At 56.9% G+C, this 57,671-nt stretch carries 48 protein-coding genes, 1 tRNA gene and 2 pseudogenes (2 of these 51 cut by a window edge); 21 read left to right on the forward strand and 30 right to left on the reverse strand.

Annotated elements, in window-relative coordinates:
- Positions 1-698, forward strand: partial view of an alpha amylase C-terminal domain-containing protein gene (locus MUN82_RS02395; protein WP_245094689.1) — the 3' portion only. The gene continues 1,366 nt to the left of window position 1, outside the view; 698 of the gene's 2,064 nt are visible here — the last part of the coding sequence; its start codon lies off the left edge, out of view; it ends in the stop codon at positions 696-698.
- Positions 699-871: 173 nt separating this feature from the next.
- On the opposite strand, the gene MUN82_RS02400 is transcribed toward MUN82_RS02395, so the two are convergent.
- Complete coding sequence (locus MUN82_RS02400; RefSeq protein ID WP_245094691.1) at positions 872-1,324, reverse strand: YdeI/OmpD-associated family protein; 453 nt, start codon at positions 1,322-1,324, stop codon at positions 872-874.
- Between the two features lie 49 nt (positions 1,325-1,373).
- Positions 1,374-2,975 carry a family 43 glycosylhydrolase gene (locus MUN82_RS02405; RefSeq protein WP_245094693.1) on the reverse strand — a complete coding sequence of 534 codons (1,602 nt, stop codon included), beginning with the start codon at positions 2,973-2,975 and terminating at the stop codon, positions 1,374-1,376.
- A gap of 296 nt (positions 2,976-3,271) precedes the next feature.
- On the opposite strand from MUN82_RS02405, the gene MUN82_RS02410 reads away from it, so the two are divergent.
- Positions 3,272-3,673: a hypothetical protein gene (locus MUN82_RS02410; RefSeq protein WP_245094695.1), complete on the forward strand. Its 402-nt coding sequence runs from the start codon at positions 3,272-3,274 to the stop codon at positions 3,671-3,673.
- Positions 3,674-3,756: 83 nt separating this feature from the next.
- On the opposite strand, the gene MUN82_RS02415 is transcribed toward MUN82_RS02410, so the two are convergent.
- Complete coding sequence (locus MUN82_RS02415) at positions 3,757-4,734, reverse strand: glycosyltransferase family 4 protein (protein WP_245094697.1); 978 nt, start codon at positions 4,732-4,734, stop codon at positions 3,757-3,759.
- Between the two features lie 139 nt (positions 4,735-4,873).
- On the opposite strand from MUN82_RS02415, the gene MUN82_RS02420 reads away from it, so the two are divergent.
- Positions 4,874-7,309 (forward strand): glycoside hydrolase family 31 protein, encoded by a 2,436-nt coding sequence (locus MUN82_RS02420; RefSeq protein WP_245094698.1) that lies wholly within the window; start codon positions 4,874-4,876, stop codon positions 7,307-7,309.
- A gap of 106 nt (positions 7,310-7,415) precedes the next feature.
- Here MUN82_RS02420 and MUN82_RS02425 read toward each other — a convergent pair whose 3' ends face one another.
- Positions 7,416-8,234: an oxygenase MpaB family protein gene (locus tag MUN82_RS02425; protein WP_245094699.1), complete on the reverse strand. Its 819-nt coding sequence runs from the start codon at positions 8,232-8,234 to the stop codon at positions 7,416-7,418.
- Positions 8,235-8,312: 78 nt separating this feature from the next.
- On the opposite strand from MUN82_RS02425, the gene MUN82_RS02430 reads away from it, so the two are divergent.
- Both MUN82_RS02430 and MUN82_RS02435 read left to right on the forward strand, forming a co-directional pair.
- Positions 8,313-8,699 (forward strand): ribosomal maturation YjgA family protein, encoded by a 387-nt coding sequence (locus MUN82_RS02430; protein WP_245094701.1) that lies wholly within the window; start codon positions 8,313-8,315, stop codon positions 8,697-8,699.
- Between the two features lie 114 nt (positions 8,700-8,813).
- Positions 8,814-9,677 (forward strand): aldo/keto reductase, encoded by an 864-nt coding sequence (locus MUN82_RS02435; protein WP_245094703.1) that lies wholly within the window; start codon positions 8,814-8,816, stop codon positions 9,675-9,677.
- A gap of 192 nt (positions 9,678-9,869) precedes the next feature.
- Here the strand turns inward: MUN82_RS02435 and MUN82_RS02440 are convergent, their stop codons facing one another.
- From MUN82_RS02440 to MUN82_RS02450, 3 genes are all read right to left on the reverse strand, one after another.
- On the reverse strand, positions 9,870-10,841 hold the full coding sequence (locus MUN82_RS02440) for a T9SS type A sorting domain-containing protein (RefSeq protein WP_245094705.1): 972 nt from the start codon (positions 10,839-10,841) through the stop codon (positions 9,870-9,872).
- Positions 10,842-10,953: 112 nt separating this feature from the next.
- On the reverse strand, positions 10,954-11,805 hold the full coding sequence (locus MUN82_RS02445; RefSeq protein WP_245094708.1) for a rhomboid family intramembrane serine protease: 852 nt from the start codon (positions 11,803-11,805) through the stop codon (positions 10,954-10,956).
- Positions 11,806-11,814: 9 nt separating this feature from the next.
- The gene (locus MUN82_RS02450; protein ID WP_245094710.1) at positions 11,815-12,909 is read right to left on the reverse strand and encodes a hypothetical protein; all 1,095 of its coding nucleotides are present in this window, start codon (positions 12,907-12,909) and stop codon (positions 11,815-11,817) included.
- A gap of 160 nt (positions 12,910-13,069) precedes the next feature.
- Here MUN82_RS02450 and MUN82_RS02455 point away from each other — a divergent pair, with 160 nt between their 5' ends.
- The 3 genes from MUN82_RS02455 to MUN82_RS02465 are packed head-to-tail and all read left to right on the forward strand — an operon-like array spanning position 13,070 to position 14,062.
- Entirely contained in the window at positions 13,070-13,378 is a 309-nt protein-coding gene (locus tag MUN82_RS02455) for a hypothetical protein (RefSeq protein WP_245094713.1), read from the forward strand.
- A 36-nt stretch (positions 13,379-13,414) separates the two neighbouring features.
- A complete protein-coding gene (locus MUN82_RS02460) occupies positions 13,415-13,795 on the forward strand; it encodes a hypothetical protein (RefSeq protein WP_245094715.1) in 381 nt (126 codons plus the stop codon).
- A gap of 15 nt (positions 13,796-13,810) precedes the next feature.
- The gene (locus MUN82_RS02465) at positions 13,811-14,062 is read left to right on the forward strand and encodes a hypothetical protein (RefSeq protein ID WP_245094717.1); all 252 of its coding nucleotides are present in this window, start codon (positions 13,811-13,813) and stop codon (positions 14,060-14,062) included.
- Between the two features lie 99 nt (positions 14,063-14,161).
- On the opposite strand, the gene MUN82_RS02470 is transcribed toward MUN82_RS02465, so the two are convergent.
- The 6 genes from MUN82_RS02470 to MUN82_RS02490 all read right to left on the reverse strand — a co-directional run bounded on the left by MUN82_RS02470 (position 14,162) and on the right by MUN82_RS02490 (position 20,691).
- The gene (locus MUN82_RS02470; RefSeq protein ID WP_245094719.1) at positions 14,162-16,354 is read right to left on the reverse strand and encodes a TonB-dependent receptor; all 2,193 of its coding nucleotides are present in this window, start codon (positions 16,352-16,354) and stop codon (positions 14,162-14,164) included.
- Positions 16,355-16,426: 72 nt separating this feature from the next.
- Positions 16,427-16,735, reverse strand: a complete 309-nt coding sequence (locus MUN82_RS02475; RefSeq protein ID WP_245094720.1) for a DUF6660 family protein — start codon at positions 16,733-16,735, stop codon at positions 16,427-16,429.
- A 393-nt stretch (positions 16,736-17,128) separates the two neighbouring features.
- A complete protein-coding gene (gene bla / locus MUN82_RS02480) occupies positions 17,129-17,878 on the reverse strand; it encodes a subclass B1 metallo-beta-lactamase (protein WP_245094722.1) in 750 nt (249 codons plus the stop codon).
- Positions 17,879-18,099: 221 nt separating this feature from the next.
- Positions 18,100-18,228: a hypothetical protein gene (locus tag MUN82_RS22235; RefSeq protein ID WP_262922834.1), complete on the reverse strand. Its 129-nt coding sequence runs from the start codon at positions 18,226-18,228 to the stop codon at positions 18,100-18,102.
- Between the two features lie 51 nt (positions 18,229-18,279).
- Positions 18,280-19,155 (reverse strand): SDR family oxidoreductase, encoded by an 876-nt coding sequence (locus MUN82_RS02485; RefSeq protein ID WP_245094723.1) that lies wholly within the window; start codon positions 19,153-19,155, stop codon positions 18,280-18,282.
- Positions 19,156-19,257: 102 nt separating this feature from the next.
- Positions 19,258-20,691 carry an RtcB family protein gene (locus MUN82_RS02490; RefSeq protein WP_245094725.1) on the reverse strand — a complete coding sequence of 478 codons (1,434 nt, stop codon included), beginning with the start codon at positions 20,689-20,691 and terminating at the stop codon, positions 19,258-19,260.
- Between the two features lie 1,078 nt (positions 20,692-21,769).
- Here MUN82_RS02490 and MUN82_RS02495 point away from each other — a divergent pair.
- Both MUN82_RS02495 and MUN82_RS02500 read left to right on the forward strand, forming a co-directional pair.
- Complete coding sequence (locus MUN82_RS02495) at positions 21,770-23,986, forward strand: bifunctional alpha,alpha-trehalose-phosphate synthase (UDP-forming)/trehalose-phosphatase (protein WP_245094727.1); 2,217 nt, start codon at positions 21,770-21,772, stop codon at positions 23,984-23,986.
- Positions 23,987-24,007: 21 nt separating this feature from the next.
- Positions 24,008-26,671 carry an MGH1-like glycoside hydrolase domain-containing protein gene (locus tag MUN82_RS02500; RefSeq protein ID WP_245094728.1) on the forward strand — a complete coding sequence of 888 codons (2,664 nt, stop codon included), beginning with the start codon at positions 24,008-24,010 and terminating at the stop codon, positions 26,669-26,671.
- Between the two features lie 19 nt (positions 26,672-26,690).
- Here the strand turns inward: MUN82_RS02500 and MUN82_RS02505 are convergent, their stop codons facing one another.
- The 3 genes and pseudogenes from MUN82_RS02505 to MUN82_RS02510 all read right to left on the reverse strand — a co-directional run.
- Positions 26,691-26,894 (reverse strand): hypothetical protein, encoded by a 204-nt coding sequence (locus MUN82_RS02505; protein ID WP_245094729.1) that lies wholly within the window; start codon positions 26,892-26,894, stop codon positions 26,691-26,693.
- A 151-nt stretch (positions 26,895-27,045) separates the two neighbouring features.
- Positions 27,046-27,156, reverse strand: a pseudogene (locus MUN82_RS22400) (integrase core domain-containing protein); the annotation flags it as partial.
- 41 nt (positions 27,157-27,197) lie between these two features.
- Positions 27,198-27,374: pseudogene (locus MUN82_RS02510) on the reverse strand (IS3 family transposase); the annotation flags it as partial.
- Positions 27,375-27,998: 624 nt separating this feature from the next.
- On the opposite strand from MUN82_RS02510, the gene MUN82_RS02515 reads away from it, so the two are divergent.
- The 6 genes from MUN82_RS02515 (at position 27,999) to MUN82_RS02540 (ending at position 35,196) form a co-directional block, all read left to right on the forward strand.
- On the forward strand, positions 27,999-28,535 hold the full coding sequence (locus MUN82_RS02515) for a hypothetical protein (protein ID WP_245094731.1): 537 nt from the start codon (positions 27,999-28,001) through the stop codon (positions 28,533-28,535).
- A 171-nt stretch (positions 28,536-28,706) separates the two neighbouring features.
- Positions 28,707-29,222: a GNAT family N-acetyltransferase gene (locus tag MUN82_RS02520; protein ID WP_245094733.1), complete on the forward strand. Its 516-nt coding sequence runs from the start codon at positions 28,707-28,709 to the stop codon at positions 29,220-29,222.
- Positions 29,223-29,259: 37 nt separating this feature from the next.
- Positions 29,260-29,505: a hypothetical protein gene (locus tag MUN82_RS02525; RefSeq protein WP_245094735.1), complete on the forward strand. Its 246-nt coding sequence runs from the start codon at positions 29,260-29,262 to the stop codon at positions 29,503-29,505.
- Positions 29,506-29,912: 407 nt separating this feature from the next.
- Positions 29,913-32,504, forward strand: a complete 2,592-nt coding sequence (locus MUN82_RS02530) for a PIG-L family deacetylase (RefSeq protein ID WP_245094737.1) — start codon at positions 29,913-29,915, stop codon at positions 32,502-32,504.
- Positions 32,505-33,313: 809 nt separating this feature from the next.
- Positions 33,314-33,469 (forward strand): hypothetical protein, encoded by a 156-nt coding sequence (locus MUN82_RS02535; protein ID WP_245094738.1) that lies wholly within the window; start codon positions 33,314-33,316, stop codon positions 33,467-33,469.
- Complete coding sequence (locus MUN82_RS02540) at positions 33,466-35,196, forward strand: sodium:solute symporter family transporter (RefSeq protein WP_245094739.1); 1,731 nt, start codon at positions 33,466-33,468, stop codon at positions 35,194-35,196. The genes MUN82_RS02535 and MUN82_RS02540 overlap by 4 nt, the downstream gene beginning before the upstream one ends.
- Positions 35,197-35,400: 204 nt before the next feature.
- Here MUN82_RS02540 and MUN82_RS02545 read toward each other — a convergent pair whose 3' ends face one another.
- The 11 genes from MUN82_RS02545 to MUN82_RS02595 all read right to left on the reverse strand — a co-directional run bounded on the left by MUN82_RS02545 (position 35,401) and on the right by MUN82_RS02595 (position 48,703).
- Positions 35,401-36,279, reverse strand: coding sequence for a DUF2911 domain-containing protein (locus MUN82_RS02545; RefSeq protein WP_245094740.1), 879 nt, complete (start codon positions 36,277-36,279; stop codon positions 35,401-35,403).
- Positions 36,280-36,386: 107 nt separating this feature from the next.
- Positions 36,387-36,920: a hypothetical protein gene (locus MUN82_RS02550; RefSeq protein WP_245094741.1), complete on the reverse strand. Its 534-nt coding sequence runs from the start codon at positions 36,918-36,920 to the stop codon at positions 36,387-36,389.
- Positions 36,921-37,054: 134 nt separating this feature from the next.
- Complete coding sequence (locus MUN82_RS02555; protein WP_245094743.1) at positions 37,055-38,881, reverse strand: ABC transporter ATP-binding protein; 1,827 nt, start codon at positions 38,879-38,881, stop codon at positions 37,055-37,057.
- A gap of 63 nt (positions 38,882-38,944) precedes the next feature.
- Positions 38,945-39,424, reverse strand: coding sequence for an energy transducer TonB (locus MUN82_RS02560; protein ID WP_245094744.1), 480 nt, complete (start codon positions 39,422-39,424; stop codon positions 38,945-38,947).
- A gap of 68 nt (positions 39,425-39,492) precedes the next feature.
- Entirely contained in the window at positions 39,493-40,977 is a 1,485-nt protein-coding gene (locus MUN82_RS02565; RefSeq protein ID WP_245094746.1) for a sodium:solute symporter, read from the reverse strand.
- A gap of 176 nt (positions 40,978-41,153) precedes the next feature.
- The gene (locus MUN82_RS02570) at positions 41,154-42,680 is read right to left on the reverse strand and encodes a TolC family protein (protein WP_245094748.1); all 1,527 of its coding nucleotides are present in this window, start codon (positions 42,678-42,680) and stop codon (positions 41,154-41,156) included.
- A gap of 4 nt (positions 42,681-42,684) precedes the next feature.
- Entirely contained in the window at positions 42,685-44,067 is a 1,383-nt protein-coding gene (locus tag MUN82_RS02575; protein WP_245094750.1) for an HlyD family secretion protein, read from the reverse strand.
- Positions 44,060-45,079, reverse strand: a complete 1,020-nt coding sequence (locus MUN82_RS02580; RefSeq protein ID WP_245094751.1) for an ABC transporter transmembrane domain-containing protein — start codon at positions 45,077-45,079, stop codon at positions 44,060-44,062. The genes MUN82_RS02575 and MUN82_RS02580 overlap by 8 nt, the downstream gene beginning before the upstream one ends.
- A 328-nt stretch (positions 45,080-45,407) precedes the next feature.
- Positions 45,408-46,427, reverse strand: coding sequence for an MBL fold metallo-hydrolase (locus tag MUN82_RS02585; protein ID WP_245094753.1), 1,020 nt, complete (start codon positions 46,425-46,427; stop codon positions 45,408-45,410).
- A gap of 129 nt (positions 46,428-46,556) precedes the next feature.
- Positions 46,557-47,129 (reverse strand): hypothetical protein, encoded by a 573-nt coding sequence (locus MUN82_RS02590; protein ID WP_245094754.1) that lies wholly within the window; start codon positions 47,127-47,129, stop codon positions 46,557-46,559.
- Positions 47,130-47,275: 146 nt separating this feature from the next.
- Positions 47,276-48,703, reverse strand: coding sequence for a Glu/Leu/Phe/Val family dehydrogenase (locus MUN82_RS02595; RefSeq protein ID WP_245094756.1), 1,428 nt, complete (start codon positions 48,701-48,703; stop codon positions 47,276-47,278).
- 402 nt (positions 48,704-49,105) lie between these two features.
- Between MUN82_RS02595 and MUN82_RS02600 the strand changes: the two genes are divergently transcribed.
- On the forward strand, positions 49,106-50,479 hold the full coding sequence (locus tag MUN82_RS02600; protein ID WP_245094757.1) for a PA14 domain-containing protein: 1,374 nt from the start codon (positions 49,106-49,108) through the stop codon (positions 50,477-50,479).
- A gap of 261 nt (positions 50,480-50,740) precedes the next feature.
- Positions 50,741-52,219, forward strand: coding sequence for a PA14 domain-containing protein (locus MUN82_RS02605; protein WP_245094759.1), 1,479 nt, complete (start codon positions 50,741-50,743; stop codon positions 52,217-52,219).
- A gap of 134 nt (positions 52,220-52,353) precedes the next feature.
- Here MUN82_RS02605 and MUN82_RS02610 read toward each other — a convergent pair whose 3' ends face one another.
- The 3 genes from MUN82_RS02610 to MUN82_RS02620 form a co-directional block, all read right to left on the reverse strand.
- The gene (locus MUN82_RS02610; RefSeq protein WP_245094760.1) at positions 52,354-53,487 is read right to left on the reverse strand and encodes a glycosyltransferase family 4 protein; all 1,134 of its coding nucleotides are present in this window, start codon (positions 53,485-53,487) and stop codon (positions 52,354-52,356) included.
- 75 nt (positions 53,488-53,562) lie between these two features.
- A complete protein-coding gene (locus tag MUN82_RS02615) occupies positions 53,563-55,422 on the reverse strand; it encodes a M61 family metallopeptidase (RefSeq protein WP_245094762.1) in 1,860 nt (619 codons plus the stop codon).
- A gap of 60 nt (positions 55,423-55,482) precedes the next feature.
- The gene (locus MUN82_RS02620) at positions 55,483-56,172 is read right to left on the reverse strand and encodes a methyltransferase domain-containing protein (protein WP_245094764.1); all 690 of its coding nucleotides are present in this window, start codon (positions 56,170-56,172) and stop codon (positions 55,483-55,485) included.
- A gap of 111 nt (positions 56,173-56,283) precedes the next feature.
- Here MUN82_RS02620 and MUN82_RS02625 point away from each other — a divergent pair, with 111 nt between their 5' ends.
- From MUN82_RS02625 to MUN82_RS02635, 3 genes are all read left to right on the forward strand, one after another.
- Entirely contained in the window at positions 56,284-57,000 is a 717-nt protein-coding gene (locus tag MUN82_RS02625; protein WP_245094765.1) for a phosphatase PAP2 family protein, read from the forward strand.
- 120 nt (positions 57,001-57,120) lie between these two features.
- A tRNA-Leu gene (locus tag MUN82_RS02630) sits at positions 57,121-57,202 on the forward strand.
- A gap of 102 nt (positions 57,203-57,304) precedes the next feature.
- Positions 57,305-57,671: the 5' portion of a phosphatase PAP2 family protein gene (locus MUN82_RS02635; RefSeq protein ID WP_245094767.1), read on the forward strand. The gene runs 293 nt beyond the window's last position; only the first 367 of its 660 coding nucleotides appear in the window; it begins with the start codon at positions 57,305-57,307; its stop codon lies off the right edge, out of view.

Below are 57,671 nucleotides of genomic sequence, written 5' to 3' on the forward strand. Positions count from 1 at the left end.
GCCGCTTGGGTGAGAAAACCGTGGCTTACGCCGAAAGCCACGACCAAGCCTTGGTAGGCGACAAAACGCTGGCCCACTGGCTGATGGACGCCGCCATTTACACCCACATGCACAAAGACGACCCCGACCCCATTGTGGCGCGGGGTATGGCCCTGCATAAGCTTATTCGGCTGGCTACGCTGGCGCTGGGTGGCGAGGCCTACCTCAATTTCATTGGCAACGAGTTTGGGCACCCAGAGTGGGTCGATTTTCCGCGGGCCGGCAACAACTGGAGCCACCATTACGCCCGCCGGCAATGGTCGTTAGCCGATAATCCCGACCTGAAGTTTCAGTATCTACAAGCCTTCGACGAGGCGATGGTAGGGCTGGCCCGCACCGAGCGGCTGCTGGCCGCCGGCCACGCCCGCGAGCTAAACATCGACGCCACTAATCAGGTGCTGGCCTTCGAGCGGGGTGGGCTGGTGTTCGTGTTTAACTTCCACATCAACCACAGCGTGCCCGACTATCGTTTCTACGTGCCTGAGCCTGGCCGCTACCGCCTTCTGCTCAACTCCGACGACGCCCGCTTCGACGGCTTCAGCCGCATCAACGACGAGGGCGTCTACTTCACCCAACCCGACGAAGAAGGCACTGGTCATCAACTCAGCATCTATGCCATCAACCGCGCCGTGCTGGTGTTTAAGCGGGAAGAGGGGTAGGAGGATGTGAGGGTATAGGAGGGTAGGCATAATAAAAAACGGCTGTCATCCTGAGCGGAGCGAAGGACCTTCTCACAGCGGAACGAGTCGTTAATACGAGTGTCGTTCCGCTGTGAGAAGGTCCTTCGCTCCGCTCAGGATGACACGCTATTTATTACCCTTCCTACTCTCCTTTAATCAAATCGATCTAGGATTTCCTGGATGCGCTGGTGACGGGCGTCATTCGTTTTGGCACGGGCTACCCATTGGCTAAGCTCTTTGCGCTCGGGGTAGGGAAGAGTATTGAACTGCGCTTGCAACCCCGTGCTGCGCAGTGCCTGCGCTAAAGGCTTCGAGAGTTCCAAGGTTTCCTCCGTGTCGGGGCGAAGCACCACCTGCACGGTTTCAGGCCAGTTCTTGTCGATAGCTTTGCGCACTTCTTTGGATACGCGCAGCTCATATTCGCCTGGCCCCGCGGGTGTCAGCGACAGACGAATCGGAAAACCATCAATGGTGCCAATGATAGGGAGAGAGCCTTTAGCGCCGTACACCTCGGCTACGTTGAAAGGAATCAGCAGATATACGCCGCCGTCGGTGTCGTGCAGCTCCAGGGCGGCCTCAAAAGATTGTTCCAGGGAAGAAGTCATAGCCAAAGATACGGGCGGCCGACTGAATCCAGTCGGCCGCCCGTTTTGCTTAGCGCTGATTGCGAATGGTGAAGTGGTCGAACGCCACCGTAACATCGGTGGGCCCTTGTGCCAGTAGCCCTACCCGGATGCCCCGGTCCCAGGGCGGCAAGTAGGTGCCATTCACGGCGAAGCTATCCAGGGGCATGGCTTCCCAGGTCACGCCGTTGAGGCTGTAGGAGAAGCGGTAGCGCTGCCCGCCCCACGCCTCCACACGCAGGCCCAGGCTGCGGGTAGGCGCCACGACTACCTCTGTCAGGCACTGTGAAACGCCGTTTTTGACGTGCCATAGTTGTAGCTTACCGTAGCTGGCCATTAAGGCCAGGGCGTTATGTGGGTCGCCTACGGCCGTGATGCCGGCAAACGTACCAGGGGGTAGCACGGCTGCATTGAAGGAAGTAGTGGCCTTATAGGTGGCAGCGTAGGTGCGCTGGGCCACCAGGGCGCCTAGCTCGTCGGGGCAGGCTTGCAGCAGCAACTGTCCATCGCCAATGCCCACTACGGGCTTTTTGCTGATGGGCCACTGCCAGGTTTCGGCCAGATGGTTGCCAGCAAACGTGTCGGTCAGATTGAGGCGGCTCACGTTGTTCAGCGGGGCGGCTTGGGGGCTGTTACCCTCAAATTCAGGCCAGCCCTCGGCGTTCCAGCTGAACTCGCTGAGGATGCCCTGCCGGCCCACAAACTCGTGGCTGCTGGCGTGGTAGGCGTGGTGCAGCAAAAACCAACGGCCATCGTACTCGGCCACCGTGCCGTGACCAGGGCAGCTCCATACCTTGTTTTTCTTCAGGATAGGGTTCTGCGGGCATTTCTCCCATGGTCCTAGCAGCTGGCGGGCGCGGGCTACGCCGGTGGCGTAGGTGCAGCCGCTGCCGCAGCAGCCGTTGCCAGCGTAGAACATGTAGAAGTATCCATCGTGCTGGGCAAAGGCCGAGCCTTCCACTAGGTTGCCTTCCCAGGGTACATCGTTGCGAAACAGCTCCACTGGCGCGTCGCCCAGCAGGGCCGTGCGTTCTTCATTGAGGCGCTGTGCCCACAGGGGGGTAGGGTTGCCGTAGGCGTTGCCGTCTTCCTTCCACACTAAATACAGCTCGCCGTTTTCGTCGCGAATGGGGAAGCCGTCGATAGAGCCCTGCTCCTGGCCTACCAGCGGACCATGGTCGAGGTAGGGACCGGCAGGGTCATGGGCCGAGGCCATGGCCACGCACAGCGGGCCACCCTTCTGGCGCGCCGTGTAGCAAATGTAGGTTTTGCCGTTTTCGTGGCTGATTTCCGGTGCCCAGAAACTGGCTTCGGCCCACTCAGGCTTATCGGCAAATACATGGCTGACCAACTCCCAATCTACTAGGTTAGTGGATTTGAACAATGGGAAAACAGGTCCCCATTCTGCCGAGGTAGCGCTGGCCCAGTATGTATCCCCAATTTTAGTAACCGTGGGGTCAGGGAAGTCGCCGGGCAGTACTACGTTGGCGTAGGTAGCGCGGGGCTCAGTGGCTACGGGTGGGGCCACGCTAAGGGTAGGGGTAGCGTCGGTGGGCACCTGCCCGCGGCACTCGGCCGAATAGTCGGATGACAGAGCCACCGGATGGGCTCCCTTTTCAAAAGCAACAGACACGATGAGAACAGGCTAGGGTGGAAGCCATCAACCTGCGTGCAACTGGCAACTTCACAACTACCAACCGCAACAGGACTGCCCTGTAAGGGGGCAGGTAGCACGCCCAGGCAATAGCGTCTACCCTAGATAGGGTAGCAAAGCCTATACCAGCAGCAATGGTAGCACAAGGCTGCCTGGCAGGGGTGTTGTTTAATTATCAGAAAATAAATAGGTTATGAAAATAAATTAGTAAGGTTATTAGTAACGTTCGCCTTACTGAATCGTATGCAGAAACATATATATTATCGCGGTGCATCATGGAGCTACAACCATTACTTGAAACGCCTGATTTTGCTATTTCGCACGATGCTGCCCATCATTGGCTATATGTGGCCTGGCGTGGCGAATACAACGCTGTAGCAGCCATTACGGGTTGCTTGCTTATTCTGCGGCATATAGAAGCAACCAGGGCGCAGAAGATCTTGAATGACAGCAGCCAGATGCTGGATGGCTGGAACGAGGTAACACGCTGGGTAGGGGAGGAGTTTTTTCAGCAGCTCGCTAGCCAAGGCGTAGCGGCCGTAGCCTGGGTGAAAGCCCACGACTGGCCCGCTCAAGCGGCCATCGATAAGGCCATGCAGTACGTGACTCAACCACTGGTAGATACGTTCGACGATACTGTAACCGCCTACCGCTGGCTCGACAATATTCGCGTGTGATTGCCTACCCCCACATACCCCACGACCCGGCCGGAACGAGATTCCAACCGGGTCGTGGGGTATTTCTGTATAGCGGAGAGGTATTAGCCAGCCACTTCCTCTAGCACCTGGAGCAGGCCATCGGCCAGGCTGTCGGGTTGCAGGTGCACGCGTTGGGTAGAGAGGCCGTAGTCAGCAGTTAGACGCTGCTGCAAGTCGGTGGTAGCGGCCAGCACTAGGTCGGCACGGCGCAGGGCCAGGCGCTCCAGCTCCATAATCCAGCCCCGGTCGTGGGGCGTATCGCGGTCAGCGGCTAGCGTATGCACGTGCAATACCAGCGGCCGGCCCGTCAGCTGACGAATTTCCAGCCCAGCCAACCAAGCCGGCCAGTCGGCGGCGTAGGTCACAGCAAATTGTTCCTGCAAGGCCAAACGGGTAGCAAAGCGGGCATACTGAATCACCCGGAAGTTCAGGTTGCCGCTGTCGCCGGCGTGGGCACTCAGCACAGCTAGCGCCTCAGACGGCGCCGAGCGCTGGGCTGTAGTGGGCGCCGAAACCGGAGCAGTTTCCACTCCTTCGTTACTCTGATCAAGGTCGTTGGCTTCGGCGGCGTCGGGCTCACCACCGGTAGCAGCAAAGGCATCGGCGTCCAGCAAGGTAGCCGCCGCGTCGGTGGCGGGATTCGAGTCGGTGGCGGGGGCGAAAGGCTGCGCTACTTCATCAATCGAATGCTCGGCCCCCACATACGGAAAGGAAGGGTAGGCCACCGGGGTGAGCTGCTCAGAAGGTAGGTAGGCGTCGGCGGCATCCAGCTCGGCCAGCGTGAGGTTGCCAATGCCGGTAACTTGGGCCTCGGCGGGCAATTCTTCGTCGTTGGCCGGCAAATGTGGTAGCAGCACCGCCAATTGCGTGTGGGGCGCCAAGGCCCGCGCCAGTTCCAGAGTGTCGGGAGTGGCCACTTCTCCGGTCGGATAGGCGTTGTCCCAGCCTAGCAGTAGTACCTTCAGATTGTTCATTTTCATAAGCAGCAGAAACCGGATGAGGCCGGTACCAGAGTAGATAAGGCTAGTACAAGGGGCCATTGGCCTGGTTTTATGCGGGCCTGGGCTAATGGTAGATAAAATTCGGGGGAATCGGTTTTACCTTGCGAACTTATGCAGATGGCACCAGCTTTGCCACGCTTTTTTTTGATTCTCTTCTCCCGACCCCGCAACGGCCTTTATGTTTCAGGAAAATAATTACATGGTAAACGACCTGGCGGCACGCGCACGCCAGGAATTTCGTCCGGGTCAGGTAGTAGCGTGCGAGCAACAAGGCAATGATTTTTTATTTACCTGCGATAATGGCCTACGGTTGCGCTTGCAGGTGATTAATGACAAAATTCTGCGCTTTCGCTACGCCACCGACGGCCAGTTTACGCCTGATTTCAGCTACGCCCTACCCCCCGATCAGACGCGCACGGCGCCCGAGCTACTGGAGTTTCGCGAAAAGCCCGACCACTACCGCATCACCACGGCCCGCCTTATTTGCGTGCTGGGCAAAGAAAATTTGCACACGCGCATCCTGGACCGCTCCGGCACAGTGCTCTGCGAAGACGATAAAGGCTTTCACTGGCAGTACAACGACGACACCGGCAACGACCTGGTGCTGATGAGCAAGCAGGTGCAGAGCGGCGTGTGCTACTACGGCCTCGGCGACAAGCCCGCCAACATGAACCTGCGCGGCTCGCGCTTCACCAACTGGGGCACCGATACCTACGGCTACGTGAAGGGCTCCGACCCGCTCTACAAGAACATTCCATTCTACCTGGAATTGCAGCAGAAAATTGCCCATGGCATTTTCTTCGACAACACGTTCAAGAGCTACTTCGACTTTGCCGCCGAGCGCGCCGATGTAACGAGCTTCTGGGCCGATGGTGGCGAGATGAACTACTACTTCATCTACGGGCCTACCCTGCTGGAAGTCAGCCAGGAGTATACGCGCCTCACGGGCCCACCCGAGCTGCCGCCGCTGTGGGCCTTGGGCTACCACCAGTGTAAGTGGAGCTACTTCCCAGAACAGAAATTCCGCGAAATCGCGCAAGGATTCCGGGAGCGGCAGATTCCCTGCGACGCGCTCTATCTCGACATTGACTACATGGATGGCTATCGGTGCTTCACCTGGTCGCCTACCCATTTCCCCGAGCCCGCCAAGATGGTGCGCGAGCTGGCCGAAGATGGCTTCAAAACCGTCGTTATCATCGACCCTGGCATCAAAATCGACCCCAACTACGAGGTGTATACCGAGGCGTTGGAGAAGGACTACTTCTGCCGCCGCGCCGATGGACCACTGATGAAAGGCTCGGTGTGGCCCGGCCTCTGCAACTTCCCCGATTTCACCCGTCCTGCCGTGCGCGAGTGGTGGGCTGGCCTGTTCAAAGGGCTGATTCAGGACATTGGCGTGAAGGGCGTGTGGAATGACATGAACGAGCCGGCCGTATTTGAGAAAGGCACCTTCCCCGACGATGTGCGCTTCGACTATGACGGGCAGCAAGGCTCGCACCGCAAGGCGCACAACGTGTATGGCATGCAGATGGCCCGCGCCACCAATGCCGGCGTGAAACGCTTCGCCTACCCCAATCGTCCTTTCACCATCACGCGCTCTACCTACTCTGGCGGGCAGCGCTACTCCTCCGGCTGGACCGGCGACAACCTCGCATCGTGGGAGCACCTGTGGCTGGCGAACATCCAGTGCCAGCGTCTGAGCATCAGCGGATTTTCGTTTGTTGGGAGTGATGTAGGGGGCTTTATCGACACGCCCGATGGTGAGCTGTACGCCCGCTGGATTGCGCTGGCCGCTTTCCATCCGTTTTTCCGCACGCACAGCTCCGGCGACCACGGCGACCAGGAACCGTGGAGCTTCGGCGACCAAGTGACAGACCTGGCCCGGCAGTATATCTCGTTGCGCTACCGCTTGCTGCCTTACATGTACACGGCCTTCTGGCAGTACGTGCAGCAGGGCACGCCCATGCTGCGCCCGTTGGTATTCCTCGACCAGAACGATACCAACACCTACCTGCGCATGGCCGAGTTTGCTCTCGGCGATAATTTGCTGGTGTGCCCCATCACCACACCCGGCGTAGATGGCCGCTGGATGTACCTCCCCTTTGGCGACTGGTACTACTGGTGGACCGACGAGGTGAAGGCCGGTGGTGCCGAAGTGTGGGCCGTAGCCAACCTCGACCGGATTCCGCTGTTTGTGCGGGCTGGTGCTGTGGTACCGTTGGCGCCCGTGTTGCAATACGTAGGCCAAGCGCCCATTGAGCAACTCACCCTGCACGTGTATTACAAAAACGGTACCGCCGAGAGCATGCACTACGACGACGGCGGCGAAGGCTACGCCTACCAGGAAGCCGGCCAACAAACCGCGCGCCGCTTCACGGTGGCCGGCTCGGCGCAGGGCCTGCTGCTCACGCAAGCTATTGAGGGCTCCTACCAGCCCAGCTATACCACTTACCAAGTGGTGTTGCATGGCCTACCCACGGCGGCAGCGCAGGTGCACGCCGATGGTAATGAAATGACAATAAGTGAGTATAAAGCTGAAACCGGCGCCACTCTACCCAGCGTGGTGGTAGGTGCTGGCTTCGGAGAGTTAGTGGTGAAGCTGGAGGCGGAATAAGCTCGTTCTACCACTACCTACCCCACCCGGCGCAGCCATCCACAATGATACCGGTCGGACGCCTGTGGCGTTGGACCGGCCGTGCTGACGACCTCAAGGCCCGCTATCAACCGATGGCGGGCCTTGCTGCGTGTGGCACCGGGCGAAACGCCACCGCTGTGCCCGCAGGCACCGCATCCAGTGCCAAAATCTGGGCTTGGTAGGCGGCTGGCAATAGCAACGACCGGAGCCACCGCCCCAGAGCCGTGCGCTGGGCCAGGCGGTAGGCGGGCAGGGACAACCGCAGCCACGTGGCATTGGGTAGCGCAAGCATCGTGCGCACCGACGCGGGTACTACCAACCGTTGGCCGGCCAGCACCAGCTGGTACCGAAACGCCCCAAGGTGCTTGCGATACTGCTGGTATAGATCGGTAGTGTAGGTGCTGTGGGCCAAATCGTGGGTGAGATGCTGCTGGCGGGTAGGGAGCCAGGTGGCGTAGGTATGGGGTAGCTCGGGAACACCCATGCGTTGGCCTACCCGGCAGAATACTGCCACTACCTCATCTTTTTCCGTGTCGGTCATGGGCCGTTCCAGCACCTCGAAAGCCCGGATGGAATAGTGCACCAGCATATACAGCACGTCGCGGTAGGCCCAGTCGGGAATGGCCATACCCCGGCTCTGCTCCACCGCTCCGTGGATAGCCGCAATGGTATCGATGGCCCGCTCGGCGGCGTGGCGCTCCGCGAATACAATCTTGCGGGCATACTCCACGGTCGAAAACAGCCGGCCCAAAGGGTCGGCGGGTAGGCGGCCTGTGAAATACAGCCAGTCTACCGCCTTATTGAGGGCAAACTCGGCCGCCGCCCCGGCAAAGATGAACAGAATGGTGTCGCCTTTGCTCCAAACGCGGCGCACAATGGAGCCTGGCGCAACAAAATAATCCATAACTTATTTCAGATATTTTAAAGTACTTTGTGATGCAAAGTTAAGGTGTATTTGCGAGAATTTTACAATTGACTAGATATGCGTATTCGTCGTTGGTCGATTTATTTGGTGTTGATATTTTCTACCCTCCTGTTGGGGTTGGCCTCGCGCAAATTTGCTCCTTGGCTACCTAGCTGGATAGCCGCGTACGCCGGCGATACGCTGTGGGCGCTGTTGATTTTCTGGTTGATAGGACTGCTGCGGCCCAGCTGGTCTAGCAAGCAGGTAGCCGCCACCGCATGGGGGTTTGCGTTCGGCATCGAAATCAGCCAGCTCTACCAAGCACCCTGGCTAAACGCCATTCGGGCCACTACGTTGGGTGGTCTGGTGCTGGGCTACAGCTTCTTGTGGAGCGACCTGGTATGCTACAGCATGGGCGTGCTGGCAGGCTATCTGCTGGAAAAAAGCAAACGCCTATGGCAGTAGTGGGGCGCGTAGCAAAGCGGCAAATTGTTCAACCATTCGCGCAGTCTCCTGTTATCAGAATACGCTGCTAGATGGCCGAGACACGTTCTATTTCCTTCACCTACTCCCTTTCTCATGGCTAACGACACCACCTTCCCGGCCACTTTCTCGCTGGCCGGCGACAAAACGATTAACCGCATGGGCTACGGCGCCATGCGCATCACCGGCGAAGGCATCTGGGGGCCACCCCAGGACCACGACGAAGCCATTCGGGTCTTGAAAAAGACGGTAGAGCTGGGCATCAACTTCATCGATACAGCGGACAGCTACGGCCCCAACGTATCGGAGGAGCTAATTGCTGAGGCCCTGTATCCCTACCCCGCCGACCTAGTAATTGCTACCAAGGGCGGCTTGTTGCGCACCGGCCCCAACCAGTGGCCCGTGAATGCCCACCCCGACCACCTGCGCGAAGCCCTAGAAGGCAGCCTGAAACGCCTGCGCCTGGAGCAGATTGAGCTCTACCAGTTGCACCGCGTCGACCCGAACGTGCCCTTCGACGACACCCTGGCTTTCCTCAAAAAAGCGCAACAAGATGGCCTGATCAAGCACATTGGCCTCTCGGAGGTGACGGTGGAGCAAATCAAACAGGCGCAGGATGCGGTGGAAATCGTGTCGGTGCAGAACATGTACAGCGTGGATAACCGCAAGTGGGAAAAGGAGCTGGACTATTGCCAGGAGCAGAATATTGCCTTCATCCCATGGTACCCGCTGAGCGGTGGCAACACCGAGGCGCTGAACAAGCTCACTGGCATCGGCAAGCAGTACGACGCTACCCCGCAGCAAGTAGCCCTAAGCTGGCTGCTGCACCGCGCTCCTAATATCCTCCTGATTCCGGGCACCTCCAAAGTGAAGCACCTAGAAGAAAACGTGAAAGCCGCTGCTATTCAGCTGTCGGAAGCCGACTTACAGAAATTGGACAAGCTGGGCGCGGCGGAGTAAGTGGCTCTTTTGCAAGCCTTCAAAACGTATAAAACCCGGCTGTCATCCTGAGCATTCCGCGCATCAAGCGGCGACAAAGGACCTTCTCACGGTAGAACGAGTCGTTGTTACGTCCATCGTTCTCACGTGAGAAGGTCCTTCGCAAGCTCAGGATGACAGCCGGGCTTTTATGTTATGCTTTGTCCTGAAATGCTATTCTACCACCAGTTTCTGCACCACGGTGCGGCCGTCGGAAGTGTCGAGGCGGAGCGTGTAGAGGCCAGCGGCCTGCCCGCGCAGGTCGATGGTGCGCGGGGCGGTGGTAGCAGAGGTGGCAGTGGCGGTGCGTACCACGCGACCGGTTACGTCCAGTATCGAGTAAGGCGCGGCCCGGAGAGCTGGCTCATCGGCTTGCAGCGCAAACACGCCGCTGGTGCTGGGGTTGGGGTACACGTTCAGGCTGTGCGTGTCCAGGGCTGTGCGGTTGGAAGTGGCCACGCCTACCATTGTCACATTATCAATGAGGAAGGTAGTGCCGGCCGTGAGCGATGAGGTGGGAGGAACCGCCGTGATGGAAACGTTGCTGCCCGATGCAAAGGCGATATGAATAGAATCGGGTGCAGCAGATGAGGTATACACCAGAGGTACCGTAGCCAGCGTGTAGTTGTCGGCAGTGGTCGTAAACGTCAGGAGACCAGTAGCAATGGGCTCCTGCCGACCGCTTACAGTACGAGTAAGCTGCACAGCGGCAGTGGGCTTGTCACTTGCAACGTTGGTGCCCGCGAGCTTGTAGTAGAATTGCATACTGGCGGGCCGGATCGTGAAGGGTAGACCACCCGGATAGGTAGAATTGGCGCTGGGCTTGTTGCCAAGAGCCAGTATGCCCGGCGCAACTACACTACCCAGAAGCGGCACCGACACAGTTTTTGATTCCAGGCGCGCCGCGAAGGTTCCTTGCTGAAAATCGGTGCTTTTGGTGACGGTGCCAGTCTGAATGCGCGTGGGCAATAAAGCGCCAAAGGGGGCAGCTGCTACGGCGTCGTCGGTGTTCAGCCAGTTGGCAGGGGCTTCCACGTTGTTGCGCGTGGCCCAGGTGTCGAGGGTGCCGTTGGGAATAGTTTGGGCCTGGGCTTGCCCTAGGGTAAGCCCAAAGGCAAGGGGTAGCAGGAGTAAGCCTGTTTTCATAAAGAAGGTGTTGAGGTGGTGGGAGCGAGCAGTGAATATATTTCATCAAATATAGATAACTATCCTATATAGGAAAGAAATATATTAAGTTTAATTGCTGCAAATGAATAGCTTACGCTCTCTGCCAGTGCTGGCGCAGGAAATGCGCCGCGTACAAACCACCCAGCAACAGCCCTGTCAGCAGGCCGCCCGCGTGGGCCGCGTGGTCGATGTGGGCATCCGTGCTGCCGGCCACGCTGCTCACCAAAAAGAACAGTAGAAAGAACAAGAGGGTCAGCCGCTCGCGGCGCTCCAGGGGTAGGGCCTGCGTGAGCAGCAGCGCTAGCTGCACCCCATACAGCCCAAATATAGACCCCGACGCTCCTACCGAGTTGACGCCACCTGTGTGCCACGCCAGGCTGGCCAGGCTGCCGCCTACCCCACACACCAGGTAGGCCAGCAACAGCCGCCGGCCACCCAGCAGCGGCTCGGCCAGTGTACCCAGTAGCAGCAACGAGCTGGCGTTGAGCAACAAATGGCCCGGCCCGCTGTGCACAAAACAACTAGTAAGTAGTCGCCATGGCTGCCCGGGCAGCGTGAGTGGTGAGTAGTTGCTGCCCCAGGCTACTAGCGCCGCCCCGCTCGGGTGCAGCACCGCTACGCCGGTAAGGGCCATAGCCAGAAACACCAGCAAATTGATATCCAGCAGCACCGGCGTGGCCCAATGGCGGCGCGTGGGCAAAAACAGGGTTTGAAGTAGCCGCAGCACCACCGGCTTTTCGGGTGCGGCAGAGGGTAGGGAGGAACGGCGCCGCGCCGGTCTGGGCACTTCGGTGGGCACTAGGCCGCGGCGTTGTAGCTCTTGGGTAGCGGCGTGCACCAAGGGCGCGGGGTAGCGCTCGGGGTGCTGGGCCAAATAAAACAGTTCCGCCTCCGAAGTGGCCGCCAGTGGGGTAGGAGAATCAGCAGGCGGCGTATCAGACATAATAAAGCGCTAAGGGCGAGGAGGATGAGTGAAGATAAGAACCGCGCCATCGTGGGCGCGTGGGCCGTAGGCCTGCATGGCCACCCGCGGCCGCAGTATCAGCACCGAGTCAATTTCCGCATCTGACAGCTCGGTTACCGGGTGGGGCAACGCGTTGGAAAGCGGGTCGCTGGCGAATACTCTATTGTGTAACAGATAAAGCGGGTTGGTGTTGGGATAGCGCGTGGGCACGGTTTGGCTGCGCACTACCTCCGGGATAGCGCGCAGGGGCAGTAGAGGCAGTTGCTTGGGTAGGGGAGAGGCCAGCACCTGGTAGCGCACGGCGTAGGCGGCGGTATCGCCCTGTTGAATTTCGCGGGTAATGAGGGAGTCGCGCCCGTGGAAGCTATACGTCAGCAAACCAAGAACGGCATTCCGGCGCTTGTGCCCCAGCAACATGGCTTCCAGCCGTTGCTGCATCACGGGCTTAAGCTTCAGGTCGTATGCAGCCGCGTGCGTTAGGCGGCGCCATTGGTCCTGCACCAGGTTTATTTTGCCCAGAAGGGTAAGATCGGGGGTAGGGCGCTGACTGGTACGCGTGAGCAGCCAGGCCGTTTGATATTCGGCAGTCCAGTAGCGCGCCACCATCTGCTGGTAGTTGTTGCGGGCAATAGAGTCGCGCCACTCGGTGGCGGGCACCGTGGCGGAAGCTTCCCGCACCCTTTCTTGCGCCAGCGCTTCAAAGCTGGGCATCATATCGTCGTTGGTGGCGGGCTGCTCTACCACGCTGGCGGGCAGCGAGGTGGGCCGTTGCGTTGAAACAGATACATCCTCGGCGTCGGCACCGGTGGATTGTAGCGCCCACACACCAAGCAGCAAAGCGGCCACTAGCCCGCCACCAAGTAGCAGTCCGCGAGATAGAGTTGAGCGTTCAGGCTCTGGGGCGTATTCCAGAAGTGGGGCCGAGGTAGCGCCCTCGGCTATTTCCGGCAAGCGTAGGCCGCGCCGCCGCAGCTCTTGCTGGGCCGCCCGCACAATATCGGAGTGATAGAAGGATGGGTGGCTGGCGAGAAAGCGTAGCGCGTCGTCGGTTTTCTCAGTAAAAGAATCGGAGCCAGTAGACATAAAGGCAAAATAGCGAAACGTAAAAAGCGAGTAGAAAAGAAAGGTCTGGAAAAGGCGCAAGAAAAACCATGCCTCAACCGCCCGGCCCACCGCCCGTATAGCCAAGGGTAGGCCGCTGCGGCTGCCTGCGCTTCTTTCCACTCAGAACTTTCCTACCCTTATGGCTCAGCATCCCACACCTCCGCTCGACGAAGAAACCGAAGACGCCATGCGCGCCCGCGAGTTTCAGCCCGATAGCCGCCTAGCGGCCGGCAACAGCAGCGAGGCCCTTACCGGCAACAACGGCGACGATAACTCTGGCAGCGGCGGCACCGAAGGTGGCCACGAAATAAAAGGTAAAAATGTGGCCACCGGCACCCAGTACGACAAGCCCGGCAATGCCGACGAAGGCGACGTGGGCGGTAGTACTACTAGCAGCGGCTCTGCTTCTGGTAGCGCTGGCACCGGTATCGGCCAGGTAAACCTGTAACTACACCCATTCTTCCACCCTTTCCACCCTACGCTCATGAGCGACAACCAGAATAACCAGCCTGATAACAGCAGTCCTAATGACGGCACACGTGCTTCACGCCCAGAAAACGAGCGTGGCGTAGGTTCGCAACAGCAAGGCAATGCGCCTCGAAATTCCTCTGACTCCGACAGCACTGGCAACCATGGCGGAAACCGCGGTGGGGACCAACACGTTGACAACAGCGGAGCCAAAGGCAGCAGCGGTGCTGGCGCGCAACTCAGCGCCGATCAGAAAAACCAAGGTGGCGGACAAGACGCTGAAAAGGCTGATCAAACCCAGAATACCACCGATTACAAATCGGACTACGGTACCGGCAACGCTGCCTCTAGCCCTGCCAACGACGGCGGCACCATTGACGACGAAAACAACAGCTAAATCACTCTCTTTCTTATGAACACTCCATCCATTCCGTCTGAGCAAGACGAAGAAAAAGGCCGCACCGGTTCTTCTGATGCCAAAAACGCCGATGCAACGGTAGCCGATGGCTCCGGCGACGGTGCTCAACAAAACATGAACTCTTCTGAACTAGCCAAAAACAGCCCCGAAGCGGCCACCGAAAGCACCCAGGAAAATATGGGCGACGGGAGCGGCATTCGCGGCGACTACGGCGACAGCAGCCAAACCAACGGCAAAGAGGGCTAAAAGCTCTTACATGCCTAAACAGCAACGCGCCCCGGGATAGAAATATAGTGATTCTATCCCGGGGCGCGTTGCTGTTTAGGCATTAAACAACTAGTTGAATCAAAGAAACAGCTTGATGCCCCCGTTGGCGACCAAGCCCTCCAACGGTGCCCATACCTCCCGGAAAGACGGTTGACTAACGGGGGGCAGTACCACGGACTCATAGCGGCTTTGGCGGACGTTGAGCAGGTTCTCGAAGTTGAGGAACACGCTGAAGTGCTTCCAGCGCCGTTCACCCATAGCGCCCAGCAACCAATAGGAGGGCGACTCCTCGCCCGTCGAGAGCGGTTTGCGGCCGATGTAGTAGGCTTCCAGTCCTACCCGGAACTTGCCTTCCTGCTCGTACACCCCTACCAAATTCACGCGGTGCTTGGCCGTTAGCGGCACGGCGCTGTTGTAGTCGGTGCCGCTGTACTGGCGGCGGGTGTCTACTAGGCTATACCCGGCGTAAAGCTGAAAGTCCTCGTAACCGATGCGGACGTTGGTTTCCAGGCCTCGGCTGTTGATAGGGCCGTCGGCGTTGGCAAACTGGTACGTGGCGTTGCCTGCACCCGGCGTGATAATGGCCGGAATATCGAGTACCAGCGCGTGGTTGAGGCGAGTGTAGAAGAACAGCTGATTGATGGACACGTCCAGCACCTCAAACAGGGTAGTGCGGTAGTTGACATCGAAATTGCCGCCGCGGGAAGTTTCGGCTTGAGCGGTATTTTGATTGATGGGCAGCACGTTGCGGAAGCCTACGCTTTCGGCATCCTCGGTGAATAGGGTAGGGGCCTTGTAGCCCAATCCACCGCCCAGGCGGGAGGTGAGGTGCTCCGACAGCCGGAACAGCGCCGACACCCGGGGTAGGGCGAAGAAGCTAAAGCGGTTGTGATAGTCGCCGCGCAGGCCGGTTTCCAGCGTCAGCCAGGGCCGCGCCCGGTAGTTGTTTTGCAGAAAGGCGCCTACCGTAGTGTATTGGTAATTGCGCCCCCGCGTGGCCCCGCGTTCCGTGAATTGCTCCGTCCAGAGGTTGGCGCCGCCAATCCACTCGGCCCGCTCGCCGGTGTGCGTGTAGCTGGCTTCGCTGAAGCTGGCCACCTGCTGCCCGGCAAAGCGGTAGCCCGGCTGCGTAATGGTGCGATTGAAGTAGCTCACGCTGTTTTTGACCGTGAGCACGGAACGGGCAAAGCGCTTATCGAATTGCAGCTGTGAGGAGGCCCGGTCGGAGCGGTTGCGCTCGAAGTAACGGTGCTGGCTGTCAGCGTCGCCGTCCAGCACCCGCATATCGCCGCCGATGCGGTTTTCCCAGTTGCCCATCGCGCCTACCGTTAGCGTGGCCGTGGGCGTGAGGTAGAAGTACAGCCGCGGGTTGAGCGTATACCGTTCGTAGTGCGGAATGGCCGAAAAGCCGGTGTTGCCGGGGTCGTATTCCTTCTGCGTGTTGCGAGCAGCAAACAGCGTGATGCCTACCTTCTCACCTTTCTGCGCCCAGAAACCGCTGAGGTCGAGGCCGCCAGCGGTGGTGCCGTTGGCCATAAAGCTCAGTTCCCGCTCCTCTGTGGGGCGCTTAGTAATCAGGTTAACCAGCCCCGCAATGGCCCCGCCGCCATAAAGCGTAGACGCCGAGCCTTTGATCACCTCAATCTGCCGCAGGTTCAGCGGCGGAATCTGCAAGATGCTCAGGCCCGCTGCGAAGCCCGTATACAGCGGAAATCCATCCTGCAACAATTGGGTGTAGCGTCCATCCAGCCCCTGAATACGAATGGTGGCACTGGCCGAAACGGCCGAGGTCTGCTGCACCTGAATGCCGGTGCTTTCGTTGAGCTGCATGCGAATATCGCCGGGCCGCATGTTGGCTTTTTCTTCCAGCTCCTCGCCCGTAATGGCCTCGATGCGGGTCGGAATATCGTCGATGCTGCGGTTGCTGCGAGTAGAGGTCACCACCACTTCTTCCAGTACCTCGCCCTCTGCGGCCACCAGTTGTACCACCAGCGAGTCGCCAGGAAGGGGTAGGGTCAGGCTATCGGTTTGGGGTTGATAGCCGATGGAAGAGTAGGTAAGCGCGTAGCGGCCGGGCGCTGGCATGGGTAGTACTAACTGCCCGGCCGCATCGGCTGCGGCGCCGATGTTGCCGGGCATGAGTCGGGCCGTCGCCCCGATGAGTGGTTTGCCGGTTTCGGCATTCCGGATAGAAACCTGTAGGGCGCCTTGCCCCCAGGCTATAGGCAGAGTAAAGAGTGTCAGCCCCAGCGACACAAGTAGAAACTTCATGAAAATGAGTGAATAGCGTAGCCAATAGCTACCCGAGCCAGTAGAAAGGCCGGGCAACAACCATCGGAAAGACTACGCTAGGCGGGGCGGTTGCCAGATCCGCCCCGGCACCTCCAGCGCGTGTGGCGCTTGGTAGAGCGACCGTACCACAATCTGTTTAGCAGAGGGTAGGGAAGCTACGGCCACCGGCGGAACCAGCGGCGGCATGGTGAAGCCGGGGCACGCCGTGCACAAACAGAACGGCGAGCAGCTCTCCGTGTGCTTGTGGTCGTCGGGGGCAGCCTGGGCGGTGGTAGTTGGCTCGTCCTGGCATACGTCCGCGCAGGGTAGGCCCGCCAGCACCAACACGTACATTGCCAGGAAAAAGGCCCACAGCTTCATGGGGTAAAGGTAAGAGCTATCTTCAAAGTCGTTTGCCCATATTTATGTGAGCGAGTCCTTTAGAACGTGCTGCTTCATCTGGCGTGCGCACAGCTTGGTGTAGGCGAAGCGCTGGCGCCAGTAGCTTGTAGCAGCCATACACCTCCACAGCCAGCTTTGCTGTTGACCGGTATCTTTAAGGCCAAGTTCCTAGTCCCTCCTTATGCTTCTCAAACAGCGCGTAGGTAGCCCCGGCAACAGGCGTCAGGTGCAGGTTGTCGAGCTGCTTAACGCGGCCGTGCCGCCCGTCCGCTCGGCTGACGGTCAACAGGCTGTTCCAATGCTGTCTATCACACGTGAGTCACCCAGTTGCGGCCGTGACGGGCCAGTGTTATCACTCTTAAAAACAGTAGGTTAGGGTTGATGAAACAACTGAATCGTGTAGGCGAGTAGGCTTCGGTCCCCGACTTGGCCGTGCCCGGGTACCACTATCTTTACCCGCGGATACGCTTGCTGGACACGGTGTACGGTTGCTGGCCAAGCTGCCGTATTGGCATCGGCCAGGTTGCCCTTGCCTGCCCGTAGTTCCTTGACTAAGCACCCGCCAAACAACACGTCATCCGCCGGGAAATAGCCCACGATGTTGTCTTTCGTGTGGCCTTCTCCCCAAAAGGCGGCGTATACGTTGGTAGATCCGATGCGTAACGTCAGGCGCTTGGTAAAACCGTGCTGCGGAACAGCAGCCCCGTGCTGCTTGGCATAAACAATCGTTTTCTTGTGAGCATAGGAAGGAATTTGATGGCGCGCAAACGCCGGTAGCCCACCCAGGCAATCTTCGTGAAAATGCGTGGGGATTACAGCTTTTATGGTACAGTGGCGGGTGTTTGTTATCCACGTAATCAGTTCTTCCGACTCCTGCTCATGGGTAGGCGTATCAAAGACGACGGCTTCGGTGCCGTGTTGTACGATGAGGCCATTGCAGGCAACCTGACCGAAACTTTCAGTATGCAAAAAGGATGTATGCACAAACGTGTTCGGTGCAACCTGTACGATGCGTAAGTCCGTGGACTGATACACGAGGGTGCCTGTTTCAGGACTTGGGGTTTGGGCACGGGGTGCTGCCGCAACGCCAGCAACCAGCAACAGGGCCACGAGAAACTTCATATCTGGAAGCTAGTAGGAAATGGTCGGGGTAGTGCCGACCGAAGACGAAGCGACAAACTACGCTAGAAAACGGGCGGCTGCAACCAGTGCGAACGAGGAAAGGCCAGCTGCCTAGCAGGTAGGGACGCTACAGGCTCTGTCTAATGCCTGCACAAGAGTGTAACCCTACAGACGCGGCTTACGCACTTCGCACCAAGGCAATTGGTAGCAGGGAAGCCTGCTTACGGAATGATCTTCTCCGCTTTCAAGTGTTCAAACTGGTTGCGGAAGGACGTAAAGCTGTCGAGGTGCATGTCGTGAAAGCCGAAGCGGCGTAGCTTGTTCACGTCGAAGAATGCATCGGCCTCCATGTTGAAAATAAAATCGCCAAAGCCCCACTGTGCTAACTCGTCGAGCGTGTGCTATTTGAGGCCGTACTTCTGCACCATGCGCTCCCATAGCTCGGCTTTATCGGCCATGTATTCCTGGAGCGGAAACGTAATCGGCTCGGCGTAGTCTACTCCAAAATACTCGGCAAAGCGCGGCCACAACTGCTGCCAGCGAAAAATGTCGCCATTGGTGATATTGAAAATCTCCTCGTTGCATTCTTGGTGGGTCGAAACCCACTCCATGCCTTTGGCCAGGAGGGTAGCATCGGTCACGTTCACTAGCACCTCGTATGCTTTCAGGCTTCCAGGAAACCGGAAAGGAACCCGCAGCTCCTTGCACAAGCTGGCATACACCGCAATTAGGTTCGCCAGGTTCATGGGGTTGCCCACCGCAAACCCTACCACAATATCGGGACGCACGGCCGTCCAGCTCCATGCTTTTCCCACGGAGTGCTCGCGCAGAAAGTCCTCTTGACTGTAGTAGAAGTTGGGAGGAAAGTGGCGCGGGTCGGTTTCCAGGGCCGGTGTTTTGTAGCGGCCCAAATGGGCTCCGTAGGCTTTACCCCCCTGAATGAACGTGAGATGCCGCAGATTGGGAGCTACCTGCTCCAAACCCGTCACCAGGTTCCGAAGCAACTCAAGGTTTACCTGCGTCTGAGCCGCCAGGGTTTTGCCTTCGATGTAAGCCGCATAGATAACGTGCGTAACCTCACGCAGCTGCGCAGCCTTGTGTAGTACCGCCTGTGCATCAAGCAAATCTAGTTGCACATACGGCGCCGCGGTATCGTAGTCCAGCGGCGAGGCCGACGTAACAAGAGTATTCCAGTTGCCGGTTGAGTGGAGGTAGTCAACAGCAGTACGGCCAATGATGCCGTTGCCGCCAACGACTAGCACAGTGTTCGTGGACATAGTGTTTGGGTGAAAGAGAAACGTGTAATGGCCTTGTATCCGGCCGTTGGGGCGAGAACACGCACCGTTAAGCCCTGAGGGGTACCATTACCTAAACAGCTACTACTCGCCGCCGTACTTGCTTTTGCCACCGCCGCCTGCGTCCATGCGTACGATGCGGGGTGTAAAGGAGCCCAGCACATCAACCAGGTCACGCTGGTGCGCCATCACTTGGTGAATGTCTTTATACGCCATGGGTGCCTCATCCAGCCCGCCGCCAATCAGCTCGATGCCGTGGTCGCGCAGGTAGCGGCGCACGTTGCCCTCCGAGAGCTGCTGCTTGGCCTGCGTGCGCGACATCTTACGCCCTGCTCCGTGCGACGCCGACTGAATGGAACCCTGCTCGCCTCTACCCCGCACAATAAAGCCGGGTGCCGTCATAGACCCTGGAATGATGCCCAGCACGCCTGCGCCGGCCGGCGTGGCGCCCTTGCGGTGCACAATGGCCTCGCGGCCATCGGCTAAGGTTTCTTTCCAGGCAAAGTTGTGGTGGTTTTCCACTTTTGCCAGGGGCTTTTCGCCCAAGGCCTGGCTCAGACGACGGTGAATATCGCGGTGGCAGGCTGAGGCGTAGTCGCCGGCCAGGTTCATGGCCCGCCAATATTCTTGTCCTTCCTGGCTGTCGAGGTCGAGCCAGGCGAGGTAGCGCGCTTCCGGGGGTAGAGGGCACTTGCTCATGGCTACCTTGGTGTAGTGCTGGGCAATGGCTGCTCCTAATCCCCGTGAGCCGCTGTGCGAGAGCAAGCCCATGTAGTGTCCAACGGGCAGGTTCAGCTCGTTGTCTTCGGTGGTGATATCCACCACGCCCCATTCCACGAAGTGGTTGCCGGAGCCCGAGGAGCCCAACTGACTAATTGCCGCGTCGCGCTTGCCCCGCACCACGGCAATTTCCTTGAACTCGGGCCGATCCAGAATGGGGTCATCGGTGGGGTTTTTGAACACTTCCTTCCCACCGAAACGGGTGTTCGCGTGCAGCAGCTTTTTCAGCTCCTGGGTGCGCTGCTCAAGGTAGCGCGGTGGCAACGCAAACACCGACAGGGCCATGCGGCACCCAATGTCCATGCCTACCCCGTAGGGAATGACGGCGTTATCGACGGCTAACACGCCCCCAATGGGTAGGCCGTAGCCCTGGTGCGCGTCGGGCATGAGGGCACCGTCTAGGGTGATGGGCAGCTGCATGGCCGTATCCATCTGCTTGCGGGCGCCATCCTCAATGAAGGCTTCGCCGTAGCGGCGGTAGTCTTTTATCTCGGGGTTCAGGCCCACCTTGCGGCTGGGATCGGGCACAAACTCCTTGGCCAGCTCCCGCCACAGCGAGTCGCGCAGGTAGGCGTAGGGGTCTTCCTTAATCTTGCGCAGCAACGCCAAGGCGCTGCCTTTGTCCAGCTTGCTGAGCTGCCGATCTTCCAGAATGTCCAGCGCCAAGTTGATGGCGTTGCCTTCCGGGTAGCCTAGTTTGCGCAGGTCGCTGCCGTGTAGCTTGGTGGGTTTTGCCATAGCGTTGCAGGGATGAGTGTGGCTAGTTGTAGCGCGAATTCCTGATTCTAGGTTATAGAGGAGCTACAAGCAACCTGCAAGCGAAACGGGCTAATTAGGCGGGACGGACACAGCAAGGCGCTGCGTTGAGGAATCTGCTGATTACAACTGGTCGTGGTTGCCTACCATTGCCAAAATGAATAGAGCGTGCTGCAACAGACAGCCTGACGCCCCATTTTTAGGCGCTTAGTGCATACGAGGAGCTTAGTTCGCTGCATTGATCTTCGTGTAGGCAGTACACCATAGAACCCCTTAAGATGCAACTTGCTTTTTATCAATATTCTAATGACAATTTCCGTACTGTGTACTAAGTACAAATACGGAGAGTAGTGGAAAAACAGGCCCGGAAAAATAAGTATTTCCTGTACCGCTTCGCTTGAGCAGATGCCGTTATACAGGATATGTTCTTATCCCCTCCTTCTCTTGCTATAAATCCTGAATTCACATTCACCGATGTGGTTGTGCCTTTACATCACTTGGCTGCTCCCTTTGCCATTCGTTCCTCGTCAGTCCGGCCTGCTATGAGCCGGCGTTGGAAGATAGCATGGGCGTGGTAGCTAGCTGGGTTACATGCATCCTTACGGCAACTCGTAGCGACGGACTGGGAACTCAGCTGGGCCACTACGGCGCCATTGTCATTCCCGAGAGATAGTACGCACACCCCTATTGGCTACGGCAGGCAGGTGCGTGTGTACTATGTAGCTTCTCCTCCTACTTATGTCTACTAACATTCCGCAGCCGAAGGGCTGCCTGCTTGCTATTGGCGGCCACAAGTAGCGTCAAAAGGCTGATGAAAAAACACCGAGCCAAGAGGTATCGACCGATTTTATGTTGCAGCGTTTTGTGGATGAGTTGCTAGAGCAACGGCATGGTGGTGCTCGATAGGCATCATGGCACCGGCAACACCATCTACGCCATTGCGCCCAGTGAGGTATTCTCTATTTGTGACTTGCGACTGCACATGCCTTCCAAAGGCCAACGCTTCATACTACCCGACTTCAACGAGCTTTTCACTTGCTGCGCCTCTTCTTTCTGACAGATGTCTAAAACCATCATTATTTCCAACCGCCTACCTACCAAAGTGCAGCGCACGGCCACGGGCCTCACGTTTCAGCCCAGCGAGGGCGGGCTGGCTACGGGCCTCGGCTCCATCTACCAAGCCGGGGACAATGTGTGGGTAGGCTGGCCCGGTCTCTCCGTAGATGAGTCCGCCGAACAGGACCAGGTACGCGAGCAGCTGAGTGCCGATAGCATGGCCCCGGTATTCCTGAGCGAAGCTGAAATCCGGGATTTCTACGAGGGCTTCAGCAACTCCACACTCTGGCCCACCTTTCACTACTTCCCGCAGTATGCCACCTACGAGCAGGCGCACTGGGACGCCTATGTGGCCGTAAACGAGAAATTCTGCCAGGCTGTGCTAGAACTGGCTGGCCCCGACGATACCATCTGGGTACAGGATTATCAGCTACTGCTGTTACCCGAAATGCTGCGCCGTGAGCGTCCGGAGGCCACTATTGGCTTTTTTCTGCACATTCCGTTTCCCTCGTATGAGTTGCTGCGGGGCCTACCCTGGGGCGCCGAGCTGCTGCGCGGTATGTTGGGCGCCGACCTTATTGGTTTCCACACCTTCGACTACATGCAGCACTTTCTGAGTGCAGTGTCGCGCTTGTTGGGGCTCTCCAACCACAACGGGCAGGTGGAGATGCCCGACCGCCCGGTGCTGGTCGATGCCTTCCCCATGGGCATTGACTACCAGCGCTACGCCGAAGCGGCCATTTCGAAGGCCGTGCAGCACCATGAGCAGGCATACCGGGAGGCGCTGGGTGACACCCGGGTCGTACTATCCATCGACCGGCTCGACTATTCTAAGGGTATTGCCCAGCGCCTGCACGCCTTTGAGGAGCTGCTATTGCAACACCCCGAGTGGCACGAGCGAGTGAATTTGCTGATGGTCGTGGTGCCCTCCCGCGACCGGGTGGCGCAGTACGCCGCCCTCAAGGAGGAAATTGATGAACTGGTAGGCCGAATCAACGCGCAGTACCGCACCATCAGCTGGAATCCCATTCACTACTTCTACCGCTCCTTTCCCTTCGATGAGCTGTCGGCCTTGTACTGCCTGGCCGACGTGGCCCTGGTGACGCCCGTGCGCGATGGTATGAACCTGGTTGCCAAAGAGTTTATTGCCAGCAAAGCCAACCAGCGCGGGGTACTTATCCTAAGCGAGCGGGCCGGTGCGGCGCAGGAGCTGGCCGAGGCCCTGCTGATCAACCCAACCGATACCAATCAAATGGTGGAGTCGCTGCACGAAGCCCTGCGCCTGCCTGCTGAGGAGCAACAGGCCCGCATGACGGCTATGCAGCAGCTGGTGCGGCAGTACGATGTATTTGCCTGGACGCGGCTGTTTATGGACCGCCTGGCCTACAGCAAAATCAAGCAGCAAACCCTAGCTACCGATGTGCTGGATACCCAGGCCCAAAACCAGTTGCGTCACGATTACGCAGTGGCCGAAAGGCGTCTACTGTTATTTGACTACGACGGTACGCTGGTCCGCTTCACCCACAACCCGCAGCACGCCCGCCCCGACCAGGAGCTACTGAAGCTTTTGGGCAACCTGGCAGCCGATGCGCGCAACCAGGTAGTCGTTATCAGCGGGCGCGACCGGACCACGCTGGAACGCTGGCTGGGGCACTTGCCCATCGATTTTATTGCCGAGCACGGCGTGTGGCTGCGCCGGGCCGGCGGCAGCTGGCACCTGTTTCAGGAAGGGCTTCGCGCCGAGTGGAAACGTGATATCCGGCCTATTCTGGACCAATATGTAAGCCGCACCCCGGGCTCCTCTATCGAAGAAAAGGACTACTCCTTGGTGTGGCACTACCGCCGTGCCGATGCCGGCTTGGGCGCCCTGCGTGCCCGCGACCTGCTAAATCACCTCACCTTCATGACGTCCAATACCGATTTGCACGTGCTGGAGGGCAAGAAAGTACTGGAGATCAAGCACGCCGGCATCCACAAAGGCACGGCCGCTGCTCAATGGCTCGGACCCGAGCCACCGCCCTTTGTCTTGGCGCTGGGCGACGACCGTACCGACGAGGACACCTTTGCAGCCCTACCCCCGGAGGCGTACACCCTGAAGGTAGGCCCCACGCCCCGCTCGCTGGCGCGCTATGCCGTGAGCAACGTGGCCCACGTGCGCCAGCTGCTAAGCAGTTTGCTGCAAATAGAGACAATAGTTCCACCAGCGGTTCTCAGCGCATAATAGTTCATGCACACGTTCTTTATGAGCCCAGAACACCTACGCTTAGCGGAAGACCACGCCGAAACTGCTGCCTGGAAGAAATTCGGGCCCTATCTGACCGAACGGCAATGGGGCACAGTGCGCGAAGACTACTCGTCTGACGGCAACGCCTGGAACTACGTGACCCACGACATGGCCCGCAGCTACGCCTACCGCTGGGGCGAGGAAGGCATTGGTGGCGTGAGCGACGCCCGGCAGTTGCTGTGCCTGAGTGTAGGCCTCTGGAACGGCCAGGATGAGATGCTGAAGGAGCGCCTGTTTGGCCTGACCAACGGAGAAGGTAACCACGGCGAGGATGTGAAGGAGCTGTACTACTATCTCGACAGCACCCCTACCCACTCTTATATGCGGATGCTCTATAAGTATCCACAACAGGCATTTCCCTATGCACAGTTGCGTGCGCAAAACGCCCAACGCACGCGGCAGGAGCCCGAGTACGAACTGCTCGACACAGGCATCTTCGACGAAAATCGCTACTTCGACGTGTTCATTGAATACGCCAAAGCGGGACCGGAAGACCTGCTACTGCAACTGACGGTGCATAACCGGGGTCCGGAAGCGGCAGTTTTGCACGTGTTACCGCAGGCGTGGTTTCGCAACACCTGGTCCTTTGAACACCTCCGCCCCCGCCCACAGCTGCGCAGCACGGAGTCGGGTGTTGTGCACTTGGCGCACCCAGAGCTAGGGGAGTACCACCTCTACTGTGACCAGGCTCCAGCGCTGCTTTTTTGCGACAACGACACCAATGGGGTCCGCCTCTACAACAGGCCCTATGAAGGACAATTCTATAAGGATGGCATCAACGAGTACCTTGTAGAGGGCAAGCAGGAGGCCATCAACCCGGCGCAGCACGGCACCAAAGTAGCTGCGCACTACCAGTTAACGGTGGCTGCCGGACAGGCGCAGACCGTGCGGGTGCGCTTGTGCAAAACGTCACACCCGGCTCCATTTGCTGACTTCAGTCAGGTAGTTGCCCAGCGCCAGCAGGAGGCCGATGCGTTCTACGCCAGCCTACAGGAGGGCGTAGCAGACCTCGATGCTCGCAACGTGCAGCGGCAAGCCTTTGCCGGCATGCTCTGGAGCAAGCAGTTCTATTACTACGACCTGAACCAGTGGCTCGACGGTGACCCCAACTTTGTGGCGCCCCCGAGTGAGCGGCGCCAGGGCCGCAATAATGACTGGCGCCACCTCTACAACGCCGACATCATCTCCATGCCCGACAAGTGGGAGTACCCCTGGTACGCGGCCTGGGATTTGGCCTTCCACTGCATTCCACTGGCGATGGTCGATGCGGAGTTTGCCAAGCAGCAGCTACGCCTACTCACGCGCGACTGGTATATGCACCCCAACGGCCAGCTGCCCGCCTACGAGTGGAACCTCTCCGACGCCAACCCGCCCGTGCATGCCTGGGCTACCTGGCGCGTGTACCAGATGGACCAAAAGACGCGCGGCCACGGCGACACCGTCTTTCTGGAGGCCATGTTCCACAAGCTCAATCTGAACTTCTCGTGGTGGGTGAACCGGAAAGACCGCAACGGCCGCAACATCTTCGAGGGCGGCTTTCTGGGGTTGGATAATATTGGCGTGTTCGACCGCTCGGCGCCCCTACCCACCGGCGGCTATATTGAGCAGAGCGACGGCACCAGCTGGATGGCCATGTACGCGCTGAACCTGATGCGCATTGCCCTAGAGCTGGCTCTTACTAACCCGGTCTACCAGGAGATGGCCAGCAAGTTTTTCGAGCATTTCCTCTACATCGTGGAAGCGATGACCAGAGGTGGCGATGGACAATTCAACTTATGGGACGAGGAGGATAGCTTTTATTACGATGTGCTGCACACCCCCGATGGCGTCCGCACCAAGCTCAAGGTGCGCTCCATCGTGGGGTTGATACCGTTGTTTGCTGTGGAAGTACTCGACGACACGCTACTCAACGCGCTGCCCGAATTTGCGCAGCGTCTGCGCTGGCTGCTCCACAACCGCCCGCACCTGGCCGAGCTGGTGTCGCAATGGCAGGTACCGGGCCAAGGGGCGCGGCATCGGCTGTCGTTGCTGCGCAGCCACCGCCTCCAGTGCTTGCTTACCCGTATGCTGGATGAGCAGGAGTTTCTGTCAGAGTTTGGCATTCGGGCGTTGTCGCGCTACCACCGGGAGCACCCCTACCACTTCCCCACAGCCGAGGCCGACTTTACCGTAGCCTATCTGCCCGGCGAGTCGGATTCTGATATGTTTGGCGGCAACTCCAACTGGCGCGGCCCCATCTGGTTTCCTATCAACTACCTCCTTATTGAGTCACTGCAGCGCTTCTACGCCTATTACGGCGATGGTTTTCAAGTGGAATACCCAACGGGCTCCGGCCAACGCTGCACCCTGCAAGAAGTTGCCACCGCTCTCACGGCACGCTTAAGCAAGCTGTTTCTGCGGGATGCTACGGGCCAGCGACCCGCTTTTGGGGCCAACGAACGGCTGCAATACGACCCGCACTTCCGCGATTACCCCTTATTTTACGAATACTTCCACGGCGACGACGGCCGTGGCTTGGGCGCCAGCCACCAAACCGGCTGGACCGGCCTGCTGGCCTGCCTGCTCGCCTCCCAAAGTCTGACACGTATTCCCGCCGAGCAGGATGCTGAAGCCGGTGCTTGAAGCACCGGCTCAACAGCAATCATCCCGCAGCCAGCAAAATCTCCAGGCTCAGGAAGCGCCCATCCTGAAACGAGTACACGAGCTGGCTGCCCGTGGGGCCCAATACCGTTTGCTCGTCGGGTTGCACAGTCAGCGTTGCGTTGCCCTGCTCCGAGCCTTGCAGCTGGTAGTGAATGTGGAGGGTTTGGCCGAGCATGGCCTGCAGGTTAGCTAAGTCACTCATGGAATCGTACGGTTTATAGGAACTAGTGCTTACGATACGCTTTGGATACGCACAAAGATGCGCGGGTAGTGGCCGCTTGGGCTTGCCGGATAGGGTAGTATACGGCGAACCTAACCTCCTCCTATTTACTGAGCCGATTGAAAGTAGAACGTCAGGCGTTCTGAAGCTCGACTTTAGTGGCGGCAGCCACCACCTCATCGGGCGTTAAATTTTGTAACGAGCGGTGCGGTCGAAAGCCATTGTATTCTTGGCGCCATTGCTCAAACTTTTCCTACGCATGCGTCAGCGACAGGAGCCAGTGCCCTATAGCATCTGCTTATTCAGGCGTAGGTCGGCTAACAGCTGTTTGAGGTGCTGATTTTCCTCTTCCAACTGCTTGAGCCGACGCAGTTCGGGCACGCCCAAGCCGCCGTACCTTTTTCTTCCAGTTGTAGTAGGTAGCCTTGCTGATGCCCATCTTCGGCACACCTCCGCGACGGTTACCCCGGTGTCGGCCTAGTGTAGCGCAAACACGATTTGCGCCTCCGTGAACTTAGTCTTTTTCAGGCAATTGTCTCTTGGTTTTAAGGTACGACAAAGTGCCTGAGTTCTCTACTTTAGCGTGGTCCAGTTTCTTGGGGGAGGTCACCCGTATCCGCGAATTAGCAGAACAACTAGACGCCCACCGCAAGCGTTAACAAGCCCAACATCCCGTCCTCACCCTCAACGACCTCTACAACGTCGTCGAAAAGCTGCGCGCCGGTTAGCCCCTCGCAGCCAAAGGCCAGATACCCTACCAGTTGGGCCCCGCCTCCGTTGTGCTGAGCCTCCACCAGCAACTCGATGCCGCTGTCGCCGAAGCTTATGGCTGGCCCATGGACCTACCTGACGCGAGATTCTCACCCGCCTCGTGCGCCTCAATCATGAGCGCGCCCGCGAAGAGCAGGCCGGTCTCGTGCTAAAGCCTTTCACATAAGGGGCTTTTTCGGTGGCGTTAACTACGGAAAAGTCGCAAGCTGTCTGCGCATATTTTCCCGCTATTCACCTAGGTAACTGCCTACCTTTGTGCTCACGTATTTCCCCTGTTAAATCCCTCACCCAGCAATCTTGCTCCAAGCGCACGACATGAGTACTTCCTTTCTCCGCTTTCTACTGGCAGCCAGTGTTGCTACGGTCACCAGCCTACCAGGAATCGCCCAAACAACACCCACGCCTCTGCACATTGCCGCGGGTCCGTTGGATAAGGCGCTGCTTGCGCTTTCCAGCCAGACAGGCCATCCAGTGCAGTTCGACCAGCGACTCACCACGTCTTTTCGCAGCCCCAACGTGCAAGGGACTTTATTACCTGCTCAAGCGCTCATCCAATTAGTGCAAGGCACGGGCTTGGAAGCGCATAATGAGCACAATACGCTCAGCGTTAGCCGAGTCGATCAGTCGGCCATTGAGCTGCAGGCAGCCACCCTGCAGGCACAGCTAGGCCAAGCGGTCAAGTCTCAAAAAGTAACCCAGCGTACGGCAAACAAGCTATATGCGGAATTGGCCGATGTCAGAAGCTCGGTCGTGGAGCTAGCCAAGATGCAGGGTTTCGTCAGCGCAGCGGAGAAAGCGAGCTATCAACGCACATTTGCCAAAGTGCAGCACGTCCTGGCCAGCGCGAAATAGTAGGCGTTGAGCAGTAATAGGAAAATCATAAGCGCTGCTTTAATCTGATTCGGTACCCACTTCAACGGGGGATGTTCTTTTCTACCTTCTCTGCTGTACTCTCGTTCCTACGTAAGTAGGGGACCACGCCCTACTTTCGTGGAGAAGTAACGCTACCACTAGCCTTGTATCATGCTCTTTACGCTTCGCCCTTGGACCTTAGACGACTTAGCTAGCTTGGTACACCATGCCAACGACTGGGAAGTAGCCCGCCATCTGATCGACGCTTTTCCGCACCCCTATACCGTAGCGGACGGGCAGGCCTACCTGGCGTTTGCAACCAGTCCAGCAATGTCCCGCTGCATCTTTGCCATCGAGGTGGCGGGCCAGGCAGTGGGCAGCATTGCCCTGCATCCGCAAACCGATATTCACCGCCATAATGCCGAACTGGGCTATTGGCTAGCGCAGCCTTTTTGGGGACAGGGCATCAGCACGCAGGCCGTCCAGCAGATGGTGAACTACGGCTTTCAAACCTTTACCATCACGCGCATCTTCGCGCGGCCCTTTGGTACCAACTACGCCTCGCACCGTGTACTAGAGAAGGCCGGCTTTACGCTGGAAGCCCGTTTCCCGCAGACGTTATACAAGAACGGCGAAGTACTGGACGAATGGGTATACGGGGTGCGGCGTAGTCCACAGCCAATCTAACTTCCGCTAGTCCGGGCTTTTGTTTTTCTTCGCGGGTATGAAACATCTTTCCTCTCTCCTTTTAATCGTCGCCCTGGCCGCCTGCACGGATGCCTCCCAAGCCCGCTTCGACAGCTATGGCAGTAAATTCAAAGTAGAAGTACTGTCGGGAGGACAGGTGGTGCGCACCTACACGAGCACGGGCAAGTTGGGCCGGGCGGGCGAAGGCTACTACTTCAACGACGCAGCCACCGGCAAGTATGTGCAAGTAAATGCGGACGTCATTATCACGCAGCTGGATTAGCGTAACGCGGTCCTGTCTAGCTAAAACAAATACAAATACACTAGCTCTATAGCGTACTTCTCTTATAGCAGAACCTGGACAGTTTATGCTGAGCTAGTCTAGTTACGCCGAGCACCGCCACTTGGCTCTCGGGTATCAAACGCCCAACCACTTCGAAACCCAACTCCAAACAACGTCCCAATTCTGTCCGGCGTAGCTAGACCACCTCATTTGCCCATATTCATGTGAGCAGTAACTGAACAAGGCCTTCTGAGTCGTTTAGAACGTGCTGCTCTATCTGGCGTGCGCACAGCTTGGTGTTGGTGTAGGTAAAGAGCTAGCGCCAGTAGCTTGTAGCAGCTATATACCTCCATGGCCAGCTTCGCTGTTGACCGGTATCTTTAAGGCCAAGTTCCTAGTTCCTCCTTATGCTTCTATCCCGATTGTGCGCCGCGCTGCTGGCCGTATTGCTTGCCTCTAGTGTAGCACCTAGCGCGAAAGCCCAAGCCCCTAAAACCTGGTCTTCCTCGGAAATTCTGCTGGGTCTGAAAAAACTGAATGTCCTCGGCTCAGCTATGTACATCGCCGCCCACCCCGACGATGAAAACACGCGCTTCCTGGCCTACCTCGCCAATGGCCGCCTGCTGGAAACCAGCTACCTCAGCTGCACCCGCGGCGACGGCGGCCAGGACCTCATTGGCCCCGAAATCCGGGAGCAGCTAGGCCTGATCCGCACGCAGGAGCTGCTGGCCGCCCGCCGCATCGACGGGGCGCACCAGTTCTTCACCCGCGCCAACGACTTCGGCTTTTCTAAAACTTGGCAGGAAACCTTCACCATCTGGGACAAGGAGCAAGTGCTGGCCGATATGGTATGGGTGATTCGGCAGCGTCGGCCCGATGTACTGTTCACGCGCTTCCCACCCGACCCGCGCGCCGGCCACGGTCACCACCAGGCCAGCGCTATCCTGGCCGCCGAAGCCTTCGACGCGGCCGGCGACCCCAAGCGCTTCCCCGAGCAGCTGAAACACGTAAAGCCCTGGCAGCCCAAGCGCCTGCTCTGGAACACCGGCAGTTTCTTTGTGAAGCCCGGCGAGGATATGAGCGGCTACCTAAAAGTAGATGCCGGTGGCTACAACGCTCTGCTGGGTAGAAGCTATGGCGAAATTGCCGCCGAAAGCCGTTCTCAGCACCGCAGCCAAGGCTTCGGCTCAGCCGCTCAGCGTGGCGAAGCGCTAGAGTACCTGCAACCCGTGAAGGGCGACAAAGCCAAAACCAATCCTTTCGAAGGCATCGACCAGACCTGGAACCGCGTGCCCGGCGGCGCGTCGGTAGGGAAGCTGGTAGAGAAGGTGATTAAGGAGTATGATGCGGCGAATCCGGCGGCTAGTGTGGTGGGGTTGATAGATGTGTATAATGCAATGCTTCACCTGCAAGTAGATGAGCGCGCTCGTTCTGCCAAAGGGGCAAATACAGGAGTTTCACTGGATGAGAAACTGATCCTAGTTAAAGAACTGATTAAAGCTTGTTCAGGTATTTACATGGAAGCTGTAACAAGTACACCAACGATAGGAGCAGGTACAGACGCTATTGTGGAATATTCTATTGTGAACCGTTCCAAGCTACCTTTAAAGCTTCTAAAAGTTAGGACGAGAGCTCCTCATCTGATCAATACTATGCTGCTTGATTGCTCAGTTACCGATGCAAAACAGGAAACTATACTGAGTGAAAATAAACAAGTGACTGGCAAATTGACGTTGCCTGGATATAGTGATTTTTTACTCGCACAACCTTATTGGCTTCGGGAACCGGCATCCATTGGGATGTATAGAATAACGGGTATCAAAGGTGTTGATAGTGAGTTTCAAGAATTGGCATTGCGGGGAGAGCCAGAGAATCCACCTATGGCTACTGCCTCTTTTGATTTATCCTTAGATGGGAAGGTTCCGCTCTTCTTTTCCGTCCCCGTCCAATACAAGCACACCGACCCCGTACTTGGTGAGCGGTACCAGCCGCTGGCCGTGGTGCCACCCGTGGCGGTAAACATTGCCGGCAAGGCCTACGTCTTCGCTGATAATCAGCCCAAAACGGTGCCTGTAACACTTGTTGCCGGCAAAGACAACGTGCGCGGCAACCTCGCGTTGCAAGTACCTGCCGGCTGGCAATGCGAGCCAGCCAGCGTGCCTTTTGAGCTGAAAGCGAAAGGCACCGAGCAGTTGGTACAGTTTCAGGTGAAGTCTACCAGCAGCACGAACAGCGAAGGCCAGCTTCGCGCTACGGCTACCGTAGACGGTCAGGCCTACTCCCGCGGCTTGCAGACCATTGAATACCCGCATATCCCCACCCAAACGCTGTTCCCCGAAGCCATAGCTCCGCTGGTGCGCGTCGACCTGGTGAAGAAAGGCAACAACATCGGCTACATCATGGGCGCCGGCGACGAGGTGCCCGACGCCCTGCGGCAAATTGGCTATACCGTGTCGTTGCTGAAGGCCGATGAGGTAACGCCCGAAGCCCTGCGCCATTTCGATGCGGTGCTACTGGGAGTGCGCGCCTACAATACCGTGGAACGACTACGCGTGGCCCAGCCCGTGCTGCTCGACTACGTGAAAAATGGCGGCAACCTCATCGTGCAATACGTGGTGAGCCGCGGCGTGCTGCTACCCGAAATCGGTCCCTACCCCCTCACGCTCTCCACCGACCGTGTGACGGTAGAAAACGCCCCCGTCAAATTCCTCAATCCCAAAGCGCCCATCCTCAACACGCCCAACAAAATCACCACCAAGGATTTTGAAGGCTGGGTGCAGGAGCAGGGCCTCTACTACCCCTCGAAATGGGATAGTCACTACCAAACCGTTATCAGCAGCCACGACCCTGGCGAAACAGATAAGGAAAGCGCTATTCTGGTAGCCGACTATGGCAAGGGCCACTACATTTACACTGGCCTGTCGCTGTTCCGCGAGCTGCCCGCCGGCGTACCCGGCGCCTACCGCATTCTGGCCAATATGATTTCGTTGGGCAAGTAGGGTAGGGGAAAGAGAACGACCAACTCCCCTCCTCAGATGAGGAGGGGATATTTTCGCAAAGCGAAAATGGGGGTGGTTGATGTCGTTGCTGATGTTTTTTAGACTGCGCGAAAGGTCTTAAGTCTATCCTGGGCAACTGTTAAGCGCAAACTGTCCTAGCAACTGCAATCAACTTTCACACATCGCCTGCAAAGCTCTAGTACGCTGCTTGTACGTCATTTATGTTTGTCACTTCTCTTCGTGCATCTGATGGCAGTACTATCGCAGCGCATGCGTTATTTCTACTCGGATGTTGGCTTTCTGCTTATGCTATCCTTTCTACTGGTCGGCATCTACCGGCTGGAACGCTGGGTTTCTTTTTTCTGATAGTTGGCCTTAAAGCAATAGAAAGTCGGAGAGAATTTGCGGTGGATAGTAAAAGACAGCGTTACCGTCATTGTATCCTGTTTTTTGGCTTACCGATTGGGCAGTGGCAGGCGTTGCCAACTATAACTAAAGTAGTTTTGAAGTCTTACTCAGAGTACCAAGCGCCTACTAGTGGCCGGGGTTCTATGGGGGTATGGCAGACTACGTGGGCGCTTAAATCCTGCGTAATACTCTTGTCGGTAGCTGATAGCAAACAAGGTATTGTAGTGGGTAAAGTGCACGTTAAACGGGAGGCAGAAGCCCGACAGCTGGCCCGAGACCTAGCGACCTACTTACACGTGAAGCTGTGGAATGCATAAGCTATTGCCTTGTTAGGACTAACCTCTGCTGATGTGGTAACTTGCTGGCGGCATATGGTGTCAGTTACTTTGCCTTCTTACTTTATGAAGAAAACAGATGATAAAAAGCCCGTGCCTTCTGTGTCCGTAACTACTTCCACAGGCAATTCTACCAACTGGCGGGCGTGGTACTGGCTGGTGCTGGGCGCGCTGGCCGTTGAAATCGGATTTTTCGCCTACCTAACTCGCTTGTTCGCTTGAGTCTACTCGATTGGTTGGTACTAGGCGGCACCTTGCTGTTTATTGTGGGCTACGGCACCTGGCGCACGCGCACGGCTGGCCGTACCCTCGATGGCTATTTGCTGGGCGGACGACAGGCTAGTTGGTGGGCCATCGGGCTGAGTATTATTGCCACGCAAGCCTCCGCCATTACGTTTCTGAGTACGCCTGGCCAGGCCTACGCCGATGGCATGCGGTTTATTCAGTTCTATTTTGGGCTACCAGTAGCCATGGTGCTCATCGCCATTTTTGCGGTGCCCATCTTCCACCGGTTGCAAGTGTTCACGGCCTACGAGTATCTGGAAGGTCGTTTCGACAGGCGCACGCGCACCTTGGCGGCGGTGCTGTTCCTAGTGCAGCGCGGCCTCAGCAACGGCCTTTCGCTCTACGCGCCTGCGCTGGTGCTGTCGGCGCTGCTGGGGTGGGATATTTCCCTGACCGTCTGGCTGATTGGTGGACTGATGATTCTGTATACGGTGACGGGCGGCAGCCGGGCGGTGGCCGTCACGCAGCAGTTCCAGGTGGGCGTTATCTTCACGGGCATGGTGGTGGCGGGGTACCTGCTGGTGCACTACCTGCCAGCGGGGGTAGGGTTTACGGAAGCCATGCAGCTAGCCGGCCATCAGGGCAAACTGAACCTAGTTGATTTCCATTTCGACCCCGCCGACCGCTACAACTTCTGGTCGGGCATGACGGGCGGTTTGTTTCTGGCTTTGTCCTACTTCGGCACCGACCAAAGCCAGGTGCAGCGCTACCTAGCCGGCCGCAGCCAGCGCGAAAGTCGACTTGGCCTGCTCATGAACGGCCTTGTGAAGGTGCCTATGCAGTTTGGCATTCTGTTGATTGGCGTGCTGCTGTTCGTGTTTTACCAGTTTAATCCAGCGCCGCTCACCTTCAACCGTCCCGTGCTGGACGAGGCCGCCCGCAACCCTGCCTACGCGCCCGCCTTGCGCCAGCTCCAAACCGATCAAGCTCAACTAGCTACGGCTCGGGCGGTGGCTACCCGGCAGCTTGCGCGCGCCTACGCTACCCACAACCCCGAGCAGATAGCCGCCGCCGAAACGCACCGTCAGGCCGTAGATGCCGCCGCGCAGGGGCTCCGTAGCCGTACCCAAGCACTCCTAAAAGAAGCAGCGCCCGAGGCTAAAGCACAGGAAGCCGATTTTGTATTCATCACCTTCGTGCTGCACTACCTGCCACGCGGGCTAGTAGGCTTGTTACTGGCGGTGGTGCTGTCGGCGGCTATGGGTTCAGCGGCTGGCGGCCTCAACGCGCTGGCGTCTACCACCGTGGTAGACCTCTACCGCCCCGCCTACCCCCACGCCGACGAGGCAGGGTGCGTGCGCGTGTCGCGGTGGGCAACGGTAGGCTGGGGCGTGCTAGGCATTGGCTTCGCACTATTTGCGGCCCGATTGGAGAATCTGATTCAGGCTGTGAATATCCTGGGTTCCTTGTTCTACGGGGCTATGCTAGGGCTCTTTATGGTCGCATTTTTCCTGCCGAAGATTCAAGCAAAGGCAGCTTTTTGGGCCACGGTGGTAGGGCAGGCGGCTGTGCTCGCGCTGTTCAATACCACCGATATCGGGTATTTGTGGTTCAATATGATTGGGTGCGGGCTGGTAATTGGGCTGGCAGTGGTCATACAACGGGTGGCCTCACCCCCCAGCTCCCACTCCCGCATAGAGGGAGAGCCAGACGCGAGTCGTTAAACACAGCCCGCTCAACTGCCACCTCGTTGGCTGCTACCTGTCAAACGGTAATGTGCTCATAAAAGACAAGAAGCCAACTGTACAAACAGTTGGCTTCTTGTCTTTTATAACTTGCCAAATCTACCCTATACGGTTCTGGCAAATGCCCTAACCGCTTGATGCGCATTACCCTTGAGGGAAAAGGCTGCGGAGTGAGGCAACAAACTACTTCTTTGCCTCAGCAATTAGAGCGTCGTTCATTTTCACGTACTCGTCGTTCTTGGCGTTGGCGGCTAGCTTTTTCGACTGCTCAGCCGAGGCAATAGCAGCTTTCTTATCCTTCATTTTCAGCTCCAGCTTGGCCTGGGTGTGCAGGTTCCAAAACTTGGGGTCGGTAGCATTGGCCTTTTTCAGCCAAGCAAGGGCCTGTTTGTTGTCCTTGTTGTTGTCGATATAGTAGACGGCTGCAGCAGCAAGGTCACCGGCCGAGGCGCTGGCGTTGTTGAGGACCTTGTCGTTGATCTGGGCCATCACCTTGGTATCTACATCGGTCTTGATGCCGAATTTCACGCCCGTATTTTCCCATTCCAACGTCACGTTGGCCGTGGCGGGGGTAAGATCAGCAAAGTTTATCGTGAAGGTTTCATGCTTCTCCGTCACGCGGTAGGGCTTCACCGTGAACTTGGCCACGTTGTCTTCGTCCTTGAAACCATCTACATCAGCACCACGCTTGGTGTCTTTGCTGAGTACAATGGTCCAAGAATTTTTACCGGGTACTGAGTAAATACCGTATTCGCCAGCGGCTACTTTCTGCCCTTCCACCGTTACATCGTCCGAAAACTTGATTTTGGTAGTGGCATTGGCACCCGTGCGCCAGCGCACATCGTAGGGACGCAACGAGCCGAACACGACACGGCCCTTTGCACTGGGCCGCGAGTAGGTGATGCTTACATCCGTAAGGCCCACACGTTGCGTGATCGTGCTGATAGGGCTGGCAGCAGGCGTATTAATTTGAGCCTGGGCGGCAGCGCTCAACAGCAAACCCGTGGCAAAAAATGTGGCTCCCGCTACGCGGGTCGTTTTTGAAAGAGTAGTGGCAATCATAGGAAATGAAAAGCAAATAGAACGGGGCAAAAGTAGGGAAAACAGTGGCATCGGGTTACGTAGCGGCAAAACAAGTAGAACTACAAGATATTGCGCCCTACCCCGTGTCAGGTTAGCTGCCGTACGGGTACGCTATGCTGCGCCAATAGAGCTTCCACGGCCGTTGGGGTAGCGGGCAAGACCAAGCGGCGCAGATCGAGATAGTAGCAGGCAGCGTGGGTAGGGTAGAGCAGAAGCCAGTTTGGCCCCACGCGTATGGCCCGTTGTAGCGTACTCCAGGGAGTCCGAAATGTGCCAGTGGGGCTGTTGCCTTGTAGCTCTTTATCAGTTAGAATAAAGTCTGCGGGTTGCTGCAGCACAGTGTTTTGCTGGTAACCACGCCGTAGCTGCCGGCGCACTAGCGCGGCCCGCAGTAGCCCATACGCCACACCCACTACGAGCAGTACGGGCGTCGACCAAGTGGTAATATGGCCTTGTGTGTCCAGTAGCTCTAGCACCAAACTCACTGTCAGCAACGCCAGCCCTACCCCCAGAATCCAGTGGTTGCGCCGGGTAGCCGGTGCCGCTCGCCACAGCCGAAAATTCACCGCCACAAACTCATCGGCCGACATGGTAACGCTGGAAAAACAGATGGTCGGCATGAAGGGAGAACAATAAGTAAGAATAGAACGTCATTTCGACCAGCAGAAGAAATCTCGCGTGCTGATGCAGGTAGCACCTACTGGAACACGCGAGATTTCTTCTGCTGGTCGAAATGACGTTCCTGATAACGCATTTAACTCAGTTCAAACTGTAGCTTCAACAAATTAGCATACAGTCCATTATCATAATGTGCCAGCTCTTCGTGCGTGCCTTGCTCCACAATCTGACCGCTGTCAATGACCAGGATTTTGTCGGCTTTGCGGATGGTGGAGAGGCGGTGGGCAATGATGATGCTAGTGCGGCCTACCATCAGCTCGTCCATGGCGCTTTGCACCAACTTCTCGCTTTCGGAGTCGAGGGCGGAGGTGGCTTCGTCCAGAATCAGGATGGCCGGGTTTTTCAGGATGGCGCGGGCAATGGCGATGCGTTGGCGCTGCCCGCCCGAAAGCTTGATGCCCCGCTCGCCTACCAGCGTATCTAGCCCCTCCGGAAACGACTCGATGAACTGCCACGCATTGGCCTGCTTAGCCGCCCGAATGATTTCGGCATCGGTGGCTGAGGTGTCGCCGTAGGCAATGTTTTCGCGGATGGTGCCACCAAACAGGATGGTTTCTTGGGGCACGATGCCAATGTGGCGGCGCAACTCGGTAAGGTCGAGCAGAGCCGCGTCGCGGCCGTCGATGAAGATTTTACCGCCGCTCAGCTCGTAGAACTGCATAAGCAACTGCACAATGGTACTTTTGCCGGCGCCCGAGGGGCCCACTAGCGCCACCTTTTCGCCAGCCTGAATATCGAAGGTGATGTCCTTGAGTACGGCTAGGTCGGGGCGGGTAGGGTAGCGGAAAGCCACGTGCTGGTACGCGATATCGCCCCGAATCTGCAGGGGGGTAGCGCCGGGGCGGTGGGTAGGCTCGGCGGGCTCATCCAGGATTTCGAGGATACGCTCCGAAGAGCCCAACGTACTTTGCACCTTGCCATACAGCTCGCCTAAGCCAGCCACCGAAGCACCGATGAAGATGGTATACAAGGCAAACTGCGTGAGGTCGCCAATGGTCATTTGGCCAGACTGTACCAGCGTGGCCGCCCGCCACAGCACCAGCACGATGCCGCCGAACAGCCCAATGATTACAAACGACACAAACCCGCCGCGGTAGAGGTTACTGCGCAACGCAGCCCGCACGGTCTTCGTGAGGGAAGACGTGTAGCGCCCGGTTTCGAACTGCTCGTTGGTAAAGGCTTTCACCGTGTTGATGCCCTGCAGGGTTTCCTCCACTATCACGTTGGTCTTAGCTAGCTCGTCCTGCGTTGCCTTGGCTAGTACCCGTATTTTGCGCCCAAATACCATGGCCAGCACCACAATAGGCGGAAACGTGAGCAGCATAAACATCGACAGTTTCACCGACACCACCATGATAAACACGATGCCTGCCAGCAGCGTCGTCACTTGCCGGAACAGCTCGGCCAGCGTCAGCGAAAAAGAGTCCTGAATTACGCTCACATCGGAGGTGATGCGCGAAGTGATGGCGCCTACCCGGTTGCGCTCGAAGTAGGGGATGGGTAGGGTTACAAACTTCTGGTAGAGCGCCTGCCGGATGTCGCGCACCGTAAACTCGCTCACCTGCGTGAAAAACCAGATGCGCCCAAACGAGAACAGACCCTGAATCAGAATCAGCCCGGCAAAGGCCAGGGCAATCTGGTTGATGGTAACTAGTGTACCATTGGGTAGAGCCACCGGGTGGCCGCTGGCGGTATCAGCTAGCTTGCCAATAATCCAGGGGAAAGCCATGGTAGTGGCGCTGGACAGCGTGAGCAGCACCAGACCGATGATAAACTTGGTGCGGTAAGGCAGCGTGAAACGGAAAATGCGTAGCCCCTGCCGAAAGCTCTCCTTATTCAGCTTCACCTTCGGCGCATCGGTGCCGACGTCGTTGCCGCTGGTATTCAATCCACTTCGAGCCATTGTGTATGTAGTACTATCAGAGAGCTAAAAAAGAGTATCCTTTAGCGCTAATCATCTTGTTAATTATTCAAATTTCGGTTTGCCCTGCTCTACTTTCAGGTTCTTGGAGTTACCGAAGGGAACGGGCACGCGCACCAACACGGCCACCGGCTGGCCCTTGCGGGTAGCCGGCTTCCAGGCGGGCATAAGGGCCAGTACGCGCAGGGCCTCAGCGTCGCAGGCGGGGGAGAGGCTTTGCACCACGGTAGGGTTTTGCAGCTTGCCATCGGCTGCAATGGTGGCTTGCACTACCACATCGCCTGCCATGTTGCTGACGCGCGCCGCCTCCGGATACTTTACCTGTTGCTGAAAAAAAGTGCTCATGGCCTCGGCGCCGCCCGGAAACTGCGGCGCTACATCGGGACGGTTGGCAGCGGGGTTACGTTGGGCCTGCATTCGGCCGGCGCGCAACTCTACAGGCTGTTTGGCCGGCGGGGTAGGAGTTTGAGCCTGCACCATAATACCCACAAGTAACAGCGGGCAGATGAAGAACAGATGTTTCATAGCGGAGGGGATGGCCCGAAGTGTAGCTTCGGACCAGCGCGCAAAGGTACGCTACCCCTCAACAACCTCTACGCCGCAGGGTTCAATTCGCGGGTAGCAGTGGGACGAGAAATCAGCAGCAGGCCTAAAAAGGTGAGGATGCCGTTGAGTATCAGGATTTCAAAGCCGAACTCGTAGCCCCACCACGCTTTTGAATTGGCGTTGATAAACCACGTAATGAGCGGCGCCGCAAAGCATACGGGCAGCACCAGCCGGTCGTGCAGGCCTCGGCCGGTGAAGATACCGAAGGAGTAGAGCCCCAGCAGCGGCCCGTAGGTGTAGCCCGCCGCCTTAAAAACCGCCGTAATCACGCTCTGGTCGTTGATGGCTCGAAAAATCAGGATAATCACAATCAGCACCAGCGAAAAACCGAAGTGCGTGAGCTGGCGCAGGCGCTTCTGCTTTGCTTCGTCATACTGCTTGATATCCAGCATGTCCACGCAGAAAGAGGTAGTAAGTGCCGTGAGGGCCGAGTCGGCGGAGGCGTAGGTGACGGCAATGATGCCCAGAATGAACACAACGCCCGCGAACAGGGAGAAGTAGTTGGTGGCCAGCAGCGGAAATACGTTGTCGCCGATGACTTTACCGGTGTCGGGGTTGGTGGGTAGGGCAATGCCCTTGGTCGCGGCAAATTGGTAGAGCAGTACACCCAGCGACAGGAAAAATACGTTCACAATCACAATGGCGATAGTAAACCAGAACATGTTTTTCTGGGCATCTTGCAGGTTGCGGCAGCTCAAGTTCTTCTGCATCAGGTCTTGGTCGAGACCGGTCATCACGATGGTGATAAAGGCGCCCGAGGCAAACTGCTTCCAAAAGAATTTATCGTCCTTGGGGTCGGAGAAGTAAATCTGCGACATGGCGCTTTCCTTCACCGTTTTCACTAGGCCCGCAAAGCCCAGGTTCAGCTCGTCAGCCATCAGGTAAATGCTCACACCCACGCACACCAGCATGGCCATGGTCTGAAAGGTATCAGTCCAGAGAATGGTTTTGAGGCCCCCACGAAAAGTGTACAGATAGATAAGTAAAATGCTGACGGACACGGTAACGGCAAACGGTACGCCCAGCCCATCGAACACCGCAAATTGCAGCACGCCCGCTACCAGAAATAGCCGGAACGCCGCGCCTACCGCCCTGGAAACCAAAAAGAAAAAGGCCCCGGTTTTGTAGCTCCAGAAGCCAAACCGCTGCTCTAGGTAGGTGTAAATCGACACGAGTTGCAAGCGGTAGTAGAGCGGCATCAGCACAGTGCCAATCACCAGGTAGCCTACTGTGTAGCCCAGCACTACGGCCATGTAGCTCCACGCTTGCCCCTGCACCATGCCCGGAATAGAAATAAACGTGACGCCCGACAGCGAGGTGCCAATCATGGCAAACGCCACCATGTACCAGGGGGCGTTGCGGTTAGCAATAAAGAACGATTCGCTGGTGGCCTTGCGCGAAGTCAGCACCGAAATGATGACGAGCACTACAAAGTAGCCCGCAATCAGGCTGAGAATGAGGGTAGGGGACATGGTTGGTTTTTGGTTGTCGGTGGTTGGGGATTGGCTGCAAACCAAAACAGGCAATCCTTTCTAGCTCAAAGCTACTACTTAGGTAAAAAAAGAACGTCATTTCGCCCAGCGGGCGAAATGACGTCTAGTTAGCTGGCTATGGAGCCAAAAACCAAAAACAAGCAACCAAAATCTATTTACTCGTCCCTACCCAGCGTGCGTGTGCCGGCGTAGTAATACAGCTCAGCCAGCGACTTTTCGTAGTTGGCGCGCATGCTTTCTTGCTTGAGGCGTAGCTCGATGAGCTTGCTTTCGCGGGCGTTGATCAGGAAGATGGTGCTTTCACCCAGCTCAAATTTTTGGAGTTCGGCTTGCAACAGAATGCGCTGGTTGACAATTGTTTGTTCCTGCACTGCCAACTGCCGCTCGTAGGCTTTGAGGCCGTTGTATTTGGCACTGACCTGGTTGGCAATCATGCGGCGGCTGTTTTGTTGCTCTAGGTTGGCGTCCTGCACTTTAATGCGAGTTTGCCAAAGCTTGCCACGCTCTTTGCGCAAGAACAATGGGAAGGCAAAGTCGACGCCTACCTTATAATTGTCGCGGCCGAAATCGTAGTAGCCAGGCACCTCGGGGCGGTAAAAGTCGCCGCGGCTGAGCAGGTAGCCGCTTACGTTGATGGTAGGCTTCAGCAGCTCACGCCGGTAGCGCTCCTCGATGCCCAGCTGTCGAATTTTGGCGTCGAGCTTGAGCAGGGTAGGGTGGCGGTTGGCTGCAAAATCTTGCAACTCCTCAAACGCCAGGCTGTCGATTGTGCGCAGGGTAGGCAACTGAGGCACGGCGTAGGCGGGTAGCTCCGCAGGTTGACCGTCTTTGTTCCAGAGGTAGTTAGAGAGGAGCAGATTCGCATTTTGCTGCTCTACCTGTAGCTGCTCAAACTGTACCAAACGGTCCTGCACCGTAATCTGCGCCTCCACCGAGTCGATGGGGGCCTGGTCGCCCAACTGGGCGCGGCGGCTGGTACCCTGGAAGCGGGTTTCGGCCAGCTCTACCCCTTCCTGGATAAGCAGCATCTGCTGGTAGGTGTAGTACCACGTCCAGTAAGCCTGGGCTGCCTCCAGCCAAACTTCGTTGATTTGCTTCACCTGGTCGGCCTCGGCAGCGTTTACCATTAGCTTGGCCTGGCGCAACGTGCTTCGGCGGGCGTCAATCAGCAAGCCCTGCCCCAGCGGCACCGACAGGCCAGCAATGGCTAGACCTTTAAGCGGAGTACGGTACTCGGGGTTGACGTAGGTGCCCACCATGCGGTCGTAGCCTACCTTCAGGTCGATGCCACCCGGCCAGATAGGGACCTTGAGCTCATTTGCCCAGTTGTTATAGTAGTCGGTACCGCCGAATATTTTCCGATCGAAACCCGAGCCTATTTTGGGGTCGAAATTGCCGCGGGCCTGCTGCACCTGCGAGCGGGCGTCTTCGCTAAGCAGGGCCGCCTGCTTCACCACAGGGTGATTGGCAAATACCAGCTCGGCCAGATCCTGCAGCGAGAAAATGTGAGCGGTATCTACCGGCGGACGGTCCCGAGCCAGCTGCCGGGTTTGCAGAGGCGCAGGCTCCAGTCCCGGTGCTTGGGCCGGAAGCCGGGGCGTTTGGGCCAGCGTAGCAAGGGTAGGCAATAGGATAGCCAGCGGCGTAAGCCAACTAGTCAGCACTGAAAAACGAATCCTCATTTTTCTACTTCTTTTCGGCTTTCACAGGCGAATCGGCTCCGGGAGCGGCCTGTAGGCTGGGCGGGAAGCCATTGAGCTGTCGCCAGATTTCGTACCACACGGGTACCGAGTCTAGGATTACCCAGCCATATACCCCCGAGCCCAAGCGTAGCTGTTCCGGCCAGTGGTGGTCGTCATCGTTACGATGCTCAGGATGAGCCTCAGGACGCACCAGAATGCGGTATTTGCCGTTGGGGCTGTTCACTACGTCAATCACCGTGACGATGCCGCCAAAGGTACCCACGGCCACCGAAGGCCAACCCGAAAACTGTATCGCCGGCCAGCCATCAAACTGCAGACGCACTTGTCTACCCTTCTGAATCAGAGGTACATCCATGGGGCGTACGTAGATTTCGGCCGCTAATATGGGCGACTCAGGTTGCAGCGTAGCAACCGACTCGCCTTCCTTGATCGTCTCGCCAATACCTGCCTTGAGGGTACGCACTACGTAGCCGGTTTGCGGCGCCCGTACGATATACAGGCCCCGGCGCACCTCCACGTTGCTGATTTTGTTGCGCAGCGAGGCTACCTCCCCTTCCGATGACGCCCGACTGGATACGGCCGAGCTGCGGTCTGATAGTGTTTTGGCCAAGTCCTGCCCGTACTTGGCGCGCAGGTTACTCAGCTCAATAACCGCATTCGCCAGCGACTGACGCGAGTTCAGTAGCTTGTTGCGTTGCGCTGTTACCTTAGCCAAGTCTTCCTGCAACTTCAGGCGGCGCGTTTCGATATCAGTGAGGGAGAACAGACCGTTTTGGTAGCCGTTTTCGTAACGGGCTAAACGGGATTTAGCAATTTCATAGAAAGTGGTAACGGCCACCAAATCGGCGCTGTCGATGGAAACGTAGTTGCGGGCCTGGATTACCTTGTTGCGGGCCGATTCCAGCTGTACTTCCAACGTGGTGCGTAGAGCCACAAGCTGCTGGTCAGTGGCTTCTATCTTGGCAGTGTTGGCGAGCACATTGCCGCGCTTGGCCGCTAGTTGTTCACTCAAGCGCTCAGGCAAGTTGGGGTCAAAATACTCATCCTTGATTTCCGAGATAGTCAGGATGGTATCACCCTTACGCACAAATTCACCTTCGCGCACGGCCCAGTGCTCAATACGACCCGCAATCTGGTTCTGCACCGTTTGGGGACGGTCCTGAGGACGCAGGGTAGTGAGAGTGCCCGTGCCGTCAATCGTCTGGCGCCAGGGTAGGAACAGGATAATCAGGAAGATGATGCCCACGGCCAGCATCACGCGGCCTATCGTACGGCTACCCCTAGGGACAAGCAGTTCTTTCCGGGAGCGTTGGGGTTGCTCCTCCCATACCAGTTCGTCTACGTTTTGATTGGATAGATTAAGCATGGGTTCCTTCCGTCTTTTTCTCGTCCAATGGGAGGTCGGTTACGGCGGCTAGTTTCTCTACCCCCGTTAGCATATCAAATACGGTGCTCACGCCAGTCATTAGCTTTTCAATAGAACCGCTGATCTGCACAATCAGGACCTCGGCGGCCACAAACTGGCCCAACGTCATCTGCCGCGATACCACGAACAGCGTGCCAGCAATCAGCAAGCCGGCTGTAAGTACGGTGCGCAGGCCTACGCCCCAGCGGTAATAACTTTTCAAGACCCGAAAATGGTCGTTACGGGCATTCAGGTAATCGGCTGTTAGCTCGTCGGTACGAGCTAAGGCGCGCTGCTGTTCTTCTTTGTTGTTCCGAAATTTGGGCAACTCGCGGGCTACCTGCTCCAGCCAGTCCACCGTTTCATATTTGAACGCCGATTCCTCTATGCTGGTGCGCAAGGCACGGCGGTAGTTCATGACGTAGATGAACACCAGCATAATGATGGTGAACAGACCGAAAGCAATGAAAATAGGGTGGTAGAAGGCCAGCACAATTACCCCAAACAGAATCTGAAACCCTGCAAACATTAAGTCAATCAAGAACTTAGTGAGGCTTTTCTGTACTGTCAGAATATCGAAGAAGCGGTTTACCAACTCCGGCGGGTTTTCCCCTTCCAGCGCTTCGGGCTTAATGCGGGGTAGGCGGTAGGCATATTCAATGGCTGCCTTAGCAAACAGCCGTTGCTCAATAGCCTCCACAAGCATCATCTGCCCAATCAGCAAAATGCCGCCCAGCAGCACCCCCAGCACTACGACCGCAATCAGGATATACGTGTTGCTGAAGACAGCCCCTGTCGAAACCAGGTTGAATACGGCCTGGGTACCCAGGGGTAGGGTAAGGCCAATGAGACCTGTGAGAATAGCAAAGAACAGAATGTACCGAATGGTTTCACGTTCTGTGTCGAGCATGCGCGTAAGGCGCTGCCACGGGGTAGGGGGCGGGAGGTTGGTCGAATGAGACTTAGAAGCCATGGAAAAAGTAAGAAAAGGACGGGCTACCAGAAGGCACGTAGCTGGTGCGGTATCGCCTACTCTGCTGACTGCACCGCAGCCAGGAGCGGATGTTCAGCTATAGTTCAGTTTCAACAACTCATCTTGTAAGGCTGCCAAACGAGAACTTTTTTACTTACGAACGTCAAATTTACGTCGCTCATTGGAAAAAGTCATATTAATTTGCATTAAAATGATATTAAAAGCTGCTTTTAATTATAAATATTGTATTTTTCACGTTGGTCAGTATCTCAATTACTGATAGTTAGAGAACCGTAAGCGGGGCGTTGTTACAGAAATCCTGATAGCACTAAAGCCACTCCCGCCAGCGTAGTAGCTCGCCCACGGCTGGCGCGTGCAACTCGGCGCGGAGCATACCGCCAGCAGCTATTTCTTCTAAAAGGCGTAGGGGCTCCGAAGCTGGTTCATCGCTCAAATCAAAGGTGCCGTAATGCATGGGCACTACGTGGCCGGCCCGTAGTATGTTGGTCGCCTTAGCCGCTTCGTGAGGGTTTACGTGGCTCATCTCCATCATAAACGGAGGCTTATAAGCGCCAATTGGCATTAGCACGATATCCAAGGGGCCAAACTGTTTTTCAATGGCTTCAAAATGACCGGCCATAGAGGTGTCGCCGGCAAAGTAAAGGGTGCCGCCCTCAGGCATACGCAACAAAAAGGAGCCCCACAATACCTTGTTCTCGTCGAACACGCCCCGCCGGTGCCAGTGCGAGGCCGGTAGGTAGAAGAGTTCCAGCGGCGCATGTGGGCCTAGGTGATACTGCTGCCACCAACCGGCTTCCTGCACGGCCAGGGTAGGGGCCATGCCGCGCAGCAACGGCGCCATGCTCAGGGACGAGAGCACCTGCATGTGCGGATTCTGGCGGGCCAGCAGCTTCACGGAAGCTTCGTCGAGGTGGTCGCGGTGGCCGTGGCTGAGCAGCAGGTAGTAGATGCCCGTCAGGTCTTGGGGGCGGCAGGGTAGGGGGTGGCGGCGCTGCAGCCCAAAGGAAGAAAACAGCACCGGATCGGTGAGCAGCGTGATACCGCTTACCCGTAGCAGGAAGGAGGCGTGTCCTAGCCAGACCAGTCCATCGGCATCGCTCCGCAGAAACTCCGTGCAGTCTACCACAGCCGGCGCCCAGGTATCGGCTTTTTTCTCAGCCTTCTGTGGGTTTTCGGTGAAAAACTTCCACCGGAATACGTTGGCAAAGCTGGGCTCATACAGTTCTTCGCCGTTGCAGTATTTTCCGCCAATTATCTTATTGCCAGGGTAGTTGGGTAGAATGGTCGCCAGCTTTTCGTTGCGACGGTAGGTAGGGCGGGAGGGCATAGGAGGGGAAAGAGGAATGCGCTAGTAAACACAACCGCCGCGCCCCGGAAGGTTCCCGAAGCGCGGCGGTTGAAGGTCAGAGTAACACTACAAAACTGGCGTTGTGTTGATGGTGAAAACGCTTATGTGTTAGAAACCGAAGCCCGGCCCGTACAGCGGCGCGTAGCCTACGCCTCTGGCCATCCGCACCCCACCCGAAACCGTCAGGTTTTCGGTGAGGCGGTAGTCGGCGCGCATGCTCATACCCTGGCCCATGTTGCCAAATCCCGCGTAAGGATTGACAGTAGGCGACATATCCTTCCAAGCTGTGCCCGTGAGAGCTAGGCGTGGGTTTACCAGGTAGGTACCGCCGCCGTAGATCAGGTAGTTGTTGCTAATAGCAAAGCGGTTGCCGAGAGCATCAGCAGTAGTCGAGCCTTCATTCCGCGGCGCGTTGTAGGCCGTGTTGACGAACGTACGCATGTACGTCATGCCCCCAAATACAAAAAAACGCTTGCCCAACTGGTGTGTCACCCGCGGGCTGATGTGCATAGCCGAGCCCAGCCCACCCGCGAAGGTAGTACCGATATTGAGCTGATACGAGGTGCGGTTAGCGTGCAGGCCAATCAACGGTGCTTCTGCCTCGGCAGCCATGGGAACCTGGGCCAGCAGTGACCCAGCCGATAAGAAAGCAATAGCGAAGGGTAGGGTACGACGTAGCATTGAATTGTAGAAGGTAAAGCCCGTACGTTTAGTTTCGACAAGATACGCAACTACCGCGCAAACCGGCTAAACTTCAACGCAAAACAGGTCGCCACGCGTAGCATGACGACCTGTTGAAGCCAAACAAAGCGGGTAGGACGCCTAGTTTATGGGAAGATGCCCAACGCTTGGTAACTCACGCCTATTTTCTCAATAGCCGCATAGAAGGCCGCCGTGCGCAGATCCGTGATACCCGGTACTTGCTTCATTACGTCCCTGATTTCATGGTAGGCCGTAATCATGGTGTCTTCCAAGCCCGAGCGCACCAAGTCAATCTCGTCGGCACCGTGGATGATGAGAGCCCGCTCCCGCTCGCTTACCATTTTGCCGGTAGTTTGCTCAATGGTCATCACCAAGCGCTTCATCGAAGCTTCTTCGGCCCGCTTGCCCATGCGGCCAAAGCGCACGTTCGACAAGTTTTTCAGCCACTCGAAGTACGAAACCGTTACGCCGCCAGCATTCAGATAAAGGTCGGGCAGGATAACTACCCCGCGTTCCAGCAGAACCTTCTCAGCTTCTTGGGTGGTAGGGCCGTTGGCACCTTCGGCAATGATCTTGGCCTTGATGTTTTTGGCGTTGCCCTCGTGAATCTGATTTTCCAGCGCAGCGGGCAACAGCACGTCGCACTCGTACTCCAACAGTTGCAGCGAGTCTTCGAAGTCCTGAGTGTCGGGGTGGAAATTGAGGATAGAGCCCGTGCTGGCACGGTGCTTAAACACTTCCTCTACATCCAAGCCTGCTGGGTTATACAGGCCGCCTTCACGCTCGGCTATGCCCACAATCAGGGCTCCTTCGCGCTGGCAAAAGTGAGCGGCGTGGTAGCCCACGTTGCCCAGGCCTTGCACAATAATGCGCTTGCCAGCCATACCGCTGGTTAGTCCCAGCTTCTTCAGCAGCGACTCGTCCTCCAATAGCTCGCGCAGGCCGTAGAAAATGCCTAGCCCTGTAGCTTCTGTCCGCCCCCTGATGCCGCCCTGGCCCACAGGCTTGCCGGTTACGCAGCCCAGCGCGCTGGTATCACCATACTTAAAGGTAAGGTAGGTATCGGCAATCCAAGCCATTTCACGGCTGCTGGTGCCATAATCAGGCGCTGGCACATCCATGCCTGGCCCAATCAGGTTCTTTTTAATCAGCTCGCTGGCGTAGCGGCGCGTCACGCGCTCCAGCGTTTGCACGGAGCTGGTACGTGGGTTAATTTTCACCCCACCCTTGGCACCACCGAACGGCACGTCTACCAGGGCGCACTTAAACGTCATAAGTGTTGCTAGCGCCATCACTTCTTCCTCATCCACGTGGATGCTGTAGCGAATACCGCCTTTGCTGGGAAGCTTGTGGTGGCTGTGCTGCACCCGAATGCCTTCGAACACCTGCACGTGCCCGTCCACTTCCACCGGGAAATTTACTTTATAAATGCTGTTGCAGGTCCGAATCTGACTTAGAATGCCAGGATCGAGCTTCGAGAAGCTCGCCGCGTGGTCGTAGAAGTGCAGGACGCTTTCGTAAAAGTCCTTGCCCTTCACCAAGTGGTTGCTCATGGTACTGTGAGTTGGTGGGAAGATAAATATGAAGACAGTATACACGCAAACGACCAATTAGTGGCTTGCGTTGTGTAGCTGCCTAGCGCAAAGGTCGGGAGTTAGGAAATATAGCTGAGTGGAGTACGTGCAGGCACACTACCTGCCGATAGTCGCATACAAAGAAATTGAGAAGACAGGAACTTAGGAAATAATCTGATTTTGTACTAAAAAAGTAAATTGTATTTAGATATAAGTAATCAACTATAAGTTATTGTTTGTGAGGTATTGATTGAATATTTTTAACCTGAAAGCTTTCGGGCAGGCACAGTATTTTGTTGGTAAAGTACTATAATTATACTTTTAAGTGATGTTGGTATGACACAACGTATATTTTGTTGTTCTCTTCTGAGTATTTGCTTGATGGCAGCTACTGGAAACGCTCTACCCCCGTTGCAAGCAGGCGTAGCAGAAAGCGCTCAAGTGCTAGTGCCCAGCATCGCATATGGTCTCACGGCACTATACTTCAACAATAGTACGCTGGCAGGCAAGCCAGTACTGCAGCGTCGTGATGCTGCCCCCAACTTTGACTGGGGTAAGGATGCGCCAGCACCCACTGTATCAGCCGACTACTTTTCGGTGCGGTGGCTGGGCTTGCTTACGGCGCCTATCACGGGTTCTTACTCCTTTTCGGTTCGCCCCGACGAGCGGGTGCGGCTATGGGTAGGCGGGCAGAAAGTACTAGACACCTGGGATGGTACTGGTCAGACACAGCCACAGGCCTACATAACGCTGGCTGCTGGCGAAACTACATCGGTGAAGTTGGAATACCATAGTGAAGAAGGGAGTGCGCACGTGCAGCTACAATGGCTTCCCCCTGGTCAAGCCCGACAAGCTATTCCCGTTCAATGCTTTTCTGCCGAAAGCAACCCAAGTGTGGTCGCAACAAGTACCAGCACTAAGTCACAACATCCGAGTGCGGCCAAGCACAAGGTGGCTACGGTTCCGCCAGCAAAGGCTGCCCCGTCCAAACCTGCAGCAGCTAAGCCAACTCTCGCAGAGCTAGCAGGCGTATACGTGTTGAAAGCGCGCACAACTGGGCAGCCGCTGGCAGTTGCCGACGAGCGTCAGCTCACGTCCGCTGAGGATGCTGTAGCTCCGCACTGGCGTATTGAGCCAGCTGGTCAGGGATATTACCGCGTAGCAGTGCAAGGCGGTACCAAAGTGCTGGAAGTCTTAGGCAGCTCGTCTTCTAATGGTGCCGCTCTCAATCTGTGGCCCTATTATAGTGGCAACAACCAGTTGTGGCAGATCAAAGAAGCCGGCGACGGCTATTATACACTGATAGCTAAGCACAGTCGAAAAGCACTCACAGCTAAAGTACCAACTGAGGGCGGCATGCAACAATGGCGTGCAAATGGGCACGAAGATCAGCAGTGGCGGCTAGAACCAGTAAAAGACGAGGCAGTTCAACTGACCTCTGCCAGTACACCGCTCGTTGGGAACGGTATTTACAATGTTAGTTTATCACCAAACCCATCCAACGGCACCTCGCAACTGCGCTACCAGTTGCCAAATGCAGTACCCGTGGGCTGGGTACTGTATGATGCGCGTGGCATCGTGGTCCGCACCTCCGACTACAGGCGGGCAGCTAGCGGCATACACCAACAAACGCTGGCGCTATCGGCCCTACCCAGCGGTGACTATCAATTGCATCTCACTGTGGGCACTATCACTACCACGCAGCCCATTCTGATTCGTCATCCATCTGCCGAGACACGGACGGAAGCGGAATAGCCTACTTATTGTATCTCGAAGTGGGAGGGGAAATTAACGGTGTAGCTATCAAATGTGCATCCTGCAATGAATAAGGTGTTAGATATGAATAATATTAGCTAGTAATATTTAATAAATTATAAATTTAAAAGGATTAAATATTATAAATGTGTTTTTGGCTTGGTTTTTATTGTGTTTAGTTATGTTTCCAAATCAGGCTTAACGAGATAGCATTTATTAATAAAATGCTATTTTAACCAAATCCCGTACATTCTTCTCACTATGATGCGACACTTACTCTTTTGTTCTCTGGTAGGGATGCACCTGTTTAGCCATGCCGAAGGTGCGTTTGCTTCTGTTAAGGGGGCTACAAGCAAAGAATTTCAGCAGCTGGTGGTGCCAGCGCAAAACGGTACGCCCGGCCTCACGGGGTGGTATTTCGGTAATAGCACACTGGCAGGCAAACCTATCCGTCAGCAGCAAGATGCCGCACCTAACTTTCAGTGGGGAAAAGATGCTCCGGCACCCACTGTGCCAGCCGATTATTTCTCGGTACGTTGGGAGGGCTTTCTAACGGCCCCTACCACCGGCGCGTATTCCTTCGCTGTGCGCGCTGGGGAGCAGGTACGGTTATGGATCAATGGTCAGAAAATTCTGGATACCTGGGACGGTCAGAGCCTCACCGAGTCAGATATCTACGTGAACCTTGCTGCTGGCGAATCAACGCCCATCAAGCTGGAATATCATAGTGAGGAAGGTGACGCGCACGTACAGTTGCAATGGACTACTCCAAAGCAGGTACGCCAGGCTATTCCTGCTGAAGCTTTCTCGGCCGAAGGATTTGTGATGGCCTCAGTGCCAGCGCCAGCATCAGTAGCGGCTCAGCCAAAGGTAGAAGTGGAGGTTTCCAAACAAGCCATAACGCGTAAAGCCGGAATGCGCCTGCCTAAAGGTGCTGTGGCCACTCCGGCTGTTGCATCCATGTCGGGTGTATACCGTCTGAAAGCTCGCAATGACGGCCAAACGCTGGCTGTAGCGGAGCAACAAGCCACTGGCAGAGCGGCCGCCGACGCAGCTGCCCCTGAATGGCTACTCGAATCAGCTGGTAACGGCTACTACCGTGTGTTTGTGCAGGGTAGCAATAAGGCGCTAGAGGTGCTCGGCAACTCTTCTTCCAACGGCGCTGCTCTCGACCTGTGGCCTGCCTACAAGAGTGATAATCAGCTGTGGCTGATTCACGAAGCAGAAGATGGATACTATACGCTGGTGGCTAAGCACAGCAGCAAGGCCCTAACGGCCAAAGAAACGTCGGAAGGCGGGTTGCAGCAGTGGCGCTACAACGGCGGCGCCGATCAGCAGTGGAAGCTAGAGCCCGTAGCGGGCGCCAAGATCAGCACCAAAGCCACGCCACTTGTGGGCAACGGCGACTATAAAGTGCACGTGTATCCCAACCCCTCAAACGGCATCTCGCAGCTGCGCTACCAATTGCCTGGGGCCATGCCCGTAGGCTGGGTACTCTACGACACCCGCGGTGTAGCCGTGCGCTCCTCCAACGCTCGTCAGCTGAGTGATGGAGTGCATAACCAGACACTGCCTTTCCTGGAGTTGCCCTCAGGCAACTACCAGTTGCATCTCACCGTGAATGGTATAACCACTTCGCAGCCCATCATGATCCGTCACCCCAAGGCAGAGTCTCAGGGCGAAGCACGGGTACAAACGGTGGAGCCTATGCAGATTGTGCAAATGCAGGCTAGCCGGTAAGGTAGTTGGCTTACAGATGCCAAGAGGGGCACTACTGGTTTCGTATAATTACGAAACCAGTAGTGCCCCTCTTGGCATCTGTAAGCCTATCAATGTCGGGATAGGATCAACGGGGGGTAGAGAACCAGCAATAATCAGGAATGAACTTGCTGCTCATAACACGTTATCAACTGGGTTGCGAGGCGAGCGGGGGAGAATCGAGTTTGGGCGTATTGGTAGCCTTGCTCTCGCATGTGATCTGCGTACGCCGGGTCAGTTAACACTTTCTCGATGGCGTGTGCGAGTTGCTTGGGGCTGGTAGGATCTATATAACAAGAGGTGGGGCCGCCTGCTTCCGGTAGGGCTGAGGTAGAAGAGGTAATAACAGGTGTCTTGCACAGTAGCGCTTCAGCTATAGGTAAGCCAAACCCTTCGTACAGGGAGGGGTAGATAAGGGCTGAGGCGCCCTGGTATAGCGCCTGAAGTTGCTGAATGTCTACTAGGTTTTCCAACCAGTGTACTACATCTTCTAGGTTTGCTTGCGCTAACAGGTGTTGTAACTGCTGTTTATGACGCTTTCCTTTGCCCACTAGAACAAGCGGCACTCGCAGGTCTGTCGGCAAGTGTTGGTAGGCACGGAGTAGAGTGGCAATGTTCTTACGAGGCTCTAAGCTGCCTACCCCCAACAGGTAGGGTGTTGTTATACCCAGCTGTGCTATGGTGCTAGCTACTTGCTCAGGTGGTTGCTGCTGATAATATATAGGGTCGCAGGCTTGGTAGATAACTTTAATTTTGGCTGGGTCTACCCGGTAGTGTTCCACCAAATCCCGCTTTGTATGCTCGCTGATGGCAATGATTTGCGTTGCATGATGGCAGCTGTAGCGTACTTTTTGATCGTAGATAAAGCGCTCAACAGCGCCATACCACTGCGGATAAACTTTAGAAATAACATCGTGCATGGTCACTACGCCTGGGATACCCGCACGCGCAAGCCCCACAGGCAACTCGTGGCTCAACCCATGATATAGTTCAATATGGCCTCGCGTTAACTGTTTCACTACGCCATAGCTGCGCCATAAGGACCGGAAGGAACTGCTAGGTACGAACGTAGTATACTGAGCGTCTTCCAGAAAGGGCTGTATAGCCGGATGTTGCCGGATGGCAGGCGTATACAAATGGTACTCATGCTCGGGGTGAAAGCGCGCTACATCCTGCACCAACGTGCGGCTATAATTACCCAAGCCGGTAAAATTGCCAAACAAGCGTTTGGCATCGTATCCAATTCGCATACTGCAAAGAAGGGTAGGGTGGCAGTACGCTTATCACCTGTTGGCAACAGGTGATAAGCTACATGTGGTGAAAACTTATTTCGCTTTGCTTCCCAGCCATGCGTTGCGGTAGGCCTTTATTTTTTTCGTGACGGCTCGTTTGTCGGCTTCGTAGGGTAGCACTTCCAGGGTAGGATCTTCGGTGAGTGTGAGTTGGGCGGTGCGCTCTTGTCCCCGCGAGCGGTACACCACGGGGATTACGTCGCCGGGTTTGTGGCGGGCCAAAAGGGCACCGTAGGCTGTGCGGTTAATGATAGGCTGACCGGCCAACTTTACGATAACATCTTCACGGTCGAGGCCAGCCTGATACAGCGGACTGCCTACCAGGGTAGTAACTGGTATGGTAAGGGTGCTATCGGTGTTGAATAACAGCCGATTGGCACCCAGGCTGGCCTGGCCGGCATGCGCTTTCCGTACCACGAGACCCGCCGGGGCCAGCAGCTTTTCGAAATCAGGTAGGGTATGCCCATAGATATGCTGACGGAAAAACTGCCCGGCAAAAGCCGTGTCGCGGGCCACTTCGCCCAGCACGCGTTGCAGGTCGGCAGTGGTGTAGGGGCGGGCTGGGGCGTAGTTTTGCTGCTTGCTACCATATTGCTGCCACAGAGCCCGCATATAGGTATCGAGGTCAGTTTTGTGGTCCTGGCGCAGCAGCATATCCAGCGCCAGCGCATTGGCCGCGCCAATGTAGTAGTAGGAGAGATAGGTATTTGCGCGGTTGTTGGGGTCGATGCTGACAGCAGCGTCCACAAAGGGGGCCTGTTGGCTCATGTACACTGGCGAGTAACGCGCTGCTCCCGGCGAGTTCAACATGGCATTCACCACACCCGACAGGGCTTCGTCGCAATATTGCTGGTCGGTGCTGAATGCGCCGGAGCGGCGCAACAGCAGGTCGCCGTAGTACTGCGTGAAGCCTTCAGCAAACCACAGGTTGCTGCTCATGTTGGCCTGCTCGAAGTTGAACGGTTCCAGGTCCTGCGGGCGCAGGCGCTCCACGTTCCAGCTATGGAAAAACTCGTGCGATACTGTACCCAGGTTGTCCAGCGCTCCTTGGCCGCGCAGGGGGCGGCTGCTGGTGAGCGAGGTGGAGTTGCGGTGCTCCATCCCATCACCGCTGGTTTGGGGTAGGTAGTTGGCAATGAAGGTGTAACGACCAAAATCGTAGTCGGGCAGCGTGCCGAACACGGCAGCGGCCTCCTTCACTATACCTTTGGTTTTGGTCACAAACTCGTCCAGTTCAGCGGCAGTACCATCGTGCAGCACTTGCATTTCGATGGTCTTGCCCTGCTCCTGCCAGCTACGTACCTGCTGCGCCCCCAGAGAGGTAGGCGAATCCATGAGGTACTGAAAATGCGGCGCGTAATACGTGTTGCCGGCCGACTCGGGGCGCAGTTGGGTAGCTGCTTTCCACTCGGCGGGCATAGCAAACTTCACTTCCACTGGCCGCTGCTCCAAGCCCCGGGCAAAGACTAGTGTGGCGGGCATATTCAGGTGAGCATGGCGCCAGTCGATGCCAGCGTACGTGCCATCAGTCCGGTCGCCAAACAAGGTGTAGGTGAACGTGACGGTGCCATCGTGGCCGGCTACCTCCCAGCCGTACGGATCGGGATGCGTGACAGTGAGCGGCTGGCCGTTGGCGTTGGTGGCGCGCACCTCATATACGTTCTTGGCAAACTCGTGCAGCGCGTAGCGACCCGGCGAGGAACGGGCCATCCGTACCTGCAATGGGGTAGTGGGCAGATTTGTGAAGGTGGCAGTTATCTGGGCTTCGTGGTGAGCGGCGTTTGGGAAAGCTACCGTGTAGCGTACGGGGGGCGGGGTGGTTTGCGCAACCACGGGTTGACAGAACGCCAGCGGGAAGGCCAGTGCCAAAAGAAGAGTAACAGATGTTCGCATAAAGAACTGCTCAGATGAGGAAGTTGTAAAAATAAGCGTTCCGCCCAGAACGCGCCCTGCTTAATCCGGAACCCACTCTGTAAACACCGTGGCCTCCATCATCCGCCCAAACAAAAAAGAGCGTTGCTGCGGCCGTAGACCTACTGTAGCCAGCGCCTGTTGTATAGGCGGAAGGCGTTGGGCCGAAATGCCCGCCGTGAGTCGGAAGAAACGGTACATCACTGCTAATAGCCCATGATGCCACCAGCGGGTAGGCGTCGTGAAATCGGCAAGCAGCCAGGGGGCACCGGGGCGCCGGGCCGCGTTGAGTTGCTGCACGATGCGTTGCAACTCACTGGGCGCAAATAGGTCGAGCAAGAAAAAGGTAAGTACCGCATCAAACTGCTCTGCGGGGAGCAGCGCGGCTTCGGTGCCCCACCGAAACACAATCTGCCCAGACCGCTGTGGCTGGTGTTGTTGCTGCCACGCCTGGGCCTGGGCCAGCATCTGAGCCGAGGCCTCTACGTAGAGCACGCGGGCCTGGGGGCACTGCTGCCAGATGTCACCTAAAATCCAGCCCGTTCCGCCTCCAACAATAAGAAGGTGCGGCGTACCCGGCGGCAGCCCTGCTAGGGCCGTCTGCTGGGCGCGCCGCAAGGCCCGGCCAAACACCAGCCGGGCCAGCGCATCATAAAACGGCGCTACAAAGTCGAAGCCTTTCAGAGGGGTAGGGGTGAAGGTGGTAGAGAAGGTAGGCCGTTTATGACCCATGCATGGCGAATAACCGTATTTGAATGATGCCGTGAGCAACGTTAGACGCTAGACTGTAAAGATGGCTGGCAAACGCATACTATCGGGTAGTCTTATTTTTGGTTTGCTTACATGACCAATTCCTTTCGGCGCCTGCTGGCGGGCATCACGCTATTTATCACCGAGTTTGCGCTGACATTGGGCCTGGGCGTGTTGGGTGTGGTGGCGTTTCTGGCTATTGGCCGAGAGGTGTTTGATGAGCACGCGGCTCCCTTCGATGAGGCCGCTTTCCGGTGGGCGCAGGATGTACTTGGCCCTACTCACCTGCAGTGGGTAGAGGTACTCACGTTTTTTGCCTCGCGCAACTTTATTGTAGCTGCGGCTCTGGGGCTGATCGGGTACTTCTTGCTGGTGCGGCGGCACCGATGGTATTCGCTGCTGGTGCCGGTGGTAGCATTGGGTAGCATCACGCTCAACCTGCTGCTGAAGAATTTCTACCAACGCCCCCGGCCGTTGTTGCCGTTGGTATCGGCCTCTGGTCTGAGCTTTCCCAGTGGCCACGCCATGATTTCGGCTTCGTTCTACGGCCTGCTCATCTACCTGGCGCATACACACGTGGCACGCCCTACCCTACGCCGGAGCCTGATGGCGGGGCTAGTGCTGCTGATTCTGCTTATTGGCCTCACCCGCGTGTACTTGCGTGTGCACTACGCTACCGATGTACTGGCGGGCTACGCGGCGGGGGTAGTGTGGCTGCTTGTTGCTATTCCGCTGCTGAAACGACTAGAGAAAATCGTAAAAAAACGCTTCAAGCACAATCCGCAACTCGCTGAAAAACAGCCTTTGTGATGCTATAATGAGGTTTTTTACGATGTTTTTCAAGAAAAATGTTGCGCAAAGAGAATTCGCCGTTGTATCTTTGCAGCATCAAACAACTACCGACAGGGTGGTTTTCTGAGTAAACATGTTGCGCTTGTGGCGAAATTGGTAGACGCGCTGTCTTCAGGCGGCAGTTCCGCAAGGTGTGAGAGTTCGAGTCTCTCCGAGCGCACTCAAAGCCGACCCCTCACCGGGTCGGCTTTTTTGTTTTCAGGCTGGGCGTATTGCAGCGGATAGTATCAACTACAGCGGGCGTTGCGTAAGGATACGCCATATGAGAAAACGTCTGCACGAGCGTCTGGCTGCTTTAGCCGGACTGATTACGCTGGAAGTAGCGCTGGCTGGGCTGTTCTTTTTGGGGGCTTTTGGGGTGTTTTTTTACCTCACACGCATTGTATTCATACAGCGCTCTGCTGCCTTCGATGATTGGGCCTTTGCGCAGCTGGATGCCGTGCGGGCAGCCATGCCGGAACTTACGGCCTGGGTGCGCGGCATCACGTTTTTTGCCTCCTTGCCTTTTCTGGTGGTGGCAGTGTTGCTCATACCGAGCTTTTTGTTGTGGCGGCAGCGGCGGCGTGAGGCTCTGATAGTTTTTTTGGCAGTAGCAGGGGCCACCGTGCTCAACCAACTGCTGAAGCTAC

The sequence above is a fragment of the Hymenobacter aerilatus genome, assembly GCF_022921095.1.
Lineage (GTDB): Bacteria > Bacteroidota > Bacteroidia > Cytophagales > Hymenobacteraceae > Hymenobacter > Hymenobacter aerilatus.

Bases quoted from the DNA above. Each gene is read 5' to 3' on its own strand.
- MUN82_RS02575 (WP_245094750.1), bottom strand. From the start codon at position 44,067: ATGCTTAATCTATCCAATCAAAACGTAGACGAACTGGTATGGGAGGAG.
- MUN82_RS02440 (WP_245094705.1), bottom strand. From the start codon at position 10,841: ATGAAAACAGGCTTACTCCTGCTACCCCTTGCCTTTGGGCTTACCCTA.
- MUN82_RS02475 (WP_245094720.1), bottom strand. From the start codon at position 16,735: ATGAAGCTGTGGGCCTTTTTCCTGGCAATGTACGTGTTGGTGCTGGCG.
- MUN82_RS02455 (WP_245094713.1), top strand. From the start codon at position 13,070: ATGGCTCAGCATCCCACACCTCCGCTCGACGAAGAAACCGAAGACGCC.
- MUN82_RS02515 (WP_245094731.1), top strand. From the start codon at position 27,999: ATGAGTACTTCCTTTCTCCGCTTTCTACTGGCAGCCAGTGTTGCTACG.
- MUN82_RS02465 (WP_245094717.1), top strand. From the start codon at position 13,811: ATGAACACTCCATCCATTCCGTCTGAGCAAGACGAAGAAAAAGGCCGC.
- MUN82_RS02585 (WP_245094753.1), bottom strand. From the start codon at position 46,427: ATGCCCTCCCGCCCTACCTACCGTCGCAACGAAAAGCTGGCGACCATT.
- MUN82_RS02530 (WP_245094737.1), top strand. From the start codon at position 29,913: ATGCTTCTATCCCGATTGTGCGCCGCGCTGCTGGCCGTATTGCTTGCC.
- MUN82_RS02490 (WP_245094725.1), bottom strand. From the start codon at position 20,691: ATGGCAAAACCCACCAAGCTACACGGCAGCGACCTGCGCAAACTAGGC.
- MUN82_RS02545 (WP_245094740.1), bottom strand. From the start codon at position 36,279: ATGATTGCCACTACTCTTTCAAAAACGACCCGCGTAGCGGGAGCCACA.
- MUN82_RS02420 (WP_245094698.1), top strand. From the start codon at position 4,874: ATGTTTCAGGAAAATAATTACATGGTAAACGACCTGGCGGCACGCGCA.
- MUN82_RS02580 (WP_245094751.1), bottom strand. From the start codon at position 45,079: ATGGCTTCTAAGTCTCATTCGACCAACCTCCCGCCCCCTACCCCGTGG.
- MUN82_RS02505 (WP_245094729.1), bottom strand. From the start codon at position 26,894: ATGAGTGACTTAGCTAACCTGCAGGCCATGCTCGGCCAAACCCTCCAC.
- MUN82_RS02435 (WP_245094703.1), top strand. From the start codon at position 8,814: ATGGCTAACGACACCACCTTCCCGGCCACTTTCTCGCTGGCCGGCGAC.
- MUN82_RS02495 (WP_245094727.1), top strand. From the start codon at position 21,770: ATGTCTAAAACCATCATTATTTCCAACCGCCTACCTACCAAAGTGCAG.
- MUN82_RS02430 (WP_245094701.1), top strand. From the start codon at position 8,313: ATGCGTATTCGTCGTTGGTCGATTTATTTGGTGTTGATATTTTCTACC.
- MUN82_RS02560 (WP_245094744.1), bottom strand. From the start codon at position 39,424: ATGAAACATCTGTTCTTCATCTGCCCGCTGTTACTTGTGGGTATTATG.
- MUN82_RS02590 (WP_245094754.1), bottom strand. From the start codon at position 47,129: ATGCTACGTCGTACCCTACCCTTCGCTATTGCTTTCTTATCGGCTGGG.
- MUN82_RS02470 (WP_245094719.1), bottom strand. From the start codon at position 16,354: ATGAAGTTTCTACTTGTGTCGCTGGGGCTGACACTCTTTACTCTGCCT.
- MUN82_RS02520 (WP_245094733.1), top strand. From the start codon at position 28,707: ATGCTCTTTACGCTTCGCCCTTGGACCTTAGACGACTTAGCTAGCTTG.
- MUN82_RS02550 (WP_245094741.1), bottom strand. From the start codon at position 36,920: ATGCCGACCATCTGTTTTTCCAGCGTTACCATGTCGGCCGATGAGTTT.
- MUN82_RS02450 (WP_245094710.1), bottom strand. From the start codon at position 12,909: ATGTCTACTGGCTCCGATTCTTTTACTGAGAAAACCGACGACGCGCTA.
- MUN82_RS02615 (WP_245094762.1), bottom strand. From the start codon at position 55,422: ATGCGAACATCTGTTACTCTTCTTTTGGCACTGGCCTTCCCGCTGGCG.
- MUN82_RS02605 (WP_245094759.1), top strand. From the start codon at position 50,741: ATGATGCGACACTTACTCTTTTGTTCTCTGGTAGGGATGCACCTGTTT.
- MUN82_RS02535 (WP_245094738.1), top strand. From the start codon at position 33,314: ATGAAGAAAACAGATGATAAAAAGCCCGTGCCTTCTGTGTCCGTAACT.
- MUN82_RS02400 (WP_245094691.1), bottom strand. From the start codon at position 1,324: ATGACTTCTTCCCTGGAACAATCTTTTGAGGCCGCCCTGGAGCTGCAC.
- MUN82_RS22235 (WP_262922834.1), bottom strand. From the start codon at position 18,228: ATGGAGGCCGATGCATTCTTCGACGTGAACAAGCTACGCCGCTTCGGC.
- MUN82_RS02555 (WP_245094743.1), bottom strand. From the start codon at position 38,881: ATGGCTCGAAGTGGATTGAATACCAGCGGCAACGACGTCGGCACCGAT.
- MUN82_RS02620 (WP_245094764.1), bottom strand. From the start codon at position 56,172: ATGGGTCATAAACGGCCTACCTTCTCTACCACCTTCACCCCTACCCCT.
- MUN82_RS02410 (WP_245094695.1), top strand. From the start codon at position 3,272: ATGGAGCTACAACCATTACTTGAAACGCCTGATTTTGCTATTTCGCAC.
- MUN82_RS02600 (WP_245094757.1), top strand. From the start codon at position 49,106: ATGGCAGCTACTGGAAACGCTCTACCCCCGTTGCAAGCAGGCGTAGCA.
- MUN82_RS02525 (WP_245094735.1), top strand. From the start codon at position 29,260: ATGAAACATCTTTCCTCTCTCCTTTTAATCGTCGCCCTGGCCGCCTGC.
- MUN82_RS02415 (WP_245094697.1), bottom strand. From the start codon at position 4,734: ATGGCCCCTTGTACTAGCCTTATCTACTCTGGTACCGGCCTCATCCGG.
- MUN82_RS02425 (WP_245094699.1), bottom strand. From the start codon at position 8,234: ATGGATTATTTTGTTGCGCCAGGCTCCATTGTGCGCCGCGTTTGGAGC.
- MUN82_RS02565 (WP_245094746.1), bottom strand. From the start codon at position 40,977: ATGTCCCCTACCCTCATTCTCAGCCTGATTGCGGGCTACTTTGTAGTG.
- bla (WP_245094722.1), bottom strand. From the start codon at position 17,878: ATGAAGTTTCTCGTGGCCCTGTTGCTGGTTGCTGGCGTTGCGGCAGCA.
- MUN82_RS02610 (WP_245094760.1), bottom strand. From the start codon at position 53,487: ATGCGAATTGGATACGATGCCAAACGCTTGTTTGGCAATTTTACCGGC.
- MUN82_RS02625 (WP_245094765.1), top strand. From the start codon at position 56,284: ATGACCAATTCCTTTCGGCGCCTGCTGGCGGGCATCACGCTATTTATC.
- MUN82_RS02460 (WP_245094715.1), top strand. From the start codon at position 13,415: ATGAGCGACAACCAGAATAACCAGCCTGATAACAGCAGTCCTAATGAC.
- MUN82_RS02595 (WP_245094756.1), bottom strand. From the start codon at position 48,703: ATGAGCAACCACTTGGTGAAGGGCAAGGACTTTTACGAAAGCGTCCTG.
- MUN82_RS02445 (WP_245094708.1), bottom strand. From the start codon at position 11,805: ATGTCTGATACGCCGCCTGCTGATTCTCCTACCCCACTGGCGGCCACT.
- MUN82_RS02500 (WP_245094728.1), top strand. From the start codon at position 24,008: ATGAGCCCAGAACACCTACGCTTAGCGGAAGACCACGCCGAAACTGCT.
- MUN82_RS02485 (WP_245094723.1), bottom strand. From the start codon at position 19,155: ATGTCCACGAACACTGTGCTAGTCGTTGGCGGCAACGGCATCATTGGC.
- MUN82_RS02570 (WP_245094748.1), bottom strand. From the start codon at position 42,680: ATGAGGATTCGTTTTTCAGTGCTGACTAGTTGGCTTACGCCGCTGGCT.